Raw genomic sequence first — 57,671 nt, forward strand, 5'->3', positions numbered from 1 at the left:
TGCTGCATGTGTTAGGCCTGCCGCCAGCGTTCAATCTGAGCCATGATCAAACTCTTCAATTAAAGTTTTGTTGCTTCAGTCTTGCGACTTCAGCGGCTCAATGAATTCTGATTTTTTTGTTTCTCGCTAAAGAAACAAACTGTACATATTGCTATGAACACTCATTGTTACATTGATTTAAATTTTTGACTGCCAACCCGAAGGCTAAGCAGTTTCGATTAACTCAACACCTGTGAGTGTCCACACAGATTTGCTTGATAAATTGTTAAAGAGCGTTGACCACACACTGAGTTTTCAGCGGGTCAGGGCTGCGTATTCTACGCATTCCCGTTAATGCGTCAAGTAGTTTTTTCAACTTTCTCAACGCTCATCGTTTAGCTCGCTAATCGATGAACTGCTTGGCTTTCTTTGCTTAACTTGCGTTACGCTGTCTGCCGTGTCAGTGGATGCGCATTATAGGGAGATTGAGAAAGTCCGCAAGGGCTTTTTATCGATCATTGAATCGCACGTCGATATTTTAAACGTTATGTCCATTTTTTAGCTTATAAGCTCTATTTATCGGAGATACGTAAGGTTTTTTATCTAATAATTGATAATTCACGCTCAATATTTCAGCAATGGTCTAGTGTAAAAGTAAATAATTCATTACCATATACTTGCTGTTAACAGTTATTTATCAATTTCCCATTCATCAGAGAGCATTCTTATGCAAAAGTCATTTCTTATTGTCTTGATTGTCGCCATTATTGGCGCAGTAGCACTATCTCAGTTCGCAACGCCATTATCAGCTATTGCTTTTGTCGCTGGCGCTATCATTGCAAGTCTTGTTTTTAAATTTGTTCCAGAGACTTCATCATCTCATGCTTCAGAAGAACAATATGTTGGCCCTACAATGACCTTATATGTAGGTAACCTGCCTTATCGTGTTCATGAGGGTGAAGTAAAAGTACTATTTGGCGAATTTGGTCCAGTAAACTCTGTGCGTTTAGTCAGAGATCGTAAAACGGGTCGTCGTAAAGGTTTTGGTTTTGTGGAAATGTCAGAATCAGGCGCTCAGAAAGCCATGGTTAAACTGAATGACTATAGTTTCCAAGAAAGAACCTTAAAAGTAAGAGAAGCAAAAACACAAGATTCGGAAGCTGCCGACCGTACAGGGACAGACGAGTAGCATCACCGCTTAAACTGTTTTGCTTTATTTTGTAATTTAGTTGGTTGTGGTGATTCGTTCGATAGTTGAAAAGCCACAATCAATTAATGTTGTTGTTAACCCTTCGCTGATTCCCACCTTAGTATAGAAAGCTTGCATCACCGACTCCCTTACTGCTTCTCTCTCATCTGTTACTCTGTGATCTTCCATAATAAGATTCTGTTGCGTTAAAAGAGTCACGACTCGCTTAGCAATAGCAGCGCCAGAATCCATTAGTTTTACGCCCGCACCGAGCACTTGTTGTAATTCAGCTTTGATCATAGGGAAATGAGTGCAACCTAGTACGAGAACATCCAATTGTGCGGCAACGACTGGTGCCAGTAACTGTGCCAATCTATGCATATCCAACATTCCAGTCGCCACTTTTTGTTCTGCCATCATCACTAATTCAGAACAACCAAAGAGTTCGACATGGCAATCATCAGCAAATTGGCTGATAAGTTCATGGGTATAATGACGCTTAACTGTGCCAGGTGTAGCCAAGAGTCCAATACGTTTGCTCTTAGACATTAGAGCGGCGGGTTTAATGGCGGGGACAACACCTACGACAGGGACAGTAAGATGTGCACGTAATGCCGGTAATACAACAGTACTTGCAGTATTGCAGGCAACGACCACTATCATTGCATTGGTACGAGCCACTAGATCGCATACTAATTCGACACAGCCAGAAATTAATACCTGCTCTTCCAACTCTCCATAGGGCAACCTAGCATTGTCGAAAAGATAGCAATAGTCGCTATGGGGCAAACTCTTGCGGATTTCAGCCAGTACAGATAGACCACCAATCCCAGAATCAAACACTAATATAGGTCGCGACAAGCGAATCTCCAGTTTCGGATATATAAATAAACTATACAGATTGGACGCATTAACGATTCGATGGCTGCTTTACCGACAGAATCCAGCCAAATACCATAGAACCACATTCAAGTGCGCGGATTTTCCCATAGCTTTGCGAAAACCGCAAAAGCAAGATACTGGACATTCGTGTCACCTAGTATAATATTTGCGCCCCAATTTACAGCAACGGTGAATCAAACAATGAACTTAGCAGCAATGGACCCTCAGACTTATGATGCGCAGTTAGAACACAAGCGTATCAAGCTAGAACAAGCCTTTGCCCAATTTGAAACACCGAGTGTTGAAGTTTTTGCCTCAGAGCCAGCTAACTACCGTATGCGCGCCGAATTCCGCATGTGGCATGATGGTGACGACTTATACTATTACATGTTCGATAAAGTATTGAATGAGAAAGTACGTTGCGATCAATACTTGCCAGCCAGCGTGCTCATCAATCAAATGATGTCGGCCTTAATCGCCGAGCTGAAACCGAATCCGAGTCTAAGGCACAAATTGTTCCAAGTGGATTTTTTGTCGACTTTAAGCGGCGAGATCTTAGTGTCTTTGCTTTATCACAGGCAGCTTGATGACCAATGGCGCGCCGATGCGACTGCATTGAAAGCCAAGTTAAGTAGCCAGTTTAACGTCAACATCATCGGCCGTGCCCGTAAGCAAAAAATCGATTTAGATAAAGACTTTGTGGTTGAGTCATTACAAGTAAATGATAAAACCTTCTTATATAAGCAAATCGAGAACAGCTTTACTCAACCGAATGCCAAAGTTTCCGTAAAAATGTTGGAGTGGGCTATCGATGCGACTCAAAACAGTAAGGGAGACTTACTCGAGCTCTACTGTGGTAATGGCAACTTTTCTATCGCACTGGCGCAAAACTTTAATCGCGTATTGGCAACCGAACTCGCTAAGCCTTCAGTCGATGCGGCGCAATACAATATCGAAGTGAATGGTATTGATAATCTGCAGATTATTCGTATGTCAGCCGAAGACTTTAGCGATGCCATGGCGAAGAAACGCAGCTTTAGACGTTTAGAAGGTATCGATCTTGACAGCTATGTTTGCAACACCATTTTTGTCGACCCACCACGCGCGGGGATTGATCCTGATACGCTGGCGTTAGTCCAAGGTTATGAGCGGATTTTGTATATTTCCTGCAACCCAGAAACCTTAAAAGATAACCTGCAACAACTGAACGAAACCCATAAAGTGACCCGCTTTGCCTTGTTTGATCAGTTCCCTTACACAGATCACATGGAAACAGGTGTACTACTCGAGCGTCGTTAATCACTTCAGATACACTGAGCTCGACTGCAGAACACTTAAACGTAAATTCGCTAAAAAAATAATGGAGCCTTAGGCTCCATTATTTTAGTGAATCTGCATCTCACTCAGATTAGCGGTGTTCAACCTTATGCTGCAAAGCCTCGGCGCCTTTGGCGACCATGCGCAATTGCATGACTAATTGATCGGCAAGAATTTTGCGGTCAGCCCGTTTCATATCTAATGCGGAAGCGCCGGCATTAAACACCAGTGTAACTAAAGCTTCAGCCTGTGCACGAGCTAGCAAGGGGGTTCGCCCCGCTTTGGCTTCGGTATAATGAGCCAATTCAGAAATAAAATGCTCAATTTCGCGGGCAACTGCCGCACGGAACGCTGCTGAGGTTCCTGAACGTTCATGCAATAAGATACGGAATACGTTTGGATTAGAATCAAGCACTTCCATAAAGGTATCAACGGAAATACGGATCACACTGCCACCCACTTCAGCTCGCTGACGGCCTTTACGCATCATCTGCCTTAGGGTTAACCCGCCCTCGTCAACCATAGTAAGACCGAGTTCGTTCATATCTTTAAAATGGCGATAAAAAGATGTCGGCGCGATATTAGCTTCCCGAGCAACTTCTCGTAAACTCAGACTTGAGAAACTGCGCTCAGCACTTAGCTGATTAAAGGCCGCATCGACTAAAGCTCTGCGAGTTTTCTCTTTTTGCTGTGCTCGAATACCCATTCTTAAATCCGCTAACTGAATGTAATAACGCGATAATACCGCTTTTAGGCATTAAACACAGCCCTATCGTCCTTGACCAAACAATATAGCTAAGCTAAATTAGCTTACAGATGTACGCTCAAAAGCGAATTTTGGAAACCTATAATGAAAAAACCCCCTATCATCTGGCTTAATGTCAGTCTGTTTGCCATCACTTTCCTCAGTGCAGTAATTTTAGTTCCATGGCGCGGTATTGTTCATGGCTATGGTGCCAGTGAATGGATCGCTTTTATTGTTTTAGCCTTTGCCAGTGGCCTGTCAATCACCGCGGGTTATCACAGACTCTGGTCACACAAGGCCTATAAAGCCCATCCGGCGGTGCGTTTTATATATGCCCTTGGTGGTGCTTTAGCATTACAAAACAGTGCATTGCACTGGGCATCTGATCACAGAGTCCACCACAAGCACGTAGATGATAACGACAAGGACCCGTACTCAGCCAAAATGGGATTCTGGTACAGCCATATCGGTTGGATGCTGCGTGAGTATCAGTCGCAACGCTATCACGATTATCAAAATGTGCGTGATCTGCAAAATGACCGTATTGTCATGTGGCAACACAAACATTACCTCGCACTCGTTTTGCTGATGAACATTGGACTGCCAGCACTGCTTGGCTGGCTCAATGGTGACGTGCTGTCTATGTTATTGATGGCGGGTTTATTGCGTTTAGTGGTGGTGCATCACTGCACTTTCTTTATCAACTCTTTAGCCCACGTGTGGGGCAGTCAGCCTTATACCGATAAGAATACCGCCCGCGATAATGGCTTCTTGGCCATGTTGACCTACGGTGAGGGTTATCATAATTTCCATCATATTTTCGAAAATGACTATCGTAATGGCATTAAATGGTGGCACTACGATCCAACCAAATGGTTGATTAAGTCATTATCTTGGTTGGGATTAGCTAAGGATTTGCGTACGAGTCCACAGGAACGTATCGAGAGCGCACGCTTACAGATGCAGTTATTACGTACCAAGCGGAAGGTTAATAACCTGCCTAATGCTGATGAAATTATTGAAAAAATCCAAGCAGAGTATGAGTTATTAAAGCTGCACTTAATGGATTACTATCAAGCACAGAAAACCTTGCTTGAGGCCAAGCGTAAACAACTTGTCGATCAGCAACTATTGCAACAAGTTGAAGAGCTAAAGGCGCGTTTCTTAGTCCAGCAAAAACATTGGCGCAGCCTGACCGCAACTTATAGCTAAGCCACAATTCTGCCCGAAAGTCATACGGCCACCTTGCATGGTGGCTGTATCTGATTATGATGATGCCTTAATCACTTAAATAGGCTGTTGAGATCATGTCAGATTCCCCAGTTATACTCCCAGAATCAATCAAGCTAACAGAATATAGTCATGGCGCAGGTTGTGGCTGCAAAATATCCCCTAAAGTGCTCAGCACTATCTTAGCCTCGCAATTACCTGTATTTACCGATCCAAATCTGCTGGTTGGCAATCAGAGCCGCGACGATGCTGCAGTGTACAAACTCAATGATGACATAGGCATCATTAGCACTACCGATTTTTTTATGCCAATTGTTGACGATCCATTCACCTTCGGTCGTATCGCAGCGACCAATGCGATCAGCGATATTTATGCCATGGGCGGCACGCCTATTATGGCGATTGCAATTTTAGGTTGGCCAATCAATAAACTACCCGCAGAAATCGCACAGCAAGTGGTCGATGGCGGCAGACAAGCCTGCATGGAAGCAGGGATCATGCTAGCCGGTGGTCATAGCATAGACGCACCCGAACCTATTTTTGGTCTCGCGGTTACCGGGCAAATTGCCTTAAGTGATTTAAAACAGAATGATACCGCTAAAGCCGGCGATCGTTTATATCTCACTAAACCTATCGGCATTGGTATTTTAACCACAGCGCAAAAACAGAAAAAACTCCGCGATGAAGATAGCCTCATTGCGGTAAATGCTATGTGTCAACTCAATACTATAGGCGCGACCATTGCAAAAATTAGCGGTGTAAATGCCCTGACTGATGTCACAGGTTTTGGACTGGCAGGACACTTACTCGAAATGTGCCAAGGCGCCAACCTCACTGCGAAGCTTAAATTTGATGCAGTGCCATTGTTACCACGCGCCTTAAATTATTTGGCCTTAGGTTGTGTTCCTGGCGGAACTCACCGTAATTACGACAGTTATGGCGAGAATCTCCCTGAACTCAGCGAGCATCAAAAAGCGATACTGTGCGATCCGCAAACCAGTGGTGGCCTGTTAGTTGCCGTCTCGGCCGCAGCTGAAGCGGAATTAATTGCCCTACTCGATGCGAACCACATAACCCCAATCTGCATTGGGTCACTGGAAACACCGACCACTGCAGCGAATGTGGTGTTGTGCTGATGCCAAGCGCTATTGTAGCCGCAGAGCAATATAGGGAAATTTTCCTCAACCAACATCCGATGATGGATGTGCGAGCGCCCATAGAGTTCACTCGGGGCGCGTTTCCCAACTCGACCAACTTGCCCTTGATGCTGGATAGTGAAAGGGAAAAAGTCGGTACTTGTTATAAGCAATTTGGTCAGCAAGCCGCGATTGCATTAGGTCATTCACTGGTGAATGGTCCCATCAAGCAACAGAGAATCGAGGCTTGGGCTAGCTATGTTAAAGCCAATCCTAATGCTTACCTTTATTGCTTTCGCGGCGGCCTGCGCTCGCAACTCACTCAGCAATGGCTCAAAGAAGCTGGGATCGAAGTCCCCTATATTCAGGGTGGCTATAAGGCCATGCGCCAATATCTGATTGGCGTGATTGAAGCGGCACCCGCTCAGCAACCGTTATTGAGTTTGAGCGGGATGACGGGCTGCGGTAAAACCGATTTTCTACTACAGCGTAAAGAAGCGGTTGATCTTGAAGGGATAGCCAATCACAGAGGCTCTAGTTTTGGAAAGAATATCGACCCACAGCCAACGCAGATTAACTTTGAAAATCAACTCGCCATTGCCTTGCTACAACACCAAACAAGTGGCGCGGCGTGTTTACTGCTCGAAGATGAAAGCTTCCTGATTGGGCGTTCGGCGCTGCCGCAGACATTTTACAATGCCATGCAAGCCGCTAATGTTTTAGCGCTAGAAGAGTCGGACGATGCGAGGCTCGAACGCTTACGCTATGAATATGTGCATAAAATGTATAGCGGCTTCTGTGAGCGCCTAGGGCCGGAAGCAGGTTTTGCGGCTTTCAGTGAATATCTATTACAGAGTTTAGTGAGCATTCGCAAACGTCTAGGCGGAAAACAACATCAAGAACTGCAAGATTTGATGCAACAAGCCCTCGATCAACAAATTAACCAGAATGACACTTCGCAGCATTTAGTCTGGATAAACCTGTTATTGCACAAGTATTACGATCCTATGTATCAATACCAATTACAGAAAAAGTCTGAACGTGTACTCTTTAAAGGTTCGCACCAAGCCATGCATGAGTGGCTGGATAGCTATCAAACACGATAAATCGCCACCCTAAAATAACCGCGAACATTAGCTTCGCGGTTATCACTTCACTTTATTTCATACTGCCATAACAGATTTAAGACTTGCCCAGCAGGCTCGCCACTTGGACTCTCAAAGATTCCTTATTCGCAAGCTTACCATCGACGGCATCCGTTAAATCCACCGACACCCTTGACCAAAAACGCTTGGGCATTTTAGCCAAAGCATGTCCGCCCTTGTGGCTAAAGTAAGATCCCCATAATCCGTGTAGTGCCATAGGAATGACTGGCACTGGATCTCTGGCCAAAATCTTATCAATTCCGGGACGAAAATCGCCAAGTTCACCGTCAGGTGTGAGTCGACCCTCAGGGAAAATACATACCAACTCGTCATTGGCGAGCGCTTCATGAATCGCCTCAAAGGCACGATTATAGGTCTCTTCACTTTGCTTAGGCGAACAGATAGGGATCACACCTGCATGGCGGAACAAATACTTCAACAGAGGAATTTCGCTGATGGATTTATCCATCACAAAGCGGATTGGCCGTGTCGACGCTCCCATAATAATCAATGCATCCACATAACTCACATGGTTACAAACTATGATGCCAGCCCCTTCCTTTGGAATTTTCTCTCGGCCTGTGACTGTCACTCGATACATAACATGACTGAGTAAGTAACTGATAAATCGTTGTGTAAATTCTGGTACTTGTGAATAAACATAGAGCGCGACTACAGCATTCATCACGGCGAGTAGCAGAAATAACTGTGGAATAGTCCAACCTGCAACGCCCAGTAACAGCATAGATAACAGTGCCGAAACCACCATAAACAATGAGTTCATAATGTTATTGGCTGCAATCGCCTGAGCACATTCACCCTTAGGCGAACGAGATTGAATAAACGCATACAAGGGGACGATAAACAAGCCACCGCTAACGCCAATCATAAAGAAATCCAGCATCACCCGATAATGTTGCGACTCGCCAATAAAGGCCTTTAATCCATAGACAAAACCAGCATCCACTGGCGCAGGTGGAATAGCCCAAAGCAAATCGACACCAAAAATAGTTAATCCCAATACCCCAAATGGCAGTAAACCGAGTTCCACATGGCCGTAGGAGAAACGTTCACAAACGAAGGAGCCAACAGCAATCCCGATGGAAAACATGCCTAATAATAATGACACCACAGTCGCACCAGAATGCAAATGCAGCTTAGCAAAGTTAGGAAACTGAGTCAGATAGGTCGCACCTAAAAACCAAAACCAACTGATCGCGAGGATAGCCATCCAGATTGAAGGCGTTTGACGGGCTTTTTTGATGCTACGCCAAGTGCCCGATAACGGCCTGAAACGTATTTTTTCAATGACGCCCTGCGGGGGTAATGCAGGAATCGCTCGGCTCGATAAATATCCTGCAAAGGCTAATACAGCAACAGTAATCGCCGACCAAAGCGTACCGTTTCCATTAGAAACCAAGATCCCCGCACTCAAAGTGCCCACCAGAATCGAGAGAAAAGTGCCCATCTCAACCCAAGCATTGCCTGTGACTAACTCGTCCTCTTTCAACGCTTGGGGTAACAAGGAATATTTAACCGGACCGAAGTATGCTGACTGGCTACCCGTTAAAAATAACAGTAATAACATCATCATGTAGCTCTCGCTCAGAATCGCAATCGCGGCGCTAAACATGATGATGACTTCGAGTAGTTTCAATCGGCGGATAAGTTTGGCCTTATCCATATTATCGGCGACCACACCCGCATGGGCCGAAAAGAGGAAAAATGGCAAAATAAACACCCCAGCCGCCAAGTTCACAAACATATCGACGCTTATGGGTAGGTCTTTCACTTGGTTAAAGGTCACTAATAGCAGCAACACATTTTTATAGATGTTGTCATTCAATGCGCCTAAGCACTGAGTCGCAAAATAGGGTAAAAAACGTTTTGTTAGCAGCATGATAGTTCCTTCTGGTAACCCATTCCTTGTAAATACGCTTGTACGTGACTCTCGAGTAAATCCTGCAGTGATAATGACTCAGCGAAGAGCTTATTATCGAGTGACAGAGAGGTCAGCCCATGAATTCCCCCCCATAATACCCGGCTCATACTGAGATGCTGCGCCTGCGTAACCTCGGGAAATAGTTGCGCCAATTCACACTCAATCAGAGTAAATAACCCCGCAATCAATTGCCCTTGCGATTCAGGCAAGGGTTCAGAATCGAGTAATTGCAGCTCAAAAACCAACTTGAAAGCTTGACGCTGCTCATGGGCGAATTGACTATACTCCCAAGCCATTGCAATAATTTTACCTAAACTGTCGGCCGCACGAACACCCGTCAATCGGTCGTGCAAAGTCCTAAGCGTTAACTCAGAAACCGCCAGTAATAAATAGTTGTAGCTGCCGAAAATATTAATCAAGGTACTAGGGACATAACCAATTTGACTGGCCACTTTGCGTAAGCTGAGCCCTATGGCACCTTGATCTATCAGTAACTCAGTTGCCGCTTGTATTGCCATCGCGCGAATTTCATCATGGCTGTGTTCTTTTCGTCTGGCCATAGGTCTCATCCCCTGTTGAATAGCAAGAGACTAACAGCAGTTAAAATAAAAAACAACGTTCAAAATAAGTTTGTTTTACGTACAGAAGAGGGTAAATAATGAAGGATATTATTGAAGATGATGGATAAAGATAGGCACTCGAATTAGATTCCCTCAGCAAGCCGAACTGGAACCGTGGGATGACATCACCTAAAAGAGCATAAAAAACGGCGCGCTCAGTCAGCACACCGTCCATTATTTTGATTTAAAAATCATTCTTAATTCAAAGGTGATTTTTATTTGAGGATAATCTTTGGTTCAAAGATAAGCGCGCGATTTAAGGCCTGCGGTAAGTCATCACAACCCTATCTGCGCCAGCGCCAAAATAATCGGCTTCAAAAGTTGAATCAATGAAACCTAAATGCTGATATAAGCCATGGGCAGGGTTACTCGGATCAACGGTTAAACACACCCGCTCAACTGACACGGGCAACTCGGCTAAACATTGTTGCATCAAACGCTTGCCGAATCCCTTCCCGCGAGCATTTTCACTCACTGCGACAGATAATATCCACATGCAGTTAGGATCACTACTCTGGGCACTGAGCAAATAGCCTTGTAGCTGATTATCTGCATCCACGGCCACTAAAAATTGCTCTGGCCAACAATCAAATCCCTGACGGAAGAAGAAATCAGGATAGCTGTGCTCACCAAAAATGGCCTGTTCGAGCTGATAAACTGCGAATAACTCTGACTTTAATACCGGACGTATAGACTGCATTTGAAAATCATTCACCTATTAAAATCTTATCCCACTCTAAGTTGGGTGCACCAACTACGATGAAATTAGGGTTCTCTAAGCTCTCGCGCTCATTGTAGGTTAACGGTTGCAGCTCAGTATCCATCAGCTGTCCACCCGCTTCCTCGACGATAATTTGCGCGGCTCCCGTGTCCCACTCACCCGTTGGTCCGACTCGTACATAACAATCAGCACGACCTTCCGCGACGAGACAACTCTTCAACGCTGCGCCACCCATCACGACTAACTCGCAGTGTTTGGGATGGTTGAATAGGGTCAACACAGATTGAGGGTCCTGACGGCGACTTACGGCCAATCTTAGGGAGACCTTTTCACGGTGCTCAATTTGGCGACTGCTAATACGCACTTCTTGTTTATCCGTGCGTTTGTACGCTCCTAAACCAGCAATAGCGTAATAACACACTTGCGTCATCGGCACATAAACTACACCCATCACGGGACGATTGTGTTCCACCAGCGCGATAATGACTGAAAAATCACCACTGCCGGCGATAAACTCCCCCGTACCATCGAGCGGATCCACCAACCAATAGCGCTTCCAAGATTCACGCACACTCAACGGAATGTCAGCGGCTTCTTCAGATAACACAGGAATATCAGGCGTTAAGGCGGTTAATCGGTCACAAATGATCTTGTTAGCCGCTAAATCTGCGGAAGTGACAGGGGTATTGTCAGACTTCATTTCTCGCTCAAAATTACCTTTGAGATAAATGTCACGGATAGTTATCCCTGCATCGGTCGCAATCGCAATAACTTCGTCGATCAACTCTTCTGGCTTCATAACAACTCCAATCGCCTGCTGAGCGAATGTTTTGCAAGCGTGCAAACTCTGAACGCTTAAAAGGAAAAAGATTATTTAAGTTATATACCCAAGCTACCTGAAGATACGAGTTTCAGAGCGCCTAGGGTGCTTCAATTCAAGGCGCATCAATGACAGAACGGCCACCTTTTAAATTGATGCAACGCCGAAGTGGAGTGCCCTAGGCGCTCCGTCCCGGCGGGTTTTAACGCACTTTATGCTGTGTTGGTTATTTTTAACTTAGCCCGCTAGGTCTGCAAATAACCGCCTTGCCTAAAGTGCGTTAAACTCCCGCTGAATCCTGCATCTTCAGGTTGTTTGGGTATAAATATTTTTGCGCCAAAAACAACGCGCTCACACTACGGGATTCAGAAAAATCAACATCATCGAGCAAGGCTTCCCAATCGGCGAGCGCCCAAGGCACCACATCAATTGGCTCAGGCTCATCACCTTCAAGGCGACTCTCATACAGATCTTCTGCAAGAAAAATTTGCATCTTACTAGAGAAATAACCCGGAGCTAGGCTGAGTTCTTTCAGTAAGGTGAGCTTATTCGATCCAAAGCCAATTTCTTCCTGTAATTCACGGTTAGCAGCTTCTATTGCTGTCTCACCAGGATCGATCAAACCTTTTGGGAAACCGAGTTCGTAATTATCAGTTCCTGCAGCATATTCGCGTGCCAGTAGCATTTTCCCTTGATGAATAGGCACTATCATCACAGCGCCACGACTACCGCCTTTCATGCGCTCATATTGGCGCTCTACACCATTGGAGAACTTAAGATGCACTTGCTCAATTTGAAATAATCGGCTTCTCGCGACAACTTCGGTATGCAATATTTCCGGCTTATTCTGCCGTTGCGACATAACTGCCTCTGGATAAAAAAGCGATAAATTAAATAAGGTAAGTGACAATCTTACTATCCTGTCTTTAATCTACAACCTGAATTTATTATATGCTCCTAATGGTAAGCCACAAATCCTTTGCAATATGCATCACAAACCCAGCTCAGCCTTAAGTGAACACCTTCAAAATATTCTCAAATACGATGTTTTATTGGATAGTAAAAAGGGGCGAATGCCCCTTTTGATATGCTAACGCTTAAAATTGATATCGTAGATTGAGCTGGTAACTGAGGAAATCATTAGGCTCGATATCCACATATTGATATCCCAAACCTACAGACCATGACTCAGTAAATTGATAGCTAAAACGCACGCCCGCATACCAATCTGTACCATCAAGCTCTGTAGTTAAACGGCTATTGCCCATAGTGCTACTGATATCCGCTTGCCACCTAAACAACCCGATGGGTACTTCGAACCGCCAAGCTTCATGTTGGAGTAAAGTGAAGCGTAATCCCAGCATAACACCATCGGCCAGAACTGGCGTCACGGCTTTGACCTGCTCATGATATTGCTCAGGGGTGAGACTTGCGCCCTCAATCCTCGCAGTCCCATTACCAAAGTCGGCATAGCCTAATTCGATGGCAACATAGGGAGTCCATTGATAACCGATACTCACACCCAAAGCAGTATCTTTATCATCAACCGATGTTACAAAGCCTGCCCCCGCTTGTGGCTGTAGATCTCGCCTGCTGCTATCAACCTGAGCTTGCCCGACAAATCCCTCGACATACCAGTTATCAGCCGCATTTGCTTGATTAACGGAGCCTACGAGCAACACAGTGCCCAAGACTAATTTATGTAATTCCTTACGGCGAATTAAACCCATTGTAAGAATCAAACCTAATGCCCATAAGGACATACTGCCTCCACCCGACTTGTTATCTATCACCACATCTTGGTATGCCTTAACTGTGATTAACGCTTGCCCAGTTGCTTCGCCGCCCAATCCATCACTAATCTGATAACTCACAGTATCTACTCCATCAAATCCAGTTTTAGGGATATAACGTAGCTTATTAGATTCAACAGAAACCGTTCCTTGCTGCGCGGTTGCGCTGACTAAGGTTAAAACGTTGCCATCGGGATCGCTGTCATTACTCAACACATCGAGTAACAAGCTCGTTCTGTCATCTATGGCAGCACTATCGTTCACTGTCGTAGGTGCCGTATTGCCATTAACAATCACAGTCAACTCACTACTCGCAGTACCACCTTTACCATCGGTAATGCTATACACCAGCACATCTGTACCGATGAAATCGGTTGCTGGCGTGTAACTTAACTGCTGATTAGCCAAGATAACTACGGTTCCGAACTCGCTGGTGACTTGTGTTACCGTCAAGGCATCACCATCGCTATCCGTATCATTGGCGAGCACATCGACATCGAGACTCTGATTCCAAGGTAAAGATGCCGTATCTGGGTTCGCCACAGGTAAATGGTTACCATTGAGTATCACTGACACGCCACTTGGGTCGACAATGGTTCGGTTAGCGACGCCATCGTCATCGTTTGGCCCACCATCTTCTATGGTTAACTGCACACACCAATGGCCTTCAGTTAATCCAGAAGTCCAACGACTGTCTCCTGGTGGAGGACAGAAACCACGCTCACCTTCACTACTGGCGACACTATTGCGCGCATCAATCACAAAATCCTTCCAACCATTTTGGGCTTGATACTTACGATATACCGCATTGGCAGGAATTGGCGAACGTTGTGGTATCACCAGACTGTAACTCTGCCCTTGTTGCGGTAGTCCTGTAGCAATGAAGTCAAAAATCCCCCCCACATTGGCCGCGATACTGTCTTCAGGAACCAGATTAGGTAATAGTTGAATACCACTTTGCTCTTGCATCAGTGCAATATTACCTAAGCGTAAGCACACGCCCGCTTGCCCCTCTGCCAAGAAGTACACAGGCTGCAACTCACCTTCAGGCATCACGTTACAATCATTGATTGCATCCAAGTAATCTGGAATGCCATCGCGGTCTGTATCGGTAAATCCCTCTTGGTTATCAGGGATCAAATCACCGTCGGTATCAGTTCCAGTCAGAGGTGGCAAAGATGGGCGCACAACAATATAAACTTTCTCCGTGGTAGACAGCGCGGGTAAGCCGCTATCCGTCACAGTCAGGCTCACAGGATAAATGCCCGGCAAGACCTCTGTCGGCAAGAAGAACATCCCCGCATCATCGGACTGCAAGTTCAGCGCGCCACTCGACCATACAGATGTCAAAGTATCGTTCATGTTGGCATCGCTAATCTGCGCACGAATATGAACCTCGCCACCATTTTGTGCCACGATCAACTGACGTTCACCCGCTTGAGTCACCTCAAGAGTCACACTCGGGGCAATGTTAGCCTCAGTGATCGACACTTGTGTTTGCTTCTTACTGCCTAAATTCAAACTTGGATCTAGGCTGATCAACACATCTTCTTCAGCCTCAACTTCCCCATCCTCTATGGTTCTAAAGTGAATATGGGCCAATGTACCTGAAGTAATCTCCACTACCGCATCGACTAAGTCATGATCATTGCTATCCGCGGAACCTGCAACCGTATAAGGAACTGATATTGGATACTCAGGCGCTACACCGTTTAAGTGAATACTAACAACAACCTCATTACCCTCACCCACGACTTGATCTTTACTCAAGGAAATTAATGGATGCACTTTTACTTTCTGAGCCTTAGTCGCTTTGTTGCCATCACGATCTACGGCTTGCCAGTAAGCAAGATAACTACCAGGGGCAAAGAATAAACGCTTATCGACCAAAGAAACGGGCAGTGGATGACCATTACGATCAACGGCCTTCGCAAACCCTAGATCCACCCGAGTGAACAAGCCTGTTGCATTAACCTCAACATCACTAGGTACAGTAATAACAGGTAAATTGTCAGCCTCCCCACCTTCTACCAGTAAGTTGACTTTTGCACTTGCGCGCCCTTTCTGACCATCACTAATGGTATAACGAAGTGCGACCGGACCAACATAAGCTGCAGGGGCAGTAAATATGAGTCCATCAGCAGTAATCTGCACACTACCTATGTCTGCTGCCGCGCCATCGATAGTCAAAGTATCACCGTCCACATCAACATCATTCTCTAGCGCAGCTAGTGTGTATTTATCATCCGCGGTGCTGGCTAGAGTGTAATTATCATCTACAGCTTGTGGGTCATCATTCACTGGCGTGACATTCATGGTGATAGTTGCAGGCTCAGAACTCAGTTCAGCATCCTTAGCAATAAAGCTTATCTGATCTGCACCGTTGAAATCTTTCTCCGGTGTGTATAACCACACAGTTCCATGCTGCTCCAAAGTGCCCGACTCAGGTTGGCTCACCACTTCATAGGCAAGAGGATCACTATCTGCATCCTCCCCAGTAAGCGTGATCATCACAGAGCTATCTTCCTCTAAGGTCACACTTGCACTCGTCGCAACAGGCGCATCGTTAACGTTAGTAACTGTAATGCTAAAGGACTGCTCAGCCGTTAAGCCATCCGTGTCCGTCACTCGTAAGGTGACAGCATGACTGCCCACATCCGCATTGCTCGGCGTACCACTGAGTAAACCTGTCACCGAGTTGAAACTCAACCAGCTTGGTATCGTCACCGCACTCAATGTCAGTACGTCGTCCACATCGACATCTGTAGCGGCAAAGGTATAGCTGTAAACAGCGTCTTGCACAGCGGCCGTAGTTTCTGTTGAAGTGATGGTAGGTGCATCGTTGCTATTAGTGACTGTAATACTAAACGATTGATCTGCTGTTAATCCGTCAGCGTCCGTCACTCGCAGTAACACAGCATGACTGCCCACATCCGCATTGCTCGGCGTACCACTGAGTAAACCTGTCACCGAGTTGAAACTCAACCAGCTCGGTTTGGTCACTACACTGAGGGTTAACACAGCACCCACATCTAAGTCGGTAGCTATCACTGTGTAACTGTAAGCTATATCTTGAGTTGCTGTAGTGATGGCTGGAGAGCTAATCACAGGTGCATCGTTGACGTTGGTCACAATAACCATGAAGGATTGGTCAGCCGTTAAGCCATCTGTGTCTCTAACCCTCAGTGTCACTGGGTGAGAACCCACATCAGCATTTGTAGGCGTGCCGCTTAATACACCAGTTGCGGCGTTGAAGCTTAGCCAGCTAGGCTTAGTTATCGCGCTTAACGTAAGTACATCGCCCACATCAGTATCCGCAGCCGCAAAGATGTAGCTATACGCTGCATCTTGGGTCGCTGCAGTCATAGCCATAGAACTAATCGTCGGTGCATCGTTGACGTTCGTCACAGTTAAATTAAACGCTGGTAGACTCGCGGATAAAGTGCCATCAGAAACGCTGATAACAATTCCGTTAGTCACACCAACATCTTGATTTAATGGAATACCAGACAACATGCCTGTCGCGGTATTAAATGTTGCCCACGTAGGTTTATTACTAATACTAAAGCTAAGTGTATCTCCCACAGAGTCAGACGCTGTCGGCGTAAACTGGTACGAAGCATCCTGATTCACGATTAATATCGGCGAACCACTAATAGTCGGTGCACCATTTGGCGTCACAGAGTTACTCGCACTTGAAGCATTACCACTTCCCACAGTATTCGCCGCAGTAACACTAAATGTATAGGCCGTACCATTTGAAAGCCCTGTAACTGTAATTGGAGATCCTGCTCCCGAACCCGTAAAACCACCGGGGCTAGATGTCACTGTATAAGCTGTAATTGATGAACCGCCATTAAATATCGGTGCAGTGAAGCTAACAACCGCTTGGCTATCCCCAGCGATTGCAGCTCCTATGGTTGGCGCTCCAGCCACGACAGCATTTACCGCAAAGGTTCTGCTCACCTGTGTAGCAGGTAAATAGCTACTATTACCTGCTTGATCTGCATTAATAGTACAGCTACCTGCCGTCACAAAGGTCAGTGCACCACCGGAGGTAATAGTACAAACGCCCGTAGTGAATGAAGTAAAGACAGGTGTTAAGCCTGAATCAGCTGTAGCCGTTAATGTTGGCGTAGTACCAAAGTTTTGCGCTCCAGGATTAGCAAAAGTAATGGTTTGGATTGCTGCCGGAGTAATCGAGTTGGATGCGCCCGATGCAGGGCCAGTACCCGCCACATTATCGGCAGTTACGGTAAAGGTGTAAGCTTGGCCATTGGTTAAACCGGTCACCACAATCGGAGATGAACCACCGTGTACTGGAACGACATCCGCCGGGTTTACCGTCACGGTATAACCAGTAATCGCCGAGCCGCCAATATTCACTGGGGCAACAAAGGCAACACTGGCCTGGGTATCACCGGCAATTGCAGTCCCTATGGTTGGTGCACCGGGAACTACGGGGCTAACGCTGAAAGACTGGCTCACCTGCGGTGCAGCCAGGAAAGACAAATCGCCCGCCTGATCCGCATTGACCGTACAGGTTCCTGTCGTTATAAAGGTCAACACACCGCCACTGGTAATAGTACAAACACTGGTGGTAGATGAGGTGAAAGTGACAACATAACCACCACCTGCCGATGAGCTTGCGGTCAGCGTTGGCGAAGTACCAAAGTTCCGTGTTCCTGGATTAGCAAAGGTAATCGTCTGTGGTGATGCCGGAATGATCGAGTTGGAAGCTGCCGATGCTGCACCCGTCCCTGCTGAGTTGGTCGCGGTTACCGTAAAAGTATAGGCCACTCCGTTCATCAGCCCTGTTACTGTAATTGGCGAACTGGAACCCGTACCGGTTGCACCACCTGGATTAGCGGTGACGGTGTAACCGCTGGCAATAATCGCAGCCCCACCCGTACTGGCTGGTGCAGTAAATGTCACCGTTGCTTCAGTATCACCTACAGTGGCAGTGCCTATGGTTGGTGCATCAGGAACTATCGCATTCACAGTAAAAGTCTGGGTTACTGTAGTGGCTGCATTCCACGCCGTATTACCTGCCTGAACAGCATCAATAGTACAACTACCGGCAGTCACAAACGTCAAGGTGCCGCCGCTAGTAATAGTACAAACACCAGTTGTGGATGAGGTAAAGCTCACTGCAAGTGCGGATGTTGCACTGGCCGTTGAACTCAAGTCAGCTGAAGTACCAAAGTTTTGTGCACCGGGGTTAGGAAAAGTAATGGTTTGATTACCTTTGGGTGTAGCCGAGTTGGAGGCAACAGAGGCAACGCTGTCACCGACCCCATTTGTTGCTTTCACTGTAAAGGTATAGGCAGTACCGTTAGTTAAGCCAGTCACGACAATCGGTGATGTTGTAAAACCATTGCCACCGGCAGTGATATTTTCCGGGTTAGAGGTCACGGTATAACCTGTGATTGCAGAGCCACCATTATTTACAGGGGCCGTAAAGGCTATAGAAACCTGCCCGTCTCCCGCTGTCGCCATACCAATCGTTGGAGCATCAGATACTGTTGGAATCGCTACTGTGTGGGTTGCCCCACTGGTATAAGCCACAGGACCAGCATTACCCGCCCCATCGACAATATTGGTTGATGCATTGAGGTTTACTTTGATAGTACCGTTGCCAACAATACCACTCACCGTAACCGTGAAACTGGAACCAGACCCGGAAACACTGGCAATGGTGCCATTGGCTGTTCCAGTAATTCCTAACGCAAAGTCGTCGGTTGAAACACCGGTCACCGATTCATTAAAGGTCACAGTGAAATTCACACTGGTAGCGGCCGCCGTTGGACTCCCGCTTACCACAATGCTGGATACCGAAGGTGCAACACCATCAATAACCAAGGCTTTATTGTTACCTAATGAATTGGCTGCCCCCGGTGAAGCCAGGGTCAAAGTCGCGTCATTACCCGCAGCGTCCCTGATAGTTCCCCCGCCCAATGCCAGCGAGCTGGTAGCTACATAATCCAGGTCACTGGAAGTATCCCCAGCCTGAACGGTATAGCTAAATGTCAGCGTAGAGGTGCCAGAACCGCTCGCATAGTTGATTGTCCGGTCGGTTGCACCCGTCTCCAATGTTAGTTGTGGAGTGCCGGTCACGGTTACGGCTTCACTGAAGTTGACCTGCACATCAATCGAATTCCCCGTGTTATAGGTTCCATTAGCTGTACTGGAATTTACTGATGTCACTGTGGGCACCACGCCATCAATAACCAGCGCTTTATTATTACCCAGTGAATTTGCAGCACCGGGGCTAGCAAGTGTGAGGATGGCATTGTTGCCTGCTGCATCGCGAATAGTACTGCCATTCAAAGCCAGGGCAGTGGTCGTGGTGTAATCCAAATCAGCAGTGACATCACCCGCCTGTACGGTATAGGTAAACGTCAGGGTGCTGCTGTTGGTGCCGCCGGTATAGTTGATCATTCTGTCGGTAGTACCTGTTTCCAGGGTTAATTGCGGAGTGCCGCTGGCCACAATCACGTTTTCACTGAAATTCACCTGGATGCTGATTGGATCACCCACTTTATAGGTGCCATCTGAAGTACTGGAGGTGACGGAAGTTACCGTGGGCGGTGTAGTATCAGGCATGCGTGGGCTGGTAATTTCTATGTCATCTACGGCAATCTGCAAACCAGTATTGACCGTAATTCGAACACCGTATATGCCGTCAAAATCTGTATTACCGGATACACTGAAAGTTCCATAGTTGTTAAACGGAACACTATTTAAAGTAACTGCAGCCCCCGCCGGAGAAAACGAGCTATCAAGCGCCTGGAGAGTAAAGTTATAGCTTGTCGCAGTAATACGATCTCCACTAGCTACCTTAATTGTCGTGAGATCAAATATTCCTTGATTGGCACGTAATTCGAGCCACTCTGGCGTATAACCGTTAACCGCCCCTATGCGCACAAAAGGAGCGCTGGTAGCACCTGTCATCCCTATCGTCTGGTTGCGCATGGTAAAGTTCTGTGAACTGGGGTCAGAGTTGTTCTTCGCGTAGATGTCAAAGCCACTACTTAAATGGTTAGTTACGGAGATCAGACCACCAGGAGTCTGACCAGTGATTGCACCTGCAATAATTCCGTTGCTTATGATTGCATCCCAACCGATAGTGCCGTCAACACCGTTATTTACCAGCGTCGCGAAAGCAGCTCGCGGCGTTAGTAACATCATCACGATGGCAAGCCAAAATAATTTATGCCATTTATTGTGGGAGGTGTTGGCAAATGGTTTGGTCTTATCGAGGTTGGTACGCAACATGGTATTTCCTTAAAATTCATTAACGATATTTACATTACAAAAATTTCCGAATCGCATTAAGCAGCTCACTTATCGATCCAGGAACTTACCTTCCGCACTCTTTAACCGTTTGCTTTAACAAATTGCACAAGCGCCTGTGCAAACACTCTAAAGAACATTTACACAGATGCTTTTAACTCATACTTTTACTTAATTACGCGATGGGAATATCCCCTCAACCGCAATAATGAAGCTAACACCCAAATAAGGCTGAGCGATTGAAAAGGGAAGACCGTTACCTGTTGCGCCCACAGTAACCGTACCTGCTGGCGTTACAGTACCACCGCCATGAACTCCACCCAAGCTACCTGTAGCACCACTTGCCGGCGCAGTGCTGGTAAATAGCCCATGGAAATCAACAGTATCACCAAGGTTGGTGGCGGCGGTTACGGCAGTTAGATAAGTGGTTGAACCATTGGTGGGATTAGCTAATGCGTTTGCGGATGATGTGCCCACATCAATCGTCGGGGCACCAACCTGGCTGGCACTTCCCTGGAAAACTGCCGAGTGGTTGTGAGTCGGCAACTGGTTGATGGTGAGCGTAGTAGAGGGAGTACCTGCAACTTCTCCCAGAACAACCGCAGGAAGACCAGGCCCTTGCCCTTGCCCTGTCGGCACACGGCCACGTAGATCCGGTAACCCAAAAGTCGCTTGACCATCACCACCATAGGTAGTGCCCAGAATTGCAAAAAGCGCAGAATTTTGCGAAATGGACAGTAATTGCCCATTGCAAAAGGCCCAACCACGGGGAGCGAAATTACCAGCGAACATAGAAATTTGACCGATAAATGGATCTGACATTGTTTTTCTCCTTAAAATCACGATTTTGTCTATGTAACGTTTTTCAACGAAATGATTACTCACGACATTTAATCGACAGCGAGTTCCTTTTGCTGATTGCAACATCATCCATATCACAAGATGAAAGGACTATCTAGATAACATAAACCAAAAATAAAACAAGTTAATTACAATTAAACATACATTAAAAATTGATAAACACAATCTGGCCCCAAAAAAATCAAGGTAAATGCTTTCACGTCAGTCCATCCCATCGCATCAACTCGTGGGTCTCAGAACAACTTTCAAACTTGAATCCATGCTGTAGGTAAAGCTTCTTCGCTCGCGTATTTTCCGCCTCCACTGATAAACCGACAGGTAAATGGCGTTTCAGCGCTTCTTGCTTAATGGCCTCTAAAATGACCGAGCCAAAACCTTGTCCTCTCATGCCAGGTATAATAATTAAATCAACAATATGGATTTTATACTCACTGATATCGAGCATCACTTTCCCTACGGCTTGCTGGTGATAAAACAAGATATAAGTGTTGGCATTTGGATATTGTTCCCGATAAGAGGCCTCCTGCAGTCGATATTGTTGCTCCAGCATGGTTTCAACGACTTCACAGGACAAACCAAGTTCATAAAAGAACGTTTTTGTGGAATAAAAAAGCTGCGCCATAAATAAGCTATCGTTTGTATTAGCGGCTTTAACACTCAAGCCTATTGGTAGATTTAACTCACCTAGCATCATGCCTTTTTATCCCAATATAAACGCTGTAAAAGTTGGTTATAGATCATTAATAATTGCTGCCACGATGGGCTTTGAAATTCACGGAGTGGGACGAGCTCATTTGACACAACAGGTGTAAATAGTTGCCCCTGCTGTTTCGCATCAAAACACCAATGGTTTTGCCAGCGCTCAATCTCACCTTCAGATAATGGCCATCCTAAGATGGTAGAGAATGTTGTGGGTTTAAAATCTTTTAATTGATGATAATCAAGTAGAATAGCTCGAGATGATTGGTATAAAGCGGCAGATAATTGCGCAAAATGCTGTAAGACGGTGGTACGAAATTCATCTAAGCTAGGCTCAGTATCCGTATTTTTCATCTGTTGAGTATGCAGTTCAGTTGGAAGTAAACTTTTCCCTCCAGCCATATGTCTCCCAGCAACTCGTTGATGAGAAAACATAATATGCTTAGGATTGCGTATCAAGCATAACACTCGGCTCTTAGGGTAAAGTTCGAGTAACATGGGCCAGCAGGCCAGATCCCATGCATTCCACTTGATCACTAACTCACGCTCTCCCAGCCTCAATCGCCCCTGTAGTCTTAAGCATAAATCGACGAGCTGAGGTTTTAGTTCCAAAGGCCAATGGTCATCATGCATAACATCGCTGCATAGCATAGGTTCAGAGAGCACTCGGCAAGTTTCTAGCAGAGCAAAGCTGCTCGACACTAGTGTCGAACCACAACGGGACCAATGAAAAATCATCAAACTTGGATTTACGATAGGCAAACTTTCGCGTTGGGATAATAGGGGTTCGAGCAAAGTTTTAGGTTGGATAAAACTGGCGAGCAAACAACGACGAGCATCACTGATATCATCCTCTAAGAAGGGTTTAGATAACCTATGAAATGCCGGAACCCAACTCACCGTTTTATGTTGTGAGTGATAACGACAAGGGAACCAGGCTTGACTGAAGCGATCTAAATCTGGAATAAAGCTATCTTGCTGCAAAGCAATAAATGCGAGCATGTGTTCCAAATTAAGCTCTGGCCAAGCAAGAAAATCCATCATCAGCGCAATAAAATGCTCAACATCATTCGCTTGATGCAGTAAAAACAATGACTCTGGTTGATGTAACAATTGCCAATAGCGTTGCTGTTGTTCTTTAAAATCAACCATTAGGAAGCCATAGGGTAAAAGTTAATGTATTGCACCATACGCGGTAACGTCCCACGATTAGGACTGGCGCCGTGGGGCAAGGCATGGTGCCAAATGATTAAATCGCCTGCTTTAGCCGCTATAGGTTTTACTTGCCAGCGATGCCAATCCTGTTGCTGAAGCTCAATATCAGACTTGTTCTGTTCGAGAAGCCACTCCTCTATCTTGAGATGAAATCCGGGGACACAACAGAATGCGCCTTGTTCGGCACTGGTATCGGTTAAATAAATTAACCCTTGAGTCGCAAACTTAACGGGTAGCTGTAGCGGCATATCCCAGTGCATATCCGGACCGGGGAAATGCCAAGTTGGCGTTTCAGGTGGATTAAAGCTGACTCTATCGGTTGTCATGACTAAATCAGTTCGCTGCCACAACTGTTCAAACACTTGACGGATTTTGGGGACTTGTCGATTCGCATCCAGTTGCGGATGGCGAAACAGTTGCAGCATGATTTTCTGCATAAACTCATGAGGTTGATACCAAGTGGTGGGATCTTGTTCATTGGCTCCTAACTGCTGCCAAATAAAATCTCGTGTTGCGGCGCATTGCTCTGCCGTGAGTACTTGCGGGATCATTAAGTAGCCTTCACTTTGCCAAAAATTGAGTTGTGACTCACTGAGTACTGCCACCGGATTTGAGTCTTCAACCTCTGCTGAATTGAAGTCTTCGACTTCTGGTACTGTGACCGATGGCGTTAATCCATGGGAAATAGCGCCTAATTGCTGATTAATCCCAGCAATATCCGCGGCTGTCAGCTTGGCGATTTGCTGAATGTAAGCAACAAAAGCTGACTGATGATCGTTTTGATATAAAGCTCTTAGACCCGGCTCTAGCCCTATTCCACAAAGATCCAGCAAGGTTTTATCTAAGTGCCATTCATTAGCCAGTTCAGTGAATGGCACTCCCCGTTTGCGTAGTTGTATCTTTTGCCAAAGCCGCTGCAAATGATAAATGCCTAAGCAGCTCAGATCGTCACTCGACACCAGCACTGGTTTTTGCTCTATAACATCAAACACAAAATCGGGATGAGTACCCTGCTCATATCGAAAAGCAAGGCATGAGAGCGGCTTAAGCCAATGTTCACGTCGATATCGAGGCAGAGTGAGTTGAGATTGGTATTCGCTCAGCATGGAATTACCATAGACTTGAATGGAAGTCGTGAACTTAAGCGTTACCACACTCGGGCTGAAATCGGGCAATAGTAATGTACCAGCCAAGAAACTGCGGTCTCCACTGGCAAGCAAGCGTGCTGTTTGTAGGTTGAGCGCGAATAACGGTCCTAAATAATGCGTCTCCACAAAATCCTGCACAGTACGACACTCAAGCCAAGCGTCTAACTCAATATTTTGCGGGATGAGCACACCATCATCGGCAAGATACGCCTGTAAATGGGTAAAAATTTGCACTTGCGGCTCCTGTTGCAACAAGTGCTTCATGGTTTCGGAAAGAATCACATCAAACTTAACGACTGTATTTGGCTGCCAAAGCGTGGCATCCGCACAGACACGCTCCACCACACGATCAGCCAAATCAAAGCGTTCAATAAGCTTAGTGACTTTATCTAACGAGGCTTGATGAATGTCGAGCAAGGTCACTTGAATTTGACTCGCAGAAAATAACGGCAGCAGAGGTAATAATAACCAAGCAAAAGGTCCAGTCCCCGCATATAGGATGTTCACAATCTGCCCGGGATGAGCCTTTAGACGATCTTGTATTGCTTGATAAATCCCTTGTATAAAGACTCGGCCCCGCTCGGGATCTTCGGCACACTGCGCCGCGGTAGTGAGTGACACCGCCTTACCAAAAGGCGTATGGCTCGCCTCAGTATCCAAAAAAGACTCGGGGTGTAACTCCACTGCCGCTATTTGGCATAACTGCTTCAACATGGGATCGATGAGCCGTTTAGACTCCCCTGCTGAGGTTGACAGTAGTAGCGCATTAGCAAAATGCGTTAATACAGCTACATCCAAACTATGCCCTAATTCAAGCTCTGATTTTTGCAGCATCGATTAACTCCCTTAACCAAGTATTGACCTCGCAATCAATCACTAAATTGATCCGCGCATCCTGCCCTTTATTTTCAACCCAATGGACTTGGTCGGCATTGATATACCAAAGCTCTCCGGCCTGCATGGGTACACGTTTATCGTCCACGTAAAAGTTGAGTTGCTCATTCGTTTGCAGTGGCAAATGCAGTCTTGCTTCGCCTTGTTCTAGGCAGAGTCCTTGATCTCTATGGGGTTTGATTTCTGCCCCCGCATGTAAGCGCATCAAACGCACGGATTTCACTGGGCAGGCTAAAGATTGCAGAAAATGGCATAACGCAGGGCTCGATTCGAGTTGAGGCAAATCTTGCCAGTGCTGACCGGTAGAAATTGAGAAGGCTTGCAAGATAGGATGAGCACCGCGATACTCTGCTGCACAGCGTAAGACGAGAACATCCCAACCACCCATATAATCACGCTGATTTACATGGGGTAACCAGTCTTGTTGCAGCAAAGCATTCAACTCTTGCTGTAAACTAAGGGGGTTTGAAACTTGAGCTAATAGGGCAAAAGAACAGATATCCATATCCAACCGCTTAATTTTCAGACTAAAAATAATTAATCATCCAAGACTAGCACAAAGATTTGAGCATACAAGTGACTCGAATCATCGTCATCACTGAGTATTACGCAGTGCAACAATCAATGCTAAGCGTGATTCAGTTTTGCAAAAATAGGAAATACCCATGTTTAACTGGAAGACTATCGATACGGTTCTGCTCGATATGGATGGCACCCTATTGGATTTGCACTTCGACAATCATTTTTGGCTGAATTTAGTACCGCAGGAATTGAGTCGACAACAAGGTGTGAGCCACAACGAAGCGCAGCAATTAGTTGTGAATGCCTATGAGAAAGTCGTAGGCACACTCGATTGGTACTGTCTCGATTATTGGCAGGAGCAACTGCAGCTCGACATTATGGGCTTGCACCGCACTTTAGTGGATCGTATTCAACTGCGCCAAGACAGCATGCCATTTTTAACGGCCTTGGCCTCTGCGGGTAAACGGCGCATCTTAGTGACCAATGCGCATCCCAAGAGTCTTGCCTTAAAGCTTGAACATACCGAGCTGGCCGCAGGGCTCGATGCCATGATCTCCAGCCACGAGACAGGTTACCCTAAGGAACACCCACAATTCTGGCTCACCTTGTTTGAAAAGTTTCAACTTGAGCCAAGTCGCTGTCTCTTTATCGACGACAGCGAAGCCATACTCAAGGCCGCTAAACTTGCTGGCGTGGGCCATCAATTGGGGATTGCTAACCCAGACAGTAAAAAACCAATCAAAGTCTTTCACGATTTCCCCGCGATTACCGACTATCACTCACTACTGACTGATCTAACGCGATAAAAAAGACTATAAAAAAGGCACCTAAGGTGCCTTCGTTTCTATTCATCGCATTGTTTTATGATCGGACATTTAATGCAACTCTCGCATTACGGCCTTCACATCTGAGCACTCACATTAAGTTTAAGTGCTCATCTAAAACAGCGCTATAACCCAGGGATCCGCCCCTGATATACCACAGGGAAATAGCCATCCGCACCACGCTTACCTAAAATATTCAGCGACTCACGCATATCTTCTGGTTGCTCTGCCGTTTCTTTAATCTTAGCCTCAACCTTCACCATATTACCTTCATCTAACTGTAAGGTACCAACAATACCAAGCTGGTTCTTGGCTTCATCTGTGGCTAATTGCGCTTTGCCATCAACGCAACTAAGGCCGAGTTCGATATTGCCTAGTGGATAGTTGCCAAACTGGTTTTTAACATTGGTTTGATTCAAAAACAGCTTACCAGACAGCTGCTCGCACCAAGGCTTACCTTGCTCTAACGTCTCGACTAATAGGCTAACTTCACCGGATATTTCGGTTTTAAAAGGCAGTTTTGCATTGCCGAGTAAAAAGCTATCTGGCGCTTCGAAACGTAAACCCTGCGCACTTAAGCCTCCCATAGACCAAGAAATTAATCCCTTAGCACTGACAGGTGTTGCGCGGCTGCCCACTTGAAAATCCACTTTCACTTTACCTAAAAATAGCGCCCAAGGACTCAGATCCCAACGCACTTGCTCTACCTGACGCTGCGGCATACTTAAGGTTTCTATGCTGCCAGACCAAATACTGCCACTTACACCCGAAACACTGATATTCGCGGGCAATGGGGCTAATGCTATCGCAATCTTAGCGGGGAATAGAACGACTAAAAATATTAAATAAATCAGTACGCCTATGATGACTTTTTTTATCAAACTCACAGCTACACCTTAATTTATTGCGCTAATTGGATACGTCTCACTTTGACATAGCCAGGTACATCGGCCTCAGCCAAATCAACACTTTCGAGTGAAAGTCCTTTCTTCTGCACTAACTCACTCAAATAACCTAACAAGGCATCAAAAGGAACATCGTCCATCCACACTTGGATCTTATCGCCTTGGGGTTGCATGCGAGTAATCACTAACCCATAATTGCCCGCAGTTTGGTTAACCACTGAGCTTAAACTGCCCGACGTAGTTGGCTTAGCACCGTTCTGCTTAAGACTCGCTATTTTATTCGCCGTTTGTTTTACATAGTTCAACGTCTGTTGCTGTGCATTGAGGTTACGTAATGCATCGGCTTCAGCATTGGCAATCGGCGTCCAAACACCCCAATAAAAAATACCTATAACTAAGAATACCGTGCAAAAGCCCACTAATTGCTGCTCGCGCGATGCGAGCCCTTGCCACCAAGTCCGCAAATTATCCATCTTATTTGCTCCTCAAGGTTAAGGTACTGGTGACTTGCTCTTCACCGCTATTCATAGTGCCGCCGTCGAGTTGAAAACGACGACCGACAATCTCTTTAAACTTCTCGATCTGCGCGTAATTTTTCGCACTCACTTGCATGCGGATCTCGTTACGAGCGCTTTCGAATCTTAAGCTATTAGGTTTAAGTTCAGGCACTTGCTTAAAGGCATCCTGTAAACCATCGAGCATGGCAAAAAACTCCGCACCACTACCCTGTCCCTGCAATGCACGTAACTGACTTTCCATCTGCGAACGTAGGTTAACAATGCGCGAATTTCCCGGGATCACTTGCTGATAAATGGATTCACTCTGGGCTTTAAGATCGGCAACCTGACCATTGACTTGATGTATAGTCAGCCCTTTATTCACTAAGGCCAGCACACAAGCGATGGCAATAACGATGGCTGCACTCTTCCACATCATCAACTGTTTGCTGTATTCACGCTTCGGCGTGTAAACGCCGCTCAGTAAATTCACTGGCGCATGCAAAATACCGCGGGCTAACACTAACATAGGTAGCTCAAGTGACTGCAGCTTAAGCTCGACACCCTCGAGTTGCATCTCGGTATAACTGGCAACTGAGACCTCACCTTGCACTGGCTTAAGTTGTTCTAACGCAATTGGCAACCAAGGCAGAGGTAAGCTCTGGCCCGAAGCTAATCCGGTACGCAGCAATAGCTCATTGCCAAAATTCATTGCCGCCCATTGACACTCTTGCAATGGCAAGGCTAAACAGTCAGGCACAATGCGCTTCACTTTTAAACCCGCTTCAGTCAAACAACTCAACCAAGTCTGCATTTGCTCATGGGCCACTGCGACCACACTTAAGGCGTCACCGTCACGTGGACCAACAGTAAAATGCATGGCATCGACATCATCGGCTAAGGCTTCTTCGAGCATAAAAGGCAAGGCTTTCAAGGCTTGGCGTTGGCCTTTTTCGGGCAAATGCACACTAGTGAGTGTCATTGCCGCGGCGGGCACTAACACATCGACGGGACGATTGCCCGCACGCTCGGTTAAGGTCGACAAACCTTGGGCATTGGCGAGCTCACCAGAAGCGATAATTTCCTGTTCTTGCTCCGACCAAACGAGCCAAGAGCACGCTTGCTCTGCTGTTCTGCCTAAGCGAATAAATAGCCGTTCACTCACAGTTTTTCTCCACCAGTCCCAGTCAAGAAAGCGTGACTGAGCTCGTTGCTATTATTTTTGTCCACCAGATTCTGCCGGGTGAGCACTTCCATTATTTTTGGCCACCAACATCAAACCCTGCCGGGTGAGCACTGCCATTATTTTTGTCCACCAACATCAAACACTGACGGGTGAGCACTGCCATTATTTTTGGCCACCAAACTGACGGGTGAGCACTTCCATTTTATTGCCGCCGCTCTTTTTGAGCACACTTTCCATTCTAAATACGGCGTTATCAACCTTCGCCCCCGAGGCCAATAAAAAATATTGGCTATCGATGACAAAGCTCGACTTCATGGCACCTTCCCACTTGATCGATCCCATGGATGAGCTTTCATAAAAATCATCTATCTTGGCAAAGCCATCACCGGGGCGTTGGTTGATGATACTTTCTGCTTCGCCTACCGAAATCTGATTTTCGAGCATGCCAGCTAACAGTGCCGCTTGCTCGACTTCCAAGGTATTCACATTCAGTAATTGCCTGTCATTGCCTGGGATAACGCATACATAGGGCAAGAGTTTCAAATAGATATCTTGGGTGTATCCCATCACTGCCCGTAATTCACTGCGATGATTCATCAGCGTATTGGCCGCACGGTAAGGCACATTTCGCGCTTCGTATTCCGCATCTTCGGCACCATAAGGGCTAGCAGTGGTGTCTTCGTCGATATAATCTTTTAAGGTCTGGGTCAGACGGTCCGCACTAAAGTCGTCCATCCCTAAACTCACCAACAAGGCCTTATATTGCTTCGCCGCCAGCGGCAGCTTAGGTTGACTGTTTTCCACCTCTTTCGTGGTCACAGACAAGGCATTTAAGTTAAAACAGGCGCGCATATCAGTGATCTTGCCAGCAATTTCACCGTATTCCGCCGGAAACACAACATCGGCCATGGCCCAATATTGTTGCCTGTGGACCCGACCTTCCGAGTCGTCTAAATCTTGTTTTAAAATCTTCTTCGCCAGTTCTTCGGCAGAAATAGCATACCAATAGGCTTGATCGTACTGGGCCAAGTTCAACGTTCGACGCATGGATAACTGATTACGGCCAGTGATATTTGTCGCGATGATCACCACCATGGCAACTATCAAGAGCACAACTATCAGTGCGACACCGCGCTGTTTAGACCGATATTGGGTTCTCATTCGCGACCCTCGTCTTCAGGGTCACCATCACCTGGATCACCAGAACCGTCACCAGGATCGTTCCCCGAGCCATCATCGACTCCATCTCCATCTTTGTCTTTATCTTTGTTCGTATCGTCAGGATTTTCGTCTTTATTATCGTCATCCTTAGACTTTTCTGGTGCAACAGCACCCAGCGGCAACAAGAACTTACGTTGGATCTTGCCTAAACCTTCAATCTCAATCTCCATGGCGATCGCTTTAGGCAACTTAGTCGCCTCGACTTTACGCTCCCACTTGTCTTCCATAAAGAAGGAATATTCCACCGACAGCACTTTGTCGATAATCACTGTCTTAATCGGCTCGGCGCCAAATTCAGGCTCAGGATAAGGAAAATACCAACGTTCCAGCCGCCCTTCATGCACCACATACGCCACCGACTGTAAGCTGCCTCGCGGTAATAAACCGTCGGGATTTAACCAGCCTAAACGGTAAAACACTAAGGCTTCTGATTCCGAATCTAAGATATCATTGCCCGTTTGGAAGACGGTCGAACCTCGACCACCTTCGAGTAATCTTGGCGTGCGCGCCACCATTTGCGCGAGATCACGCTCAATCGCACCAAAACCTTGTTGTAGAGCTTTAAGCCGAGTTGAAAACGCGCGCGTCACTTCATCGTTAGTCAGCACTGTGCTGAGTACCGCATTAGAAGCCAAACCTATCATGGCGAAGATCGCGATGGCGATCAGCATTTCCAGCAGGGTGAATCCCCGCTGCGCACTAGTTAGTTTTAAGGACATAACTGCTCACTTGTGCGGCAATACGCTGATAGCGTTCGTCTTCACTCACACTTATGCGGATCATACGAAAATTATCGTCCGTCGTTTTCACCACTTCTTTACGCCAATACCAATCCTTTCCTGCGAGCTCAACTTGACCTTCTTTTTTACCGATTTCAGGAAACTGTGGATCAAGTCTGGCATCGACCATCTGATTATCAGCCACCCACTGTGCCAAAGTGCGCGATTCCAGAATCGGCATGTTTGCCATCTGCTCGCCCAAACTTTTAGTGATAGACACGGCCGCAATCGAAAATACGGCAAGGGCCACAATCACTTCGAGTAGGGTCATGCCCTTAACGCGTTTCATCGGGGCGCCCTATGGTTAATCTGCCCAGTGCATCACCGACCACTAACGTTTCGGCCTGCTGGCCTTTGTTAGTTTTAGCGATAAACGTCAGCTCAAAAGCGCTCATTTCACCGCTCGGGAATAGCATGACCTGTGGCTCAGGGTGTTTCTTCTTATCATCGGCAGAGGGTTCAATCAGCGGTTCTTCAAACCAAGAATCGTCTTTCTCATCCTCTTGTACCAAAGGTAAACCATCGAGCACTAAGTTCAGTACAACCCCTGGCTCCATTTGCTTTTCAGATAAGAGTCTGTCTTTATCCAAAGGCTCCCACTTACCTTCTTTATAAAAAACAAACTGATAACTAGTTTTCTCAATCACAATACCAATAAACTGGCCACTTAAAACAGTTTCATCAAGCACCATTTCAGTGGCCGCAATAAACTGCCGCGCCGTTCTATCTAAGGCCTGTTGCGGCCCAGAATTGCCAATAGACATAGTCACAGCCGCAGCCGTGAGCCCCATCAACAAAATCACTAGCATCACCTCCATTAAGGTGAAACCAGCGTGACGCAGCTTTAGCATCTTATTGGAAATTCTGTAAATTCCAGTTACCGATGTCATCTTCGGTACCTGGTTGACCATCGGGGCCTGCACTGAAAATATCTAACTTGCCGTTTTCGCCAGGGCTTAACAACAGGTAGTTATTGCGCCATGGATCTTCTGGCAAACGTTTTACATAACCATCTTCACGGTAGTTACGTGGCTCAGGCGAAATCGTAGGCTTTTGCACTAATGCTTCTAAGCCTTGTTCGGTCGATGGATAAACACCGTTATCTAACTTATACATATCTAAGGCATTTTCGAGTGCAACTATGTCAGACACGGCTTTTTGTTGGTCAGCCTTGTCTTTGTTACCCATCAAGTTAGGCACAACCATAGAGGCTAAAATCCCTAAAATCACGATAACAACCATCACTTCGAGTAAGGTAAAACCTTGATGTTTCTTGTTCATTTGCATCGACTACTTCTCCTAAAAAAATCCTATGCCAATCGACTTGGTCATAATCCATAAATTCAAAAATTAACCGCTAATCAAGTTATTCAAGGCTAAAATTGGCTGCAAAATTGCCATCACGATAAAGAGCACAACACACGCCATACTGACCACCAGCATAGGCTCGAATACACCCAATGCTATGTTGACGTTACCTTCGAATTCCCTGTCTTGGTTATCGGCGGCCCGCTCTAACATCTGCTCAAGTTGACCACTCTTCTCGCCCGACGCAATCATGTATAACATCATAGCCGGAAACAACTTAGTATTAGTCAACGCTGCACCTAAGCTAGTTCCTTCCCGCACGCGTGCGGTCGCATCGTCAACTGCGGCCCGCACTCGCATATTCTGCAACACTTCACTGGCGATACGCATACCATCGAGCAAAGGCACTGAACTGGCGGATAAGATACTTAACGTCCGCGCAAAACGCGCCGTATTTAATCCCTTACTCACGCGGCCAACAACCGGCATGCTCAATAAAAAATTATCGTACTTCATCCGAAACGCAGGTGACTTTAACATGCGCCGAAAGAGTGCGAACAGCAGCACGAGGGCGATAACCACAAACACACCATAGTTTTGAACAAAGTCAGAGGCCGAGATCAAAAATCGGGTCGAGGCGGGAAGCTCAGCGCCCATGTGCTCAAACTGTCCGACCACTTTAGGCACAACCGCTGCTAGCAGGATTGAAATCACCCCTATCGCCACTGTGGTCAAAACCGAGGGATAAATCATGGCTTGGGTCAGCTTAGATTTAAGCTGTTGGCGTCGCTCGGTATAATCCGCCAGACGATTAAGCACCACTTCTAAGTGACCGGACTTTTCACCCGAGGCCACCATGGCACGGTATAAATCATCGAAAATATGCGGAAATTCAGCCAAGGAATCGGCCAGACTATAACCTTCCACCACCCGAGAACGTACCGCCATGATCATGCTCGCGAGACGATCTTTCTCGCACTGCTGACCAACGGCTTTAAGGGATTCTTCAATCGGTAAACCCGCGGCCACTAAGGTCGCAATTTGGCGGGTGATCAAAGCTAATTCAGCAACTGAAATGCCACGTTTGAAAAACGAAAAACTGCTGCTCTTAGCTTTGGCTTCTTTTTCAGTAACAGGCAGTATTTCCAAGGGCATCATGCGCTGATCGCGCAGTTGGCTGCGGGCGTGTCTGGCGGTATCCGCCTCAATCACACCCTTAAGCTGCTTCCCCTTGGCATCCAGTGCCTTATATTCAAATGCTGGCATAAATTACTCCTCGCGAGTCACACGTAGCACTTCTTCGAGAGTGGTGATGCCCGCGAGCACTTTGCTCATGCCATCGTGACGAATGCTCGGTACAAACTGACGAATATACTTTTCGATGGCTAACTCTCCGCGGCCGCCATGGATCAATTCACGCACATTATCGTCAACCAGTAACAGCTCATGAATACCGGTTCGACCACGGTAGCCATTGTTACCACAGGATTTACAACCATTGGCACGGAAAATACGCCTGTCATCATCAGCGGCTATGCCCAGCAACTCACGCTCACGCGCATCGGGCACATGCTCGATTTTACATTTAGGACAAAGGGTTCGGATCAAACGTTGAGCCAACACGCCGAGTAAACTTGAAGACACGAGGAAAGGCTCTACGCCCATGTCTTGCAAACGTGTAATCGCGCCAGACGCTGTGTTGGTATGCAGGGTTGAAATCACCATGTGGCCAGTGAGTGACGCTTGTACCGCAATTTGCGCAGTTTCGAGGTCACGGATCTCACCTATCATCACGACATCGGGATCTTGACGCAAAATTGCGCGCAGACCACGGGCGAAGGTCATGTCGGCCTTAGTGTTTACTTGGGTCTGACCGATGCCGTCTAACTCGTATTCGATAGGGTCTTCTACTGTGAGTATGTTGGTGTCTTTGGAGTTGATCTCCGTCAAACCCGCATACAAAGTGGTACTTTTACCCGAGCCCGTTGGGCCAGTCACCAAAATGATCCCGTGAGGACGACGAATAAGATCTTCAAACTTAACCCGAATACTGTCTGTCATCCCCAATTGTTCTAAATCGAGGTTGCCAGTATTTTTATCCAGCAGACGCAGTACAACACGTTCACCGTGGCTCGATGGCATGGTCGATACCCGCACATCTACCGCACGACCTGCGATTCGCAGGGAAATACGGCCATCCTGTGGCACACGTTTTTCGGCGATATCGAGGCGAGCCATAACCTTAATCCGCGACACTAACAGCGACGACAGTTTACGGTTTGGCTTGAGGACTTCCTTGAGCACACCATCGATACGGAACCGCACTACAAGCTGTTTCTCGTAGGTTTCGATATGGATATCCGACGCTTCTTCTTTAATCGCTTCAGATAACAAGGCATTAATCAGTTTGATGATAGGCGCATCATCATCACCTTCAAGCAAGTCTTCGGTCTGCGGCAGCTCTTCGGCAAGGGTGAATAAATCCATCTCGTTGCCTATGTCTTCCATCAACTGCTGCGCTTCAGACGAGTTCGCCTGATATGCTTGAGTGAGTTTGGCCTCAAACTTCGCCACTTCGAGCTTAACCAAAGGCAAATCGACACCCGAATAACGCCGCGCTTCGAGCATAGCCGTTAACGGTGTTTTACTCGTATAGAACAAGCTTAACTCGCCCGTTTCGCCCAGCGCGAGCACCACATCGTGGCGGTGTGCAAAGGCAAAAGGTAAACGCTCTTTACTGCTCGAACGAAATACCTCATCACCTTCAGCTTCAAGGCCTAGCTCATTAGAGACTTGGCTGAGGTCATCGACTTGGGATAGTTGAATTTCACTCATTGGTTTTATCTTTGTTTTTGTTTTCATCGAGCGTTTTGAGCGTTGGATCCGTTTTACGCATCTGAGTATCTAAGCCTTTACCTTCTTTATAACGCTCTAAAATCTCGTTAACTTCAGGAGGTAAATACTCAGACTGATTCCATTCTTCCAACACTGGCACTTGAGTATTTGGCATTAAGTTCACGCCACGCTCTTGCTGCTCAAGCTGTAATGCTCTGAAATAATTATATTTACGCCCAGCAATCCCTTCCATCGTGATGCCATCACGTATGATCGTTGGCTTGATGAAGATCATGAGGTTTTTCTTCGTTTTTTTGCTCGAAGAAGATTTAAACAAATGTCCTAGAATAGGGATATCACCCAAGAACGGTACTTTTTGTATACTTTCTTGTACTTCTTCGTTGATCAAACCACCGAGTACCACAATTTGACCAGAATCCGCCATAACGGTAGTGGTTAAGCGACGAGTCGCGAAGGAAATATCCACGCCTGTATTACCGTTAACCCCAGAAACTTCCTGTTCAATCGTCAGCTTAACAGAGCTGCCTTCGTTGATCTGCGGCACCACTTTCAGTTTAACCCCAACCTCTTTACGCTCAACGGTTTGGAATGGGTTGCTGTTGCTCGAGCTGGCGGTAGAACCTGTCAGAATAGGCACTTCGTCACCCACAATAAACGAGGCTTCTTGGTTATCTAAGGTGGTAATAGAAGGCGTTGCCAGTACGTTTGAGTTAGTGTCACTCGACACTGCTTGAATTAAGGCACCAAAGTCGCCCATGGCCACGCCCCAAGCCATACCGTTCACTTTGCCTAAGGCTTGGGCGAGTAAAGTAACATCGCCTTTAGTGTCAGGGTTATCTGTACAGGTCTGATTATCACCCGAACCTGTACAAGTTTGGGAAGCTTTCACATCCTGCGCCTGCCATACACCAGCGCCAATCTCACCTATGGTTGGGCCTAAGTTATTAAACTGAGTGCCGCCGCCCGCTTTAGCCGCCCATTGCACCCCGAAGCCAACGTTATCGCCCTCAGCCACTTCCACGATAATCGCTTCAACTAACACTTGAGCACGGCGGATGTCGAGTTGATTAATCACGCTCTCGATAGTGCGCATCTGATCGGGTTCAGCACTGATCACTAAGGCGTTGGTTTCAGTATGCGCCATGATATTGATTTCATTGCGGCGTTTACCACCACCCGCAGCCTGAGCGCTCGGATCTTTCTCGCCTTCCAACTTTTGGGCAAAACCAGTCAGCACTTCAACTAAATCTTCAGCTTTGGCATAACGTAGATAACGAACTTTTGTGTTACCTGTACTGGCTTGTTCGGCATCGAGACGATGGATAAGCTCAACCACACGTTGGCGGCTCTTCTCATCACCGCTCACGACCACGGCATTGATACGTTCGTCAGCAACCACTTTTGGCGCTTGTCCTGGCAATTGGGATTGGTTAGCGGTAGCACGATAAAGGGTATCGATAATTCGTACCATTTCACCCGCAGAAGCAAATTCTAACGGCACGACTTGCACCGAGGTATCGCCTTGCTTATCCACTCGACGGATAATTTCGACTAACTTGTTCACTACAGCAGCACGGCCAGACAACATCAAGACATTGGAAGGGTCGTAGTTCACTACGTTGCCGCCACCCGCATTATCATTAAGTTGACGCAATAACGGCGCTAATTGCTTAGCCTCAGTGTTATACAAGGCCACGATACGCGTCACCATTTCATCACCAAGACCAGGGTCGTTATCGTTAGCGACTCGAATTGCAGCGGTTTTGGCATCTTTGTCTTTAATGACTTTAATAACGTTATTTTCCATCTCGACGATGGCATAACCGTAAACTTGTAAGACGTTGAGGAAAAACTGGTAATACTGTTCATCGTTCAACAGATCATAACTGCGAACGTTGATTTTGCCGCGAATTGTCGGGTCAACTATGATGGTCTTATTCAGGTTTTTACCAACTATATTGATAAACTCTTGAATATCCGTGCCTTTAAAGTTGGCCGCATACTGTTCAGACCAAGCGAATTGGGAGGAGAACATGGCTGCACCCGCAACAACCCCAGCAATCAGCTTGCGTCGAATCCTTTTGTTATTCATTCTTTTTCTTTCCTCTAACGCGTGTTATTGCGGCAAACTAAACATGATTTCAACCAATTGTCCTTCCCGCTCAACCATAATAGAAACTTCGGTTAACTCGGGTAATTGGCTCATCATTTCTAACGCTTGACTCATTACGGTCAAGTCGTATCCATTAATCGATTTGGCTAAATCGTTAGCTTTAAAACCCGCCTGCTTAAACAAATTGGCGTCTTTCCCTGGATTCAAGCGATATCCCGCCACAGCGTCACCCTGTCTGACAGGTGAAATGGCAATATAATCGGTGATCTTACTGGGGTCGGCTAACAATTCGGTGCGGGATTCGGCGAGTTCTTGGGAGATTTCGGCATTTTTACGTTGATCGACACGGCTCACTGCCGAGCCAGTCTTATTAGTCTTAGCTTGTTGTAACTGCTGATTAGCTGGGCTTTGGCTAGTATAAACTAAGCCATCGAGCATTAATGTCTCGTAACGGCCAGCGTTAGTGATGATAATACGGTCGGCATAGACTTCTTTCAGTGATGCCGAAGTGCCCTTAATTTTATCGCCTAAGCTGTAGGTCTCTTGGCTGCCGTTTGACTCAATGATCGCTAAGCCTTTCTGATCCGCTGTCGATGCAACAACGCCAGTGAGCTGAATAGAGAGTGTGGTCTTAGGCGCGTCGGTCACAGTCTCAACAACCTCAGTTTTTGGCTTTTCAGATTTAGCATCTGCCTTACCAAAGAGACCAAGCTGCTGTAAACCCGCAAGATCAACCTGCCCAGCACCTTTACCCGTCAGGTTAACGGGCGTTGGCGACCAAGCACTGGGTGATGAGCTAGTAGGCACTAATTTCCATGTAATTTGCGCAGCTAACAACATGATCACAATAAAGCCCAACCAGAAGACGATCCGGCTTAGGGATTTATGGGGCATGCCAATGGCTTTTGCGATAACTTTATCTAATAAATCCATATTTTATGTGGACCCTCGATACAGGTCTCTGTTCTGATTATAATAATTAGGCAATAACCGCCTCATGCTAACCTAGGCTGCATTTGGCAACAAGCCCTTAACAGCATTCAAATTGGCGAAAATAGGCCAATTATGCTAACTTTGCCCGCCACAAAAGGGTGTGAAGCACGCCACCCTTTAACATAATAAAAATGCACTTCACGCATTTTCTTGCTCGGCATGTGAACTCATCGATCTTTTAGCTGGAGACACTATGACTCAAGGTCAAAGCGACAAAACAGACATTCGACTCGATAAGTGGCTTTGGGCTGCACGTTTCTATAAAACCCGTGCCATCGCCAAAGAAATGATTAACGGCGGCAAAGTACATTACAACGGCCAGCGCGCCAAATCTAGTAGGAATGCCGAGATAGGCGCCGTCCTTAAGATACGCCAAGGATATGACGATAAAGAGATCGTCATAAAAAAATTATCGCAATTACGCCAAAGTGGTGCGATTGCACAAGAATTGTACGAAGAAACCGCGACAAGTCTGGCTAAACGGGCCATAAATGCTGAGCAACGACGTCTCAACATGCTCAATAACCCGATACCCGATCAGAAACCAGATAAAAAGCAACGACGCCAGCTCATGCGCTTTAAAGACCTTTAACAGTGAGATACACGATGAACCAAGATACTTTACACCGCTACTTGTTCGACAATGCCGATGTGCGTGGTGAACTGGTGCAGTTACAAGACAGCTATCAACAAGTGATCAGCGCCCAAGAATACCCAGCCGTACTGCAAGTGCTACTGGGTGAATTAATGGCAGCCACCTCACTATTAACCGCTACATTGAAATTTAGCGGTGATATCAGCGTACAGTTACAAGGCAACGGCCCTGTTTCTTTAGCAGTGATCAACGGTAACAATTTACAAGAGTTACGCGGTGTGGCTCGCTGGAATGCTGAACTCGCCGATGATGCTAGCCTCACAGAACTCTTCGGCCAAGGCTATATGGTCATCACCTTAACACCCGACGAAGGTGAACGCTACCAAGGTGTCGTTGCACTAGACAAGCCAACGCTTGCTGCCTGTGTTGAAGAATACTTCAATCAATCTGAGCAGTTACCTACGGGAATTTGGTTATTTGCCGACGGCAAACAAGCGGCGGGCATGTTCCTACAAATTCTGCCAAGCCAGCAAGATCACAACGCCGACTTCGAACACTTGAGCCAACTGACGTCGACCATCAAGGCCGAAGAGCTATTTACTCTTGATGCAGAAAGCGTGTTACATCGTCTCTATCATCAGGAAGAAGTACGCTTATTTGATCCTATCGATGTGAGCTTTAAATGCACTTGTTCCCATGAACGCAGTGCAGGTGCGATCAAGACCTTAGATCAAGCAGAAATCGAAGCCATACTCGCCGAAGATGGCAAGATAGAAATGGGTTGCGAATATTGCCACGCTAAATACACCTTTGATGCCATAGACGTAGCAACCTTATTTGCTAACGGTCAAACATCAACAACCCAGCAGTAAAACGACTCCCGCTAAAAAATGGGCGCCCTATTTGGCGCCCATTTTTTATTCATACCTATAATCCCCTCACACATTGCACTCGGCTTAGGCTACAATCGCCCTCACTTTGTCACCTAGCACGACTCAGGCGATAAATAAAATTAAATCGGCAGACGATCGATATTAAAATAACCTTACAAATCAAATGGAGACCTCACTATGGCGGATGGATTAAACCGCGTTCACTTTAACCCCTCAACAGCACAACTTGTCGAATTTGCCCTGCTACGCGGCGAAGGTGAATTGACAGCCAATGGCGCATTAGTTGCTAAAACAGGCGCTCGCAGCGGTCGCTCACCTGGCGATCGTTTCATTGTAAGAGAACCCAGTTCAGAAGCTGATATCGAATGGGGCCCAGTCAATCAGGCTTTCGATCCAGGTGCTTTTGAAGGTTTATGGGCACGGGTTGAAGCTTACCTAGCCGATAAAGAACTGTTTGTATCTGATCTCGAAGTCGGTGCCGACACTGAACATTACCAACCAGTACGTGTTACTACGCAATACGCTTGGCACCAACTGTTCGCCCGCAATCTATTTATCATTCCTGAAGAATTTAATCGTAAAGACAAACCAGTGTGGCAGATCATCAATGCCCCTGACTTTGTTTGCGTACCAGAACGTGATGGCACTAACTCAGATGCGACCGTGATTTTAAACTTCGCCGAACGTAAAGTGCTGCTCGCTGGCCTGAAATACGCTGGCGAAATGAAAAAGTCTATGTTCTCAGTACAAAACTTCCTACTGCCAGCCCAAGGCGTGCTCCCAATGCACTGTTCGGCTAACGTAGGTAAAAATGGCGACACTACGCTATTTTTCGGTTTATCTGGCACAGGTAAAACCACACTCTCTGCCGATCCAAAACGCTTCCTGATTGGTGACGATGAACACGGCTGGGCACCCGGCGGCGTATTCAACATCGAAGGCGGTTGCTACGCCAAATGTATCGATTTAAGCCAGAAGAATGAGCCCGTGATTTGGGATGCGATTCGTTTCGGCACTGTGCTTGAAAACGTCGTGATGGACGAACACCGCGTACCTAACTACAAAGACAGTAGCCTAACGGAAAATACCCGCGCAGCCTATCCGCTGGAGCACATCGCCCAACGTAAAGAAGACAACTGCGGCGCTGAGCCACATGCGGTTGTATTCTTAACCTGCGACGTATCTGGCGTATTACCACCGGTTTCTATCCTGACCAAAGAACAAGCGGCATACCACTTCTTATCTGGCTATACCGCCAAAGTGGGTTCGACTGAAATCGGCTCAACCTCAGCGATTCAATCCACCTTCTCAACGTGCTTCGGCGCACCTTTCTTCCCACGCCCTGCTGGCGTGTACGCAGAACTGTTGATGAAGCGCATTGAGTCCTTCGGCAGCCAAGTATACTTAGTCAACACTGGTTGGACTGGTGGCCCACACGGTGTAGGTAAACGTTTTGACATCCCAACCACCCGCGCCATCGTCGATGCGATTGTCAGCGGTGAGTTGAAAGATGTGGAAACCGTCCACTTAGACACCTTGAACCTCGCCGTTCCTGTGGCAGTAAGTGGTGTAGACAGCAATTTACTCAATCCAATCAACACTTGGGGCGATAAAGCGCTATATGCCGAATACGCCCAGAAACTAGCAGAAGCTTTCACTAAAAACTTCGCTAAGTATCAAGTGTCAGACGCTATCCGCAACGCAGGTCCAAAAGCATAAGCGCGTAGTGGATTTGTTCGGTACGGTTATTTAGTCAAAAATATCGTTTCATAAAAAAGCGCGGGTTCAGTCATGAACCCGCGCTTTTTATTTGCGGCTAAATTGATTTAGTGATGATTAAATCCACCCGCACTAAAGCCACTGCGATAGATTTTTATGTGTTTTATTTCTTATCGATTAGTTAAACCAAGCTTAAATTAATGCTGCGTTTTTATAATCACCGATAACAATCATCATTTTTTAGGAAGCGGCACCCAAATGGAAAATCATAAACCTGTCACTGGATTCCAGCGATTTCTCAATGGCGTCGAAGTCGTCGGCAATAAACTGCCCGACCCAGCAGTATTATTTGCGATGTTTCTGGGCTTAGTCTGGTTGATCTCTTGGGGATTATCGGGTGTCAGTTTTGATGAAATCGACCCTCGTACTGGTAACCCGATTCAAGTCGTCAATATGCTTGATGGTGGTGCGTTAACCGCTTTTACCTCGGCGATGGTCACGACCTTTGTGACTTTCCCGCCGCTAGGTGTGGTGCTTGTGGCCATGCTGGGCCTAGGCGTTGCTGAACATACTGGCTTTATTAATGCAGGGCTGCGCTCCATTTTATCTGTTACCCCCAAGATGTTACTCACCCCGGTATTGATAGCCGTGGGTATTCTGAGCCATGTCGCGGTTGATGCGGGTTATGTACTCGTTATCCCACTCGGCGCGGTGATCTTCTATGCCGCGGGTCGTCATCCCTTAGCCGGTATTGCCGCCGCTTTCGTTGGCGTATCCGGTGGTTTTTCTGCGACCGTTGGCGTGCCATCCAGCCTTGATCCTATGCTAGCGGGCTTAACTCAGGCAGCGGCAAGATTATCAGCCGACCCCGCGGCCGCGACATTAACGATTAACCCACTAAATAACATCTTTTTTACTTCGACTTCTGCCATTTTAATTATCTTAGTTGGCTGGTTCTTAACGGATAAAGTTATCGAGCCGCGCCTAAAAAACACTGCGGTGAATGGCGATCCCAGCACGCTCCCAACCCTAGATGAACTGCAACCCCATGAGCGCCGCGGACTCAAATTCGCCATGGCCGCCATGTTGTTGTGTGCATTAGGATTAGTATTAACCGCCTATGGTGAACATTCTGCTTGGCGTGCTACTGACGGCGCCCTAACCAGTGCTTCAGCGCCATTAATGCGCTCCATTGTGGCGATTATTTTTGTGTTTTTCCTCATTCCCGGCATCGTGTATGGCTATGCCGCTGGCACGGCAAACAACCACAGAGCCATTATTCAAGGCATGAGCAAATCCATGAGCGGCATGGGTTATTACATCGTCATGGCTTTTTTCTGCGCCCAGTTTATTTATGCTTTTGGTCAATCCAATTTAGGCGCATTAATGGCCATTAAAGGCGCGTTGGCGTTAAAGGAATTAGCCCTTCCTATGGGTGTGACTTTGGTGGGAATTGTGTTTCTCACGGCGTTCGTCAATCTATTAGTAGGTTCCGCCTCAGCCAAATGGGCATTGATTGGCGCCATTATGGTACCCATGTTAATGGAACTAGGTGTGTCACCGGATTTGACTCAAGCCGCTTACCGAGTGGGCGACTCATCCACTAATATCATCACCCCACTGATGCCTTACTTTCCGTTAATTGTGGTGTTTTGCCAAAAATACGTTAAGGAATCAGGCATCGGCACCTTAGTGGCGCTGATGTTGCCATTTTCAATCAGTTTTCTTTTACTTTGGAGCGGTTTCTTATTGGCTTACTGGGGCTTTGGCCTGCCTCTAGGGATTGGCAGCTCGCTCTCCTTCCCGGCACTATCTTAGTGTGAATATCGCTTGGCTGAGATTTTCGGCTGAGCGATCACAGATAAACAAAAATGGCGCCCACTTAGTTAACTGTGAGCGCCATTTTTATATCTATTGAATCAAGCTATTGTGTTTACTTAGTATCCGATCTCAGCACTAACTCTACTCGACGATTCTGTTGTTGCCCCGCCTCATCATTATTGCTGGCAATGGGCGCATGCTCGCCAATACCCACAGCTTCAAGCTGTTGAGTTTTAATACCATGACTTGCGGTAAGCAACTTGACGACTGCAACAGCACGACGTTGTGACAAACCTTGGTTATAAGCTTGGTTGCCTTTGTCATCAGTGTGGCCAACCACATAAAATGCGCGGCTTGGGTTAGCGCTTAAATAACTCGCCAGCACTTCCACAACGGGCAGAGCTTCTGGTAATAACTTGTCGCTATCGTACTCAAATAACAGCCCTTCTAGGGTGACATGTCCTTTAGCTTCAATTTGATCAGTCAAAGCCGCAAGGTTGATACCGACACGGTCATCCTTAAGTTGAGTTTCTTCCAATACCCGTAACTCTGTCCATAAGCCGCCAATAAAGCCAATGGTATAAGTACTTACATGCACATTGCCCTCGGGGCGAGTTAAGGTATACCAGCCATAAAACTGGCTCTCTTCATTACCAATATTGACTAAAGAATCAATTGCCTCGACAAATTTTCTTTCAGGGCCACAGGCCTCTCCCTTACACTCAAATTGCGCCTCGAAGCCGAGTTTAGTCAGCGCTGCTTTATAGTTGCTAAACACCTCATAACTTGAGTATTCCTTTGGCAACTGATAACCATTCTGAGTCAGCTTACCTGCACGCTCCACCACCACAGGTTTGTTGGCAGCATCCATAGCAGATACGAAAGCTGTGCTAGCAAAACCCTGACGTTTAAATTCATGAATCACAGCGCCCTTTAAGCGACTTAGCAACGGATGATCTTCAGCACCTTCAGTGTCCTTTTGTACATTGTCATTAAACTCAATCTGCTTAGGTGCTTGTTGTAAAAATGCCGCATTAGCAGTGACTAAACCTAAAGGTTCAGGCACAACTTCTAAGGTCGTGATATGGATAGTTGCATAAGAATTAGTCGTGCTTGCAGTTTGTATCGCAGTATAAAACTCTTTCTGCTCATGCTTAACTCGAGCGAATAAATAACCATTATCGACACCAATCACGCCATCCAACAAGGCAATATTCTCTCGCAATATCCGAGTATTACCGCACGTTTCAAGACGACACTCGAATAATACTTCACCGCCAAGCTTTTTCAATTGAGCCCGATAATTATCGAGTATATGGTTAGGACTATATTCAGGTGCTAATTCGTATGTTTGCTGCTGTAACTGGCCAAATATCGGCTTAAAGCTAAAGTCCGCTCTACTCTCGCCAACGCTGATAATAAAAGGATACTCAACATAGTGGCGAGTCAGCTCTTCTTTTAACTTTGCCGTAGGAAACAGTGTAAATAATTCCTCATCGGCCGCCTGTAACGGCAACGACGTAAAAGTACCCATTGATAACGCCAATAAACCCACTAAGCAACCTGAACTGAAAACACGCATTAATATTTACCCTCCATAGAAATACTGGTGAGCAAGTTAACACTAAATGCAGTATCAAATAACAAATCAGAAACAAGTTAATACTTTAGCGTGATTGTGATGATGAACTCTACACGCAAAAATAACTGACGAAAAAAACAGGCTAACAACATATTAGATGTCAATCGCTTAGCCTGTCTGTTAGCCGAGATTCACTTTCATCACCAGGACGTTTATTTTGCGACTAACCCACTCCGCCCGAACTCTATCCATAATCGTCCTTTTATTTATGCCGCTATGTGTGCAAGCAGTAAATCAAAAATTAGACGATGAATTAACCCAACGCTGCTTAGGTACTTTCGATTTTATTAAGACCCAAGACCTAGCGGCTTTTATCGCTCTTATGCCATACGCACCAACTCAAAAAGAACAGGAATATGCTGGCGAGATTTTGCAACGCTCCCACAAGCGCTGGTATGTTGACCGAACCATGGATGAAATTACTCCCAAAGGAGTGAGCTATAGCACAGCAGACGAATTTAAACGGCAAAAAGGCGCTATCCAAGAAGCAAGAGTTAAACTGCTGATCACCAGCCCCAATAATCAAGCCTCGGTCAGTTGCAAATTTGTCGAAACACCAAAAGGTTGGTTCCTCTCCAAATTGCCGTAAGTGACCTAAAACAGACAACGACATAAAGGCAAGGTAGTGATGCAGTATTCGCAATTATCTAAAAAAGCTCAAAGATTTATCAATCCTGATGGATTACCTGAACAGCTTCGCCTTGCAACTAAGAGCCATTATGTTCGTCGAGGGTTAGCATTATTGGGACTATTGCCACTTTCGGCATCTCTTATCATGACGATCACCCTCGACGGCGGTGAGCAGACTTTTTACCAGTTTATGGTGGCATTGTTGCTACCTGTAGTGCTCATTCTCTGGGCGCTCAAGCAGCATTTAGTGCTCGATAATCCAAGTCAGCAACGCTTTGTACAATCACAATTTTTGGGGTATCACTTCGAAAAAGCCTACCTAGCACCACTGAAATCTACTGAGTTACTATTGCGCCACGATAGTTACAACAGAAACCAATATGAGCTTAAGTTGCATAATCTTGTGTACTCCATCGGCAGTTTAACCGATACCACTCAAGCTATGATGTTCTTTGTACAGACATTTAATCTTCCTGCCAAAGAGCAAATCACCCAATTTCCCAATATCCGTGAGCTAGACATACTCTCATCGAATGAACCACTTATCGCGTCACTCTCGCTAAATGATCAGAATAAACCGCTAGTGCAAGAGGTCGACACCATCAACACGGTCGATGGATATAGCGCACAAGCGATTGACGCTAAAGAGAATGACAATCCTACTCATCGTCCGCCTTCGGCAGATATCGAACCACTTTGGCACCCCAAATTAATACTTAAACTGTTTTATCCGCTGCCATTTATTATGGTGTTTGGCTTTGCGATGAAGTTTATTGGAAGCCTATAGCGATGCACTTTAAACAACTCTCACCGACCATAGCAATCATGGCTAAAACTCGAGCACAAAGCATTGGGCGCTGGATTTTTGCAAGCCTAGTCGCTTCAATCACCTTATTTAACGCACTAGGTTTTGAACATTGGTCCTATGGCGAAGTGATTATCTGGTCATTCATTGCACTTCTTAGTTGGCATCTGCTATTTGCTCGAAGGCGTATTCAGATTGATCTCGAACGACAACTGATCACCACTAAAGTCAGTTCGCTCTATCTGCTAACTCAACAAGTCATCCCCATCAACCACATCGCAGCATTTCAAATACGGCAACGTCTCGGCCAGCCCCATGGGTATGATTTGTTGATAGTGATGGATACTCAAATTGAACCATTGAAATTTCAATATGGTGACTTGCACCAAATACAGGCGATAGGTAAGCAATTATCAACATTTTGCAATGTTCCCCTGCTTAGCTAACTGGAACCTACTATGTATGTTTTAAAATAATCTGAAAATTGAAGCTAAACGGATATTGATACTTATGGAAAAGATAAGAATTATTGCACTGTGTAGTTTACTTGCCTGCAGTATTTTTCCTGCTAGCGCCGCACAGGATAGAGATCAGGCTTTGGCGACTTTTGACAGCCAAACAGTACCACTCATAGAGCAAGCCATTGCATTAGGGGAAACAGCGCCTGAGGACAAAATTGACGATGCGTTAGATCGTCATCAAGGCGATGCACTTGCCGTTATAAGGGAAGGCATTCCTCAACGTCTGGCGATTAAGGCAAAGCAACAGCTTACGTTAGCGAATGAGTACCTTAGGTATTTTAAAGAATTACAGCAGCAAGTTCCGCATGCGAGTCAATGCCATCAACCAGAACTTGTGGCAGATTTCAGAACACAAATCAAAGAGCTCAACGCCTATGTGGATAGGCTCAACACTTACCCTAAACTCCAAAACCTAGGCGACGCTTTTCCAACCTTAATGGACATGAATATTAATCAGGCACGGGTAAACACCTTAACGAGTCTGTTTCATCGATTTCGGCTCTGTGTTTTAGGCGATGATACACCAGCTATTGTCGATGGACTCACAGGCGAGAAAGGGGATGCAATAGCCAACGCCTTGATCAATGCATTTGCTGCTAAACAGGGCTTGCCCCACCCAACTGCATCACAAAATATGGCAGATGAAATGGCTAAAGATGATGCGCCAATACTCGATGATATGGGAGATGAACAAGCCCTCGAAGAGGATATTGGGCCAGACAATAGCGAGTCTGATGAGCCTGAAACGGAGCTCGCTACTGAAATTTCACAACCGATATCCGCCGTTAAATTCAGCAATATGCCACTTAATGACTGCATCCAAAAACAAACTAAACTCTTCACTATTCAGCAGAGCCAAGAACTCAGTCTGCTTAACTGCCAATTTAACCCCACAGACATAGTGACGTTGCAAGATCTCAGCGCCTTTAACAATCTCGACACCCTAAGCTTAAAAGGTGGCACGCTCAGCACACTCGGTAATCTGAACAGTAATAATCTTAAAACCTTAATGCTGACCGATATGAAGGTCACTGACTTTTCTGGTAAAAACCTGCAACTCGATAGCCTGTTCCTCAGCCGCATTAGCTCAAATAATTGGCCAAGCTTAATCGAACTTAACGTCCAGACCATCAGCATTGACAAAACAGTGAATTGCGCTGAACTCAAACCATTATTGGTATCAGAAAAGCTTATTCCTATCCATCCTGGACTGAGTCCAACAGACATGGCAGAACGTATGCAACAAGCTGAAGCCAATGGCATACCACTGTTAATGCTCGAATGTGCGATCTAACCAGCTCAAGTCTCCCATTAAAATCTTCAAGCTAAGTATGCACCTTTCATACTTTTGTATACTTGATTGATTTTTAAACAGAAAGGAAAATACACAAGCAATTAACACTAGCACAACAGTCGCCTGAGTTAATTACAGGATTGGATGTTAAGTCGTAGCGAAAGGGATTTCTCTAAAAAATGGTAAACGTCTCATCAAAAGCGTTCTCAATTGCTATCCGCTATTGCCTACCCCGTCATCGTACCCAATGTAAAGCTAATCACATTTGAACAATAGAAAAACGCTCCAAGATATTGATTCATATTAAAATAAAATAGACACAGCTTAAATAATGGCGATGGAAGTTGCCGAGTATATTCACGTAAGGATACAAGATGTTTAAACCTAAACTGCTCTCTTTGCTTATCGCCACCAGTTTGCTGACGGCATGTTCTGGCTCGGACGATAAAGATGATACAACACCGATCCCAGAGCCGACGCCACCCACAGAATACGCACATAAAGTCACAGGTCAGGTCACTTATATCGGCGCTATCGCGGGGGCCAACGTGTGCGTCGATCTTAACCAGGATTTAAGCTGCTCTGAGGGCGAACCTAGCACAACGACGGATACCGATGGTAAATATCAAATAGATTGGAAAAGCGAGACCGAAAAACCTAACTATTACCTGTTGGCCAATTGGATTGATAACGCGGCGTCATCTGCACGCTCAGCATTGGCGATGAGCTCCGCCGCAGCTAACACCAACGCCACCACTGGCGGCATGAATATCGTTGCCCTGCCCGATCATGCGGGTCATATCAATGCGCTGACTAATATTGAATTTTCACGCTATCGCAAGATGATTGAGGCCGACTTAACGCCACAGCAAGTGATTGAGTTCCGAGCAAAACTAAAAACCTTATACGCCAGTGGATTTAAACAAGTTGAAGCCGATTTATTTAGTCTTTCGCCCGAAATCACCCTGCAACCGACATTTATCGACACGCTGCTGTTACACGATTATCTGCTAAATCTCACCAATGAGCGCACAGTGGAAATTTTGGCAGCCATCGAAGTGTTAATCGCCGCATTTGAAGCCTTCGAGAATTTAATCCTAGGGTATGGATTTGGCACTGATGCTTATCTGCAAACCAATCCTGTTGCCGTCACTAATAAGGTGGAAAGCACCTTAGTGTCCTTCGGTTATATGGAAGCGCCGGTTGATGACAAAGCCATGAACAGTGTTGACTGGGATAATGTGTATAGCAGTATGCACAATCAAGCAGGCGAATTACACGTACTCAGTATACAAACCGTACGCAACAGTCATTTTATCACCTTGGATTATGGTGTTGATAAGCAAAGCCTTACTGGCGTAATCTCAGGTAAAGTCGCTATGCTCATCGAAAAAACATCTCAAGAGGATACTGAAACCGAATGTTGGAATGAGCCGATGCAAAAATGGATTAATTCCACACGTAACGATCAAGGTTATGCCAGTAAAGAGCCGATCATCGAGGGCAACCTATTAAAAACCGTCTACGCTGGCACTGATGTCGAAATCCAAATGAATTTTCAGAAGTACCAAAACAGTGCCGCTGACTGGCAAGATTTGCTAGTGAACCTCCCTGCGGATCTTAAACTGGCGCCACTCGCTTGGCCTGCACAGATATATCGTATGGATCTTAAGCAAGTTGCCGATGTGATTTGCCGCAATGAAGCTCCCATCAAACATGAAACTGATGTTGCAACAGCAAGTCAGATGTACTCTAAGCTGCTAGTGCAACTCTTCTGGTCGTACGCTTACCCTGACGGGTATATTCAAGATACGCCCAATAAGTTCACTCTTCTCGATAGTTTCGGCCAACCCGAAGCGCAATATGAATGGGGCATTAGTACCAGTCCAAGTAATGAGCAGCTGTTGACCATAACTCAAATAGTTGAAGACCCTATTGAGCGCGAAATGGTTAGTGCACACTACTACCTAGTCAGCCCTTACTTGCTGACCGAAGTTGAGCTAAACAAGGCTTTTGATACATCAGTAAATAAACAGTTTTATCGCTTCACCTACGACAGCAGTTTCAGCAATACGCTGTACAACCACTTTAAGTCCTTAGCAAAGTAAACCTTAATCCATCCGCGCCCCTGAAGTGACATTTCGGGGCGTTTATCTGGGCTCATCTTAAGTGGCTAAGCGCCAAGGTAACGTAGGGGCGACTCGTCACCCATAGCGCCATCAAGCAAATTAGCACCGATTAAAGGCTTATAAACGCATCTCGCTCATAGTAAAAGATAATAGCTTCAAGTAGTTCCTGTTCACTGGGCTGAGCTTTTTGCTGCTTAATATTATCGATTACATCCTCGATTTGATCCATATTGAGCAGATAGCAATAACCATTGTTTATCAGACTATCTTCAAACTCATCGATTTCTTCATTAGACCAATCCCTCATATCATCGACAATTGGCAGTAGCCGCGTGGTCAGTTGGAGAATTTCATTTTCCGCAGTATCTTGATAAACGAGCCAATATTGTAAGCCTCGCTGAGTAATACACTTATTAATCCAGTTTTTTAACGGCTCTGATTCGCCAAGGAATGATCCTATATCCACCAATGTCTCCTTCATATTAACGTCAGAGTGACATGTTAACTTGCTTAAAAAATATAAGTCTATGGCTTTGAGTTAATCTGCTTCTTCCAATCACTTGCAGTCAGTTCATCCATAAATAATGGAAAAAACGGGTTGTATACCACAGAAAAAACTACGCAAAGGTTAAAATTGATACTTTCAACAGTCGTTATATCTACCCAACGCGACTCTGCAACCTAACGCAAAATCACAATTCATCAATCCAGAAGTTAAAAACCCACAATAAAATAAGCTTTATTCATTTTTAAGTGCATAAATTTAAGCATTCCTCATTTAACGTTAACGTGATTTAGACTTTGGTTATTTTGAAACCAAGGTTAGTGATGTTTCACAATCCCCTGCTATGCAATTGTGGTACTTTACTCGGTCAAAAATGTCGGGCATTTGCCTTTAACATAGAGTGAACCTTTAGCCTAGATTAAGCCTTAATCACTAAGCCTTGAGTCGTCTAGGTTCAAATCGTCTGTGCATGACACAAAATGCTGCGGCAACTGGGGAGTTTCGCAAGAATGAAGAGCAAGAGTTTATTAGGCAATATTGGTGTGCAAGTGGTTATTGCCATGATTATCGGCGCGCTAGTCGGTTTTATCATGGGCGAGAGTGCAAGCGTGTTTGCACCACTCGGAACCATTTTTATCCATTTAATCAAAATGCTAGTGATCCCACTAGTGTTAGTTTCTATCATCAGCGGTGCCGCGAGTTTAGGCGATAGCCCATCGGCGGGTAAGATAGGCATCGGCACTTTCGGCTTCTTTATCGTGACATCTGGCATCGCCGTGGTGCTGGCGTTGGTGATGGGAAATCTGTTCCAACCGGGCGCGGGTGTTGATTTCACTGCCCACAGCAGCTCAGATTTGATGGAAGTAACCAAGGAACACGGCGCATTGCCTGGGGTGATGGATACCTTTATCGGCATGATCCCAACCAATGTGTTCGAATCGCTGAACGGCGGTAACATCTTACAAATCTTAGTCTTTAGTATCTTCTTCGGTATCGCACTGACTAAGGTTAAAGGCGATGGTGCTAAACCTATTTTGGCCGCACTCAACACTGTCGTCGACGCCTTTGTGTGGATGATCAACTGTGTGATGATCATTGCGCCTATTGGTGTATTTGGTTTGATGGCCGATTCCGTGGGCACCTTCGGTTTCGATGCGTTAGAAGTGGTATTTAAGTTATTCGCCGTGTTTGTGGCCGCAATTCTGATCTACGGTTTTATCTTCTTCCCATTGGTGGTGCAGCTCTTTTCAAGAGTGTCGGCGCGCCAGTTTATTTCGGCAATGAAGAAACCACAGGTGATGGCGTTATCGACCGCCTCGTCAATGGCGACGCTGCCGGTGAATATGGAAACCTGCGAGGAAGATCTTAAAGTCTCTAAAGCAACCACAGCCTTCGTGCTGCCGTTAGGCGCTACGATCAATATGAGCGGCAACGCGATTTATTATGGTTTAGTGGCCATGTTCTTCGCCCAAATGTATAACGTCGACCTGTCGATGACGGCCTATGCGGCCATTATCTTCACCTCAACCTTAGGCGCAATTGGTCAAGCGGGTGTGCCCGGTCCGTCTTTCTTAGTGGTGGCAGTGCTGTTAGCGGCTGGCATCCCTATCGATGGTTTACCCTTACTGTTTGCCTTAGACAGAGTGTTTGACATGATCCGCACCGCACTTAATATTACTGGCGATGCGGCTTGTGCCCTGATCATGGATAAGTACACAGAAGTTGAAGTTAAAGCGGATAGCGAGCGCAGCTTAAGCTAGCAAATACAGTCACTCAACGCTTCAAATACCGGCTTGAATAGGCAACCCTTATTCAAGCCTTTTTTATACCTACTGCACGGCATAACAACCCGCTTCTGCACACGACTGTTCAGCCAATCCAATTCAAATATCTGAATTTAAATGTGATCTCTCCCGCGCTATCCACTAAGCTCTATTTGCTAGATTTCGCAATTTGCATTTCTTTCTGGCGCAATAGCCGCAAGTGACACGGTTTTTCTGCGATACTGACTCTACATAATGTCGCTTGGCTAACGCCCAAAGGAATTCTGCCCTATGTCTGTATTTGCCCCAGCCACACCCTTTGCCGACTTTATCTATCGTCATTTCCGTTCAGTCCACGCCTTAAAGCTCGGTTTAGCCCTGCTCGTCGCTGTCACTATTAATGCTATTTGGGCGCCGCCGCATTTTATTTGGAGCATGGTGACGATTGTTGTCATCATGATGAGTCTGCCGCAGGTCGGCGGCGCGATTGAAAAGTCACTGCAAAGAGCGATAGGCACCTGTTTGGGCTCAGCTTATGGGGTGATGCTGGTTGCCACAGTTGACAGTTATTGGCTGATCATGAGCCTGCTGATCTTAGCCGTCAGTTTGATTTGTTTTATCTCTGCCGGACGCTACAGCTACGCCTATTTAGTGTCAGGATTTACCATCATCATAGTGGTCGGCGATGCAAATCACGACACCTCCGAGGCCCTGTGGCGCACGGCCAATATACTTTCTGGCTGCGTGATCGCTATTTTGGTCTCGCTGTTTATTTTCCCAATCAAAGCCAAACAAGATTGGCGCTCTCAACTCACTCATGCCATCGACAATATGGCCGAAGTACTAGCCCAGCATCTTAAGGCGCCCGCTAATCACGACCTCGATTTTCGCGCCAAACTCGAAGCCGCGATGAAAGCCGTACTCACCCAGAAGAAGCTGTTTTTCTCCTTAGAATGGGAAAGTAAAACCCTCAAAAAACACAAAGTACTGCTGTCGCAACTTGCTAATAAACAAGTGCGGCTAATCACCTTGCTCGAACTCTTGCCCTTAACCCGCTGGCAGGAAGAAGACAAAGACGCCTATCTGCAGATTAATGCGGTTGCCTCTGAGCTCGCCTTCTATTTACAACAGCTTGCAGAGTTTGTGGCGGGTAAAGCCCAGCAATTGCCGACCTTGCCGGAATGCTTAGAACAAGAGTTACAACACAGACTCCAGCTTGCCCGAGTTGCAGCCACTCAAGCATCAACCGCAGATCCAGTGACCGCCGTAAACGACCAAGTGCCGCAGGGATTTGCGCTCACAGGTTATAGCTGGCTGATTTATCAGCTCGCGATTGCCGTCGAAGCACTTTATAAAGACATTGCCATTATCGACATTGCCTATCACAAGCGGCCAGCTTCTCAGATAACGCCCAACAAAACGGCTTAGTCGATTTTCCCATTCCGCTTAGTGCTTAAATCCATGTCAGAAATGCCGGATAACCCTTAGCCGCCCTTGCGTTAACGGGGCGTTTAATGAAAAGATACCGTCCTAATAAAAATTCGATATATGGACTATTTTCATGCGCTTGTTTTCTTTCTCCGTTATCGCCATTGCCTGTCTCTCTACGGGCAATCTCTACCCTGGGAATGCTTTTGCCAATGATGCGAAAACCACAACCCAAACAACTCCGGCAGCCACTATGGCGCAAGCCTCTACCACAGAAACATTGGCAGTTGGCTCCCCAGTAATCACAACGTCACAGGATGCAAGTCCAGCAGCGAATAGCCAAGCAACTGAAACTGCGACTAATGTACTGGCCGATGCCGCAGTCGCAGCGCCAGAAGCACAACCAGCGACCATTCCTGAACGAGCCAACACCTTTGTCAACGATGCGATTTTACCGCCCAACATCACTTGGTCTGGCGCCAGCGAATCGCTCATGTTAAGTGTTGATAGCGCGTGGGCGACGCCCTTTGAGCAAAGTGGCGGTATTGAAAGTCCAAGCTACGATGCCACTATCGCTTGGCTCGACAAACTCGCGGGCGAGACAGATAAATTACAAAAGGTGAGTTTAGGTAAGAGCCCACAAGGGCGCGATATTTGGATGTATATCGCCAGCAGTGAAGGCATTAATGAATCGGCACGCCTCAAACAAAACACTAAACCGACAGTGCTAGTGCAGGCGGGGATTCATGCGGGAGAAATCGACGGTAAAGATGCTGGCATGATGCTACTACGTGACATCATCCAAGGCGATAAAAGTGCCTTGCTTGATAAAGCTAACCTCTTGTTTGTGCCTATTTTTAGTGTTGATGCCCATGAGCGCAGCGGCGAATTTAATCGTGTAAATCAACGTGGCCCTGTGAATATGGGCTGGCGCACTACGGCTAATAATCTCAACCTTAACCGCGATTATGCTAAGGCCGACAGCTTAGAAATGCAGCACATGCTGCGCGCAATCAACGTATGGCAACCGGATCTGTATATCGATGTGCATGTTACTGACGGCATCGACTATCAATACGATGTCACCTTTGGTTATAACCTCGCCCAAGGCTTAAGCCCAGCCAGTTACCGCTGGCTCGAAAACAGCTACAGACCTGCAGTTGAAGCGGCATTAACGGAACAAGGCCATATTCCCGGCGCACTGATTTTTGCCGTGGATAACGCCGATATTAACAAAGGCATGTCGCTGTGGAATCCAAGCCCGCGCTTCTCTAACGGTTATGGCGATGCTCGCCATTTGCCCACCATTCTGGTTGAAAACCACAGCCTAAAGCCCTTTAAGCAAAGGGTGCTCGGCACTTATGTGATGTTAGCGCAAACCCTCAAAACCGTGGGTGAACAGGCGACAAAACTTAAGAGTGCGATTCAAGAAGATAAATACCGCGCCTCACCACTAATCACCCTTACTTGGAAATTAGCACCATTAGAAAAAGGCTGGGATTTTAAAGGCATAGATTATCAACTTGAAAAGAGCCCCATCAGTGGCGCTGAAGTTGTGCGCTGGACAGGTGAACCTAAGCTTTACCCTAACTTGCCTGTGATGGCTGAAACTGTGCCCGACATTAAGGTCACTCGTCCGAGTGCTTACTATATTCCCGCTCAATGGACTCAAGTAATTGATCGTCTTAACGTGCATGGCATTCGCATGACCACGCTCAAAAAGCCAACCGAGTTGAAATTGCAGCAATATACCCTCAGCAATCCCGTGTTTAACACTAAGGATTTTGAGGGCCGCCAAACGGTCAAAGCCGAGTCAGAGTTAACCAAAGTCAGCACCACTCTGCCCGCTGGCACCATTAAAATCAGTACAGATCAACCGCTAGGCGATCTGGCGATTTTACTGCTTGAGCCGCAATCACCAGATTCTTTACTGCAATGGGGTTTCTTCAATCCTATCTTCACTCACACTGAATACATTGAAGATTATGCGGTAGAGCCACTGGCAGCCAAGATGCTGAAAGAAGATCCTAAGCTACAAGCTGAGTTCGACAAAGCACTGACCAATGCAGAGTTTGCCGCCGATCCTGAGGCACGCCTACGCTGGTTCTATGAACGCAGCCCTTACTACGATAACCAATACCTTAAGTATCCGGTTTACCGTAGTCGCTGATCATCGCGATTACAAAACGGCATTGATTAAGCGGGCTTACGCGCACTGATGCTATACACCAAGGGCACCTTCTGCCCTTGGTGTGTTAACACATAACGACCATCGGCTTGCGCTTCGAGCCCTTCAAAGCAGTTATAGGGGCTGAAATCAAACTCGTGGAAGAACTCCAACACTAAGCCCGCCTGCAATAACGCATTGATCACTTCAGATAAACTGTGCGACCAGCACATTAAGGTTTGCTGATCATCACCGGTATTTTCGGTATATGTGCCTTCCAGCTCTATGTCTGGCTCACCCCGATTAAAATAGCTATAGCCATCGAACAACTGCTGCGCAGGATGGAACTCGGCCATGTAAAACTGTCCGCCGGGTGTTAAACAGGCAGCCACTGTCTGCGCCCATAGGGTTAAATCCGGCAGCCAAACAATGGCACCATAGGACGTAAACACAATATCGTGAGGCTCAACCTTACTCGCCACACTGTAAACATCGCTACAGATAAACTCGGCGGACAACTGTGTCCGTTCTGCCAGCTTTTGCGCTTCAACAATCGCCACCTCTGACAAATCGACGCCTGTGACTCTGGATCCCATTCGCGCCCACGACAAGGTGTCTAAGCCGAAATGACATTGCAGATGCAGCAAACTTTTACCTGCGACCTCGAGTTCACCTAGCTCAATTTCCCGCAGCGAAGTCTTACCACTAAGAAAGCCCGCCACATCATAAAAATCAGAAGTTAAATGTACCCGAGTGCGCGCATCCCAAGCCGTTTTGTTTGTTGTTAAATAATCCATCAGCATCCCTTCTTGTCTTTTTTGTATTTTTGATTCCGCGTGACTTGCGGAGCTTAAACTAACTTAATAAATGAGCAATTTCACTAATCTATGAGTAAATCACCCATGTAGCGGACATGTCCGCAC

Annotated in this window: 46 protein-coding genes; 18 read left to right on the plus strand and 28 right to left on the minus strand. The window is 46.4% G+C overall.

All coding sequences use genetic code 11. The annotated features are described in order from the left end of the window. Positions 1–706 precede the first annotated feature (706 nt). Entirely contained in the window at positions 707–1,168 is a 462-nt protein-coding gene (locus L5M17_RS09950; RefSeq protein WP_113941557.1) for an RNA-binding protein, read from the plus strand. 36 nt (positions 1,169–1,204) lie between these two features. Here the strand turns inward: L5M17_RS09950 and murI are convergent, their stop codons facing one another. Next, positions 1,205–2,029 carry a glutamate racemase gene (murI, locus tag L5M17_RS09955; RefSeq protein WP_105251023.1) on the minus strand — a complete coding sequence of 275 codons (825 nt, stop codon included), beginning with the start codon at positions 2,027–2,029 and terminating at the stop codon, positions 1,205–1,207. A gap of 222 nt (positions 2,030–2,251) precedes the next feature. Here murI and trmA point away from each other — a divergent pair, with 222 nt between their 5' ends. Beyond that, positions 2,252–3,349, plus strand: coding sequence for a tRNA (uridine(54)-C5)-methyltransferase TrmA (gene trmA / locus L5M17_RS09960; RefSeq protein ID WP_263147028.1), 1,098 nt, complete (start codon positions 2,252–2,254; stop codon positions 3,347–3,349). A 109-nt stretch (positions 3,350–3,458) separates the two neighbouring features. Here trmA and fabR read toward each other — a convergent pair whose 3' ends face one another. Then, positions 3,459–4,073 carry an HTH-type transcriptional repressor FabR gene (gene fabR, locus L5M17_RS09965; RefSeq protein ID WP_105251021.1) on the minus strand — a complete coding sequence of 205 codons (615 nt, stop codon included), beginning with the start codon at positions 4,071–4,073 and terminating at the stop codon, positions 3,459–3,461. Between the two features lie 144 nt (positions 4,074–4,217). Between fabR and L5M17_RS09970 the strand changes: the two genes are divergently transcribed. The 3 genes from L5M17_RS09970 to mnmH all read left to right on the plus strand — a co-directional run bounded on the left by L5M17_RS09970 (position 4,218) and on the right by mnmH (position 7,584). After that, positions 4,218–5,324, plus strand: a complete 1,107-nt coding sequence (locus L5M17_RS09970; RefSeq protein WP_028759426.1) for an acyl-CoA desaturase — start codon at positions 4,218–4,220, stop codon at positions 5,322–5,324. A gap of 95 nt (positions 5,325–5,419) precedes the next feature. Beyond that, positions 5,420–6,478, plus strand: coding sequence for a selenide, water dikinase SelD (selD, locus tag L5M17_RS09975; RefSeq protein WP_263147030.1), 1,059 nt, complete (start codon positions 5,420–5,422; stop codon positions 6,476–6,478). Next, on the plus strand, positions 6,478–7,584 hold the full coding sequence (mnmH, locus tag L5M17_RS09980) for a tRNA 2-selenouridine(34) synthase MnmH (protein WP_263147032.1): 1,107 nt from the start codon (positions 6,478–6,480) through the stop codon (positions 7,582–7,584). The genes selD and mnmH overlap by 1 nt, the downstream gene beginning before the upstream one ends. Positions 7,585–7,660: 76 nt before the next feature. On the opposite strand, the gene L5M17_RS09985 is transcribed toward mnmH, so the two are convergent. The 11 genes from L5M17_RS09985 to L5M17_RS10035 form a co-directional block, all read right to left on the minus strand. Continuing rightward, the gene (locus L5M17_RS09985) at positions 7,661–9,523 is read right to left on the minus strand and encodes an MFS transporter (RefSeq protein WP_263143471.1); all 1,863 of its coding nucleotides are present in this window, start codon (positions 9,521–9,523) and stop codon (positions 7,661–7,663) included. Next, positions 9,514–10,125 (minus strand): TetR/AcrR family transcriptional regulator, encoded by a 612-nt coding sequence (locus L5M17_RS09990; protein WP_263147034.1) that lies wholly within the window; start codon positions 10,123–10,125, stop codon positions 9,514–9,516. Before L5M17_RS09990 ends, L5M17_RS09985 begins: the two co-directional genes overlap by 10 nt. Positions 10,126–10,441: 316 nt before the next feature. Then, positions 10,442–10,885, minus strand: coding sequence for a GNAT family N-acetyltransferase (locus L5M17_RS09995; protein WP_263147038.1), 444 nt, complete (start codon positions 10,883–10,885; stop codon positions 10,442–10,444). 7 nt (positions 10,886–10,892) lie between these two features. Then, positions 10,893–11,705 (minus strand): 3'(2'),5'-bisphosphate nucleotidase CysQ, encoded by an 813-nt coding sequence (gene cysQ, locus L5M17_RS10000; RefSeq protein ID WP_011848162.1) that lies wholly within the window; start codon positions 11,703–11,705, stop codon positions 10,893–10,895. Between the two features lie 301 nt (positions 11,706–12,006). Then, the gene (gene nudE / locus L5M17_RS10005) at positions 12,007–12,588 is read right to left on the minus strand and encodes an ADP compounds hydrolase NudE (RefSeq protein WP_212601707.1); all 582 of its coding nucleotides are present in this window, start codon (positions 12,586–12,588) and stop codon (positions 12,007–12,009) included. Positions 12,589–12,823: 235 nt separating this feature from the next. Further along, positions 12,824–20,797 (minus strand): Ig-like domain-containing protein, encoded by a 7,974-nt coding sequence (locus L5M17_RS10010; protein WP_263147041.1) that lies wholly within the window; start codon positions 20,795–20,797, stop codon positions 12,824–12,826. 189 nt (positions 20,798–20,986) lie between these two features. Beyond that, complete coding sequence (locus L5M17_RS10015; RefSeq protein ID WP_263147043.1) at positions 20,987–21,637, minus strand: phage tail protein; 651 nt, start codon at positions 21,635–21,637, stop codon at positions 20,987–20,989. 235 nt (positions 21,638–21,872) lie between these two features. Beyond that, positions 21,873–22,370 (minus strand): GNAT family N-acetyltransferase, encoded by a 498-nt coding sequence (locus L5M17_RS10020; protein WP_263147045.1) that lies wholly within the window; start codon positions 22,368–22,370, stop codon positions 21,873–21,875. Then, complete coding sequence (locus tag L5M17_RS10025; protein WP_263147047.1) at positions 22,367–23,527, minus strand: hypothetical protein; 1,161 nt, start codon at positions 23,525–23,527, stop codon at positions 22,367–22,369. The genes L5M17_RS10020 and L5M17_RS10025 overlap by 4 nt, the downstream gene beginning before the upstream one ends. Next, entirely contained in the window at positions 23,527–25,572 is a 2,046-nt protein-coding gene (locus L5M17_RS10030) for a phytanoyl-CoA dioxygenase family protein (RefSeq protein ID WP_263147049.1), read from the minus strand. The genes L5M17_RS10025 and L5M17_RS10030 overlap by 1 nt, the downstream gene beginning before the upstream one ends. Next, positions 25,550–26,137: an aspartyl/asparaginyl beta-hydroxylase domain-containing protein gene (locus L5M17_RS10035; protein WP_173242591.1), complete on the minus strand. Its 588-nt coding sequence runs from the start codon at positions 26,135–26,137 to the stop codon at positions 25,550–25,552. Before L5M17_RS10035 ends, L5M17_RS10030 begins: the two co-directional genes overlap by 23 nt. A 160-nt stretch (positions 26,138–26,297) precedes the next feature. On the opposite strand from L5M17_RS10035, the gene yrfG reads away from it, so the two are divergent. Next, positions 26,298–26,960, plus strand: coding sequence for a GMP/IMP nucleotidase (gene yrfG / locus L5M17_RS10040; protein WP_263147052.1), 663 nt, complete (start codon positions 26,298–26,300; stop codon positions 26,958–26,960). 143 nt (positions 26,961–27,103) lie between these two features. On the opposite strand, the gene L5M17_RS10045 is transcribed toward yrfG, so the two are convergent. The 12 genes from L5M17_RS10045 to gspC form a co-directional block, all read right to left on the minus strand. Then, the gene (locus L5M17_RS10045) at positions 27,104–27,865 is read right to left on the minus strand and encodes a type II secretion system protein N (RefSeq protein ID WP_219251742.1); all 762 of its coding nucleotides are present in this window, start codon (positions 27,863–27,865) and stop codon (positions 27,104–27,106) included. Positions 27,866–27,879: 14 nt separating this feature from the next. Next, on the minus strand, positions 27,880–28,356 hold the full coding sequence (locus L5M17_RS10050; protein ID WP_131525232.1) for a type II secretion system protein M: 477 nt from the start codon (positions 28,354–28,356) through the stop codon (positions 27,880–27,882). 1 nt (position 28,357) lies between these two features. Then, positions 28,358–29,545, minus strand: coding sequence for a type II secretion system protein GspL (gene gspL / locus L5M17_RS10055; RefSeq protein WP_263147056.1), 1,188 nt, complete (start codon positions 29,543–29,545; stop codon positions 28,358–28,360). A 183-nt stretch (positions 29,546–29,728) separates the two neighbouring features. Beyond that, on the minus strand, positions 29,729–30,727 hold the full coding sequence (gene gspK, locus L5M17_RS10060) for a type II secretion system minor pseudopilin GspK (RefSeq protein WP_263147059.1): 999 nt from the start codon (positions 30,725–30,727) through the stop codon (positions 29,729–29,731). Continuing rightward, complete coding sequence (gene gspJ, locus L5M17_RS10065) at positions 30,724–31,506, minus strand: type II secretion system minor pseudopilin GspJ (RefSeq protein ID WP_105250999.1); 783 nt, start codon at positions 31,504–31,506, stop codon at positions 30,724–30,726. Before gspJ ends, gspK begins: the two co-directional genes overlap by 4 nt. Continuing rightward, on the minus strand, positions 31,487–31,855 hold the full coding sequence (gene gspI, locus L5M17_RS10070; RefSeq protein WP_105250998.1) for a type II secretion system minor pseudopilin GspI: 369 nt from the start codon (positions 31,853–31,855) through the stop codon (positions 31,487–31,489). The genes gspJ and gspI overlap by 20 nt, the downstream gene beginning before the upstream one ends. Then, complete coding sequence (gene gspH, locus L5M17_RS10075) at positions 31,842–32,417, minus strand: type II secretion system minor pseudopilin GspH (protein ID WP_113941577.1); 576 nt, start codon at positions 32,415–32,417, stop codon at positions 31,842–31,844. Before gspH ends, gspI begins: the two co-directional genes overlap by 14 nt. A 1-nt stretch (position 32,418) precedes the next feature. Then, positions 32,419–32,853, minus strand: coding sequence for a type II secretion system major pseudopilin GspG (gspG, locus tag L5M17_RS10080; RefSeq protein ID WP_105250996.1), 435 nt, complete (start codon positions 32,851–32,853; stop codon positions 32,419–32,421). A 63-nt stretch (positions 32,854–32,916) separates the two neighbouring features. Next, positions 32,917–34,140 (minus strand): type II secretion system inner membrane protein GspF, encoded by a 1,224-nt coding sequence (gspF, locus tag L5M17_RS10085; RefSeq protein WP_263147061.1) that lies wholly within the window; start codon positions 34,138–34,140, stop codon positions 32,917–32,919. Positions 34,141–34,143: 3 nt separating this feature from the next. Further along, positions 34,144–35,709: a type II secretion system ATPase GspE gene (gspE, locus tag L5M17_RS10090; protein ID WP_105250994.1), complete on the minus strand. Its 1,566-nt coding sequence runs from the start codon at positions 35,707–35,709 to the stop codon at positions 34,144–34,146. Beyond that, entirely contained in the window at positions 35,702–37,822 is a 2,121-nt protein-coding gene (gene gspD / locus L5M17_RS10095) for a type II secretion system secretin GspD (protein ID WP_263147063.1), read from the minus strand. The genes gspE and gspD overlap by 8 nt, the downstream gene beginning before the upstream one ends. A gap of 24 nt (positions 37,823–37,846) precedes the next feature. Next, complete coding sequence (gspC, locus tag L5M17_RS10100; protein ID WP_263147065.1) at positions 37,847–38,776, minus strand: type II secretion system protein GspC; 930 nt, start codon at positions 38,774–38,776, stop codon at positions 37,847–37,849. A 253-nt stretch (positions 38,777–39,029) separates the two neighbouring features. On the opposite strand from gspC, the gene hslR reads away from it, so the two are divergent. The 4 genes from hslR (at position 39,030) to L5M17_RS10120 (ending at position 43,861) form a co-directional block, all read left to right on the plus strand. Further along, positions 39,030–39,428 carry a ribosome-associated heat shock protein Hsp15 gene (gene hslR, locus L5M17_RS10105; protein ID WP_006083650.1) on the plus strand — a complete coding sequence of 133 codons (399 nt, stop codon included), beginning with the start codon at positions 39,030–39,032 and terminating at the stop codon, positions 39,426–39,428. 14 nt (positions 39,429–39,442) lie between these two features. Continuing rightward, complete coding sequence (hslO, locus tag L5M17_RS10110) at positions 39,443–40,303, plus strand: Hsp33 family molecular chaperone HslO (protein ID WP_105250990.1); 861 nt, start codon at positions 39,443–39,445, stop codon at positions 40,301–40,303. A 198-nt stretch (positions 40,304–40,501) separates the two neighbouring features. After that, a complete protein-coding gene (locus L5M17_RS10115; RefSeq protein ID WP_263147068.1) occupies positions 40,502–42,043 on the plus strand; it encodes a phosphoenolpyruvate carboxykinase in 1,542 nt (513 codons plus the stop codon). A 258-nt stretch (positions 42,044–42,301) separates the two neighbouring features. Next, on the plus strand, positions 42,302–43,861 hold the full coding sequence (locus L5M17_RS10120) for an AbgT family transporter (RefSeq protein ID WP_263147072.1): 1,560 nt from the start codon (positions 42,302–42,304) through the stop codon (positions 43,859–43,861). A gap of 115 nt (positions 43,862–43,976) precedes the next feature. On the opposite strand, the gene L5M17_RS10125 is transcribed toward L5M17_RS10120, so the two are convergent. Then, complete coding sequence (locus L5M17_RS10125; protein WP_263147075.1) at positions 43,977–45,446, minus strand: OmpA family protein; 1,470 nt, start codon at positions 45,444–45,446, stop codon at positions 43,977–43,979. A 280-nt stretch (positions 45,447–45,726) separates the two neighbouring features. On the opposite strand from L5M17_RS10125, the gene L5M17_RS10130 reads away from it, so the two are divergent. The 5 genes from L5M17_RS10130 (at position 45,727) to L5M17_RS10150 (ending at position 50,864) form a co-directional block, all read left to right on the plus strand. After that, complete coding sequence (locus L5M17_RS10130; protein ID WP_263147076.1) at positions 45,727–46,095, plus strand: hypothetical protein; 369 nt, start codon at positions 45,727–45,729, stop codon at positions 46,093–46,095. 36 nt (positions 46,096–46,131) lie between these two features. After that, positions 46,132–46,923, plus strand: coding sequence for a hypothetical protein (locus L5M17_RS10135; RefSeq protein ID WP_263147078.1), 792 nt, complete (start codon positions 46,132–46,134; stop codon positions 46,921–46,923). Positions 46,924–46,925: 2 nt separating this feature from the next. After that, the gene (locus tag L5M17_RS10140) at positions 46,926–47,387 is read left to right on the plus strand and encodes a hypothetical protein (RefSeq protein WP_263147081.1); all 462 of its coding nucleotides are present in this window, start codon (positions 46,926–46,928) and stop codon (positions 47,385–47,387) included. Between the two features lie 64 nt (positions 47,388–47,451). After that, the gene (locus L5M17_RS10145) at positions 47,452–48,756 is read left to right on the plus strand and encodes a hypothetical protein (RefSeq protein ID WP_263147083.1); all 1,305 of its coding nucleotides are present in this window, start codon (positions 47,452–47,454) and stop codon (positions 48,754–48,756) included. Positions 48,757–49,130: 374 nt separating this feature from the next. Continuing rightward, the gene (locus tag L5M17_RS10150) at positions 49,131–50,864 is read left to right on the plus strand and encodes a hypothetical protein (protein WP_263147086.1); all 1,734 of its coding nucleotides are present in this window, start codon (positions 49,131–49,133) and stop codon (positions 50,862–50,864) included. A gap of 130 nt (positions 50,865–50,994) precedes the next feature. Here the strand turns inward: L5M17_RS10150 and L5M17_RS10155 are convergent, their stop codons facing one another. Next, positions 50,995–51,351, minus strand: coding sequence for a hypothetical protein (locus L5M17_RS10155; RefSeq protein WP_263147090.1), 357 nt, complete (start codon positions 51,349–51,351; stop codon positions 50,995–50,997). A 548-nt stretch (positions 51,352–51,899) separates the two neighbouring features. Between L5M17_RS10155 and L5M17_RS10160 the strand changes: the two genes are divergently transcribed. From L5M17_RS10160 to L5M17_RS10170, 3 genes are all read left to right on the plus strand, one after another. Continuing rightward, on the plus strand, positions 51,900–53,150 hold the full coding sequence (locus tag L5M17_RS10160) for a dicarboxylate/amino acid:cation symporter (RefSeq protein ID WP_063881968.1): 1,251 nt from the start codon (positions 51,900–51,902) through the stop codon (positions 53,148–53,150). Between the two features lie 294 nt (positions 53,151–53,444). Continuing rightward, a complete protein-coding gene (locus tag L5M17_RS10165) occupies positions 53,445–54,581 on the plus strand; it encodes an FUSC family protein (RefSeq protein WP_263147095.1) in 1,137 nt (378 codons plus the stop codon). A gap of 133 nt (positions 54,582–54,714) precedes the next feature. Further along, complete coding sequence (locus L5M17_RS10170; protein WP_263147097.1) at positions 54,715–56,751, plus strand: M14 family metallopeptidase; 2,037 nt, start codon at positions 54,715–54,717, stop codon at positions 56,749–56,751. Positions 56,752–56,777: 26 nt separating this feature from the next. On the opposite strand, the gene L5M17_RS10175 is transcribed toward L5M17_RS10170, so the two are convergent. Beyond that, positions 56,778–57,545 carry a class I SAM-dependent methyltransferase gene (locus tag L5M17_RS10175; protein ID WP_263147099.1) on the minus strand — a complete coding sequence of 256 codons (768 nt, stop codon included), beginning with the start codon at positions 57,543–57,545 and terminating at the stop codon, positions 56,778–56,780. Positions 57,546–57,671 lie beyond the last annotated feature (126 nt).

Source organism: Shewanella sp. SW24, assembly GCF_025653395.1.
GTDB lineage: Bacteria > Pseudomonadota > Gammaproteobacteria > Enterobacterales > Shewanellaceae > Shewanella > Shewanella oncorhynchi.

Excerpts from the sequence above, each read along its gene's own strand:
- L5M17_RS10140 (WP_263147081.1), top strand. The coding sequence starts at position 46,926 with ATGCACTTTAAACAACTCTCACCGACCATAGCAATCATGGCTAAAACT.
- L5M17_RS10025 (WP_263147047.1), bottom strand. The coding sequence starts at position 23,527 with ATGGTTGATTTTAAAGAACAACAGCAACGCTATTGGCAATTGTTACAT.
- gspE (WP_105250994.1), bottom strand. The coding sequence starts at position 35,709 with ATGAGTGAAATTCAACTATCCCAAGTCGATGACCTCAGCCAAGTCTCT.
- L5M17_RS09970 (WP_028759426.1), top strand. The coding sequence starts at position 4,218 with ATGAAAAAACCCCCTATCATCTGGCTTAATGTCAGTCTGTTTGCCATC.
- L5M17_RS10010 (WP_263147041.1), bottom strand. The coding sequence starts at position 20,797 with ATGTTGCGTACCAACCTCGATAAGACCAAACCATTTGCCAACACCTCC.
- L5M17_RS10160 (WP_063881968.1), top strand. The coding sequence starts at position 51,900 with ATGAAGAGCAAGAGTTTATTAGGCAATATTGGTGTGCAAGTGGTTATT.
- hslR (WP_006083650.1), top strand. The coding sequence starts at position 39,030 with ATGACTCAAGGTCAAAGCGACAAAACAGACATTCGACTCGATAAGTGG.
- gspJ (WP_105250999.1), bottom strand. The coding sequence starts at position 31,506 with ATGTCCTTAAAACTAACTAGTGCGCAGCGGGGATTCACCCTGCTGGAA.
- L5M17_RS10175 (WP_263147099.1), bottom strand. The coding sequence starts at position 57,545 with ATGGATTATTTAACAACAAACAAAACGGCTTGGGATGCGCGCACTCGG.
- gspK (WP_263147059.1), bottom strand. The coding sequence starts at position 30,727 with ATGAGAACCCAATATCGGTCTAAACAGCGCGGTGTCGCACTGATAGTT.
- fabR (WP_105251021.1), bottom strand. The coding sequence starts at position 4,073 with ATGGGTATTCGAGCACAGCAAAAAGAGAAAACTCGCAGAGCTTTAGTC.
- L5M17_RS10020 (WP_263147045.1), bottom strand. The coding sequence starts at position 22,370 with ATGATGCTAGGTGAGTTAAATCTACCAATAGGCTTGAGTGTTAAAGCC.
- trmA (WP_263147028.1), top strand. The coding sequence starts at position 2,252 with ATGAACTTAGCAGCAATGGACCCTCAGACTTATGATGCGCAGTTAGAA.
- yrfG (WP_263147052.1), top strand. The coding sequence starts at position 26,298 with ATGTTTAACTGGAAGACTATCGATACGGTTCTGCTCGATATGGATGGC.
- L5M17_RS10125 (WP_263147075.1), bottom strand. The coding sequence starts at position 45,446 with ATGCGTGTTTTCAGTTCAGGTTGCTTAGTGGGTTTATTGGCGTTATCA.
- L5M17_RS10165 (WP_263147095.1), top strand. The coding sequence starts at position 53,445 with ATGTCTGTATTTGCCCCAGCCACACCCTTTGCCGACTTTATCTATCGT.
- L5M17_RS10035 (WP_173242591.1), bottom strand. The coding sequence starts at position 26,137 with ATGGATATCTGTTCTTTTGCCCTATTAGCTCAAGTTTCAAACCCCCTT.
- gspF (WP_263147061.1), bottom strand. The coding sequence starts at position 34,140 with ATGCCAGCATTTGAATATAAGGCACTGGATGCCAAGGGGAAGCAGCTT.
- L5M17_RS09950 (WP_113941557.1), top strand. The coding sequence starts at position 707 with ATGCAAAAGTCATTTCTTATTGTCTTGATTGTCGCCATTATTGGCGCA.
- L5M17_RS09985 (WP_263143471.1), bottom strand. The coding sequence starts at position 9,523 with ATGCTGCTAACAAAACGTTTTTTACCCTATTTTGCGACTCAGTGCTTA.
- L5M17_RS10145 (WP_263147083.1), top strand. The coding sequence starts at position 47,452 with ATGGAAAAGATAAGAATTATTGCACTGTGTAGTTTACTTGCCTGCAGT.
- gspH (WP_113941577.1), bottom strand. The coding sequence starts at position 32,417 with ATGCTAAAGCTGCGTCACGCTGGTTTCACCTTAATGGAGGTGATGCTA.
- mnmH (WP_263147032.1), top strand. The coding sequence starts at position 6,478 with ATGCCAAGCGCTATTGTAGCCGCAGAGCAATATAGGGAAATTTTCCTC.
- cysQ (WP_011848162.1), bottom strand. The coding sequence starts at position 11,705 with ATGAAGCCAGAAGAGTTGATCGACGAAGTTATTGCGATTGCGACCGAT.
- gspC (WP_263147065.1), bottom strand. The coding sequence starts at position 38,776 with ATGGATTTATTAGATAAAGTTATCGCAAAAGCCATTGGCATGCCCCAT.
- gspI (WP_105250998.1), bottom strand. The coding sequence starts at position 31,855 with ATGAAACGCGTTAAGGGCATGACCCTACTCGAAGTGATTGTGGCCCTT.
- nudE (WP_212601707.1), bottom strand. The coding sequence starts at position 12,588 with ATGTCGCAACGGCAGAATAAGCCGGAAATATTGCATACCGAAGTTGTC.
- L5M17_RS10170 (WP_263147097.1), top strand. The coding sequence starts at position 54,715 with ATGCGCTTGTTTTCTTTCTCCGTTATCGCCATTGCCTGTCTCTCTACG.
- gspD (WP_263147063.1), bottom strand. The coding sequence starts at position 37,822 with ATGAATAACAAAAGGATTCGACGCAAGCTGATTGCTGGGGTTGTTGCG.
- L5M17_RS10015 (WP_263147043.1), bottom strand. The coding sequence starts at position 21,637 with ATGTCAGATCCATTTATCGGTCAAATTTCTATGTTCGCTGGTAATTTC.
- gspG (WP_105250996.1), bottom strand. The coding sequence starts at position 32,853 with ATGCAAATGAACAAGAAACATCAAGGTTTTACCTTACTCGAAGTGATG.
- L5M17_RS10050 (WP_131525232.1), bottom strand. The coding sequence starts at position 28,356 with ATGGATAATTTGCGGACTTGGTGGCAAGGGCTCGCATCGCGCGAGCAG.
- hslO (WP_105250990.1), top strand. The coding sequence starts at position 39,443 with ATGAACCAAGATACTTTACACCGCTACTTGTTCGACAATGCCGATGTG.
- L5M17_RS10115 (WP_263147068.1), top strand. The coding sequence starts at position 40,502 with ATGGCGGATGGATTAAACCGCGTTCACTTTAACCCCTCAACAGCACAA.
- L5M17_RS10030 (WP_263147049.1), bottom strand. The coding sequence starts at position 25,572 with ATGCTGCAAAAATCAGAGCTTGAATTAGGGCATAGTTTGGATGTAGCT.
- L5M17_RS09990 (WP_263147034.1), bottom strand. The coding sequence starts at position 10,125 with ATGGCCAGACGAAAAGAACACAGCCATGATGAAATTCGCGCGATGGCA.
- L5M17_RS10150 (WP_263147086.1), top strand. The coding sequence starts at position 49,131 with ATGTTTAAACCTAAACTGCTCTCTTTGCTTATCGCCACCAGTTTGCTG.
- L5M17_RS09995 (WP_263147038.1), bottom strand. The coding sequence starts at position 10,885 with ATGCAGTCTATACGTCCGGTATTAAAGTCAGAGTTATTCGCAGTTTAT.
- selD (WP_263147030.1), top strand. The coding sequence starts at position 5,420 with ATGTCAGATTCCCCAGTTATACTCCCAGAATCAATCAAGCTAACAGAA.
- L5M17_RS10120 (WP_263147072.1), top strand. The coding sequence starts at position 42,302 with ATGGAAAATCATAAACCTGTCACTGGATTCCAGCGATTTCTCAATGGC.